Genomic DNA, 57,027 nt, shown 5'->3' with positions numbered 1-57,027 from the left:
CCGGCTGATCGCTGAACCAGGAGCGCCGGGCGAGCCGGGACAGCTGGGGGATGATCGTGGCCTGGCAGGCCGCTGAGCCGGCGTGGCCGAGGCTGAGCACCGGCAGGTCGCGGAGGTGCTTCTGGAAGATTCCGTACTCACCGTCACGGATATAGAAGCGGGCCCCGAGCACGATGGAGAGCTCGCGCATCGCGTCGGTGAGCAGCTTCGGGACGAGGTACTTGGTGGCGGCGGCGAGGACACTGGTCTGCTCGGGGAGCAGATGCACCGCCCGGGTCGCGGCCAGGGAGAGGCTGTCACAGGTCAGGAGATCGGTGAAGGCTCCGGACAGGGTGGCCCTGGCATGCGGGATCTCCATGACGGACGTGCGGTAGAGGCGTCGGCCCAGCGCGAAGCGCACCACGGTCCGCAGGGCCGTGTCGGTGGTGCCGACCGCCATGCCGGGCAGCGCGGCCCTGGTGATCTGGAAGGCGCGCAGGGCGGTCTCGACCCCTTTTCCGGTCTCGCCGACGAGGGCCGAGGCGGGTACGGGTGTGTCGTCGAACCGGAGTCCGGACAGCCGGCAGCCGCGCACGCCGACGCTGTCGTAGCGGGGCAGTACCCGCCAGGTGTCCGGGTCGAGCCCGTCACGGTCGACGAGGAGGACGGAGTGGCTGCGGCTGCCGGGGGCGGGGCTGGTGCGGCTGAACAGGACCCAGGCGTCGGCACGGCCGGCGTTGTTGATGACCTGTTTGGCGCCGTTCAGCAGGTAACCGCCGCCCGCCGCGGGGCGGGCCTCGAACTCGTTGCGCACGAAGTCGTTGCCGTGCGCGAGTTCGTGGTACGCGACCGAGATCCGGCCGCCGCCGGTGAGGATCCGGGCGACGCGTTCGCGCTGTGCGGCGTCCCCGGCGGCCCAGACGTTCACGGCGGCCATGAAGGAGGTCACGCCGTAACCGAGGCCGAGGGAGACATCGCGGCGGAACACCTGCCGCATGACACGGACCAGGGTGTCGAGCCGCTCCAGCCCGCCGCCCTCGGCGCGCGGCACGAAGTCGGCGCCGAGCCTCAGTTCGTCGAGGGCCCGCTCGCCGGCCCCGGAGAGTTCACCGGCCTCGTCCGCCTCGATCAGCCGGGCGTAGGACAGTTCGTCGCCCTCGTCGGTGGGGTCGCCCAGCCGCCGGTCCACCTCGGCCACGCGGGCCGCGGCCCGCGCCTCCTGCCCGGGTGCCCCGTGGCCGTCCCGTACGGCCCCGGTCGCCGGGTGCGTGTCCTGGGGCTCTGTGCCGATCAGCATGGCGTCCTCTCCGTCGCGCCGGCGGCCGCGGCGGGCATCGCGGGCCGCCGCTCGGGGCCCCGCTGCGGCAGCAGCGAGAACAGCCGGCCCGAGGAGCGGGCCGCCCGCAGGGCGCCGAGCAGTTCTTCGTTCGTCTCCCGGCCGGCCGTCGCCGGTTCGCCGAGGCGGACCAGCAGCCGGTCGAGGGCGGTGTGCAGCCACAGGCCGTCGCGCCACAGCGCCCCCGTGCCGGGGTCGTCGCGGACGTGGCCGGCGCTCCGCGTCCACAGGCCGGTACAGGCCGCCCCCGCCCAGCACAGGGCGTAGCGGCGCGCGACCTCGAAGGCGGCGGCCGGAACCTCGGCGAGCACGTCCTGGTACTCCGCCATCTCGGCGTGCACCGCGGTGGTGACGGCGAGCAGCCGCCGCGCGGCCCCGGCCACCGGGGCGAGCGCGGGGTCCGCTCCCGCCCGCCGGGTGATCTCGTCGACGGAGGCGGCGAGCCCCGCCATGATGCCGCTGCCGTGCCGGGCGACCAGCGACAGCTTCGCGGGGTCCAGGGGCGGCAGCGGTGCGGCGAGGTCGCAGGCGGCGGCGCCGCCCGCCGTGTCGCCGGTGGAGCGCCGGAAGCCGCGGACCAGTGGACGGAACTGGTTGACCAGGGAGTTGAGGTTGACGAGGGTGTTGCCGTCGAAGAGTCCGACGATGCGGTGGTCGCGCTCGACCTTCTGGAAGCGGCCGTCGGCGTGGACGTCCTTGAGGAAGGCGCGGGCGCCGAGCAGCCCGGTCAGGTCGGCGAGGACCTGGTCGGTGCCGGTGGGCAGCAGGTACTTGACGACGGCCGAGGTGACGGCGAGTTCCGCGGTCTGGGTCTGTACGGCGCGGGCGGCGACCAGGGCGACCGCCTCGTGCAGCAGTACGTCGGCGGCGGCGCCGGCCAGCACGTGTCCGGCCTGCGGGAGGTCGATCAGCCGTCGGCCGTACAGCTCGCGCTCCTCGGCGAAGTCCAGGCCGAGCCGCAGCCCGTGGTCGGCGGCGCCCAGCGACAGGGCAGCGCACATGGTGCGGGTGAGCTGGAGCGCCTTCAGCACGATCTCCAGCCCGGCGCCCTCCGCGCCGACGAGGGCGCCGCGCTCCACCCGGGCGCCGTCGAAGGCGATGCCGGAGATGTCGGCGCCGCGGATGCCGTGGGTGGGGATCTTCGGGAGGTGACGGTAGGTGTTCCCGTCGAGTTCGCGCTTGTCCACGAGGAGGACGCTGAAGCCGCGCGGGCCCCCGTCCGGGCGGGTGCGGGTCAGCAGCGACAGCACCGACCCCCGGGTGGCGTTGTTGATCAGCCACTTCTCGCCGCTGACCACCCAGTGGTCCCGGGTGTCCGCCGCGTTGCCGCCGGTGTGCGCCGCGCTTTCGTCGGTGTCCGCCGGCTGGTCGCCGGTGTCCGCCGCGCTCTCGTCGGTGCGCACCTCGTTGGCCAGCAGGTCGCTGCCGTGGGCACGTTCGGTGAGCCCGAGGGCGACCGGGACCCCGGCCATGATGTCGGCACCGAGCCGGGCGCCCTGCTCCGCGGAGCCCGCCACCCATACGCAGACCCCGCCGAGGTAGGTCTTGCCGTGGCCGATGGCGCAGGTCAGATCGCGGCGGGCGACGGTGCGGACGAGCTGGAGCACCCGTTCGTAGTCGCGCAGCCTGCCGCCGTACGCGACCGGTACGTACTCGGCGGGCAGGCCCCACTCCTGGAAGCGGTGGCAGATGTCGGCGGGGAACTCCTCCTTCTCGTCGAGTTCCGCGCACCGCGCGTAGGAGAAGAGCTCGCCGGGGTCGTCGGGATCGCCGAGGAAGCGGTCGAACTCCTCGGCGAGCCGGTAGGGCGGGTGTTCCACGTCAGACCACCGATTCCAGGGACTCGGCGGCGGAGCTGTCGGCCGAGGCGCCGTCCTCGCCGGTGGCGATCAGTTCGCGGACGGCCGGCTCCAGGATCTCGTACAGCGCGGTGATCCCGCCCTCCAGGAACAGCTTGCGCATCAGGGTGCGCTGGATCTTGCCGCTGGTGGTCTTGCGGATGGTTCCGGGGCGTACCAGCAGGATGTTGCCGACAGGGACGCTGAACTCCCTGCCGATGAGGCTCTGGACGCCGGAGGCGACGGTGTGCAGGTCGGTGGAGACACTGCCGGGGCGTACCTCCTGGACGGCCACCAGGTGCTCACGGTCGGTCTCGACGGCGAAGACGGCGCCCGCGCCGGCGCCGAGGGCCTTGTCCGTGGACTGGACGGCGCGTTCGACGTCCTGCGGGTAGAGGTTGCGGCCCGCCAGGATGACCAGTTCCTTCAGCCGGCCGGTGACATACAGCTCTCCGTCGTGGAGTGCGCCCATGTCGCCGGTGCGCAGCCAGCCACCACCATTCCCGTCCGGCCCGTCCGGTCCGTCCGATCCGTCGGTGCGGCCGGAGATCGCCGCGTCGAATATCTCCTTGTTGGTCACCGGCCGCTTCCAGTAGCCGGAGGCGACGCTGTCACCCTTGAGCCAGATCTCGCCGATCTGTCCCCCGGACTTCTCGACGCGGCTCTCCGGGTCGACGACGCGGACCTCGAAGTCCCGCGCGATCCCGCTGCTGACGAGGGAGCGGGTGGCGGCGTCCGCGCGCGGGCCGGCCAGTTCGCCGCGTTCCAGGGCCTCGGCGTCGACATCGATCACACGGGCGGCGGCGGTCCGCGGGATGCCGGTGACCAGCAGGGTCGTCTCGGCCATGCCGTAGCAGGGGAACATGGCCTCGGGGCGGAATCCCGCGGGCGCGAAGCGCTCGGTGAAGGCCCGGACCGTCTCGGCCCTGACCGGTTCCGCGCCGTTGCAGGCGGTGGTCCAGGACGACAGGTCGAGCGTCTCCAGTTGTGCGTCGGTGACCCTGCGCACGCACAGGTCGTACGCGAAGTTGGGGCCGCCGCCCGTCGTCATCCCGTAGTCGCCGATCATCTTCAGCCAGCGGTAGGGGCGCTTGAGGAAGGTGAAGGGTGCCATCAGGACGCCCTGCGCGCCGAGGTAGAGCGGGTGCAGGATGTGCCCGATCAGGCCCATGTCGTGGTAGAAGGGCAGCCAGCCGCCGCACACGCTCTCCGGGCCGGTGCCGATCGACCGCTGGATCGCCGCCTCGTTGGCGAGCAGGTTACGGTGCGAGACCACGACGCCCTTGGGGTCGCTGGTCGAGCCGGAGGTGTACTGCAGGAACGCCAGGCTCTCCGGGGTGAGGGAGGGCGTGCGCCAGGCGGCCGCGTCGCCCTGGGCGGGATCGTCGGTGGCCAGGCACGCCACGTCGGTGAAGCCCTCGGCGGTCAGCCAGGCGGAGATCGCGGGAGCGTTGGCCGAGTCGGTGAGCACGGCGCACGCCTCGGCGTCGCGCAGGATGCCGGAGATCCGGGCGAAGTGCTGGCCCTGTTCGGTGGGCAGCGGTCCCGGCACGGCCACGGCACCGGCGTACAGGCAGGCGGTGAACGCCTTGATGAAGTCCAGGCCCGCCGGATAGAGCAGCAGGACCTGGCGGTTCGCGGCCTTCCGCTCCTGGAGCCAGGAGGCGATCCGGCGCGCCTCGTGGCCGAGCCCGGCGGAGGTGAGGTGCTGCGGCACCGAGCCGCGGGCGTCGTCGGGCAGGAAGACGAAGGCATCCGCGTCGTCGCGGGCTTCGGTGCGTTCCAGAACCAGTTCCGTGAAGGTTCGGAAGTTCGTCAACGTCTTTCTCCGACCTCTCCGAGTTCCGCTGGCGTGGCGCCGGCACGGGTTGCTCTGACATCAGCATCGTTGTCGGGGGCGCTAAGGAAACGCTTGTGCGTTTCCCGGCCCCCGGGGTGGGGCTCAGGTCATCCGGTCCCGCCGCGGATGGCCGCGTCGAGGGTCAGATGCCCGGGCACCTCGGGCAGTCGGGTGAGCGGGTGCCTGAACTCGACCGTGCCGTCGGCCGATTCGCCGCCCGGCTCGAAGCCGAGCGACGGGTAGAAGCCGCGCGTCTTGTGGTTCTTGGCGGTGGGCCGGTAGCTCGCGCGTACCTCGGCCGCGCCCGACCCCACGGCGTGCTCCAGCAGCGCGGCGATGGCGGCCTGCTCGATGCCGCGGGCGAAGACCCGGCAGCTGAGCAGCATGTTGTCGATGCGCAGGGCCTCGTCCTCCCGGTGCGCGAAGAGGGCGCCGACGACCCCGTTGTCGCCGAAGCGGTCGCGGGAGCGTACGGCCAGCACCAGATGGTCCGGCGAGTCGAGCCGTTCGCGGACGTCGGGCGCCTGGAGCCGGCGGGTGGTGAGGTTGAACTGGTTGGTGCGCAGGGTGATCTGGGCGACCCGGGCCACTTCGTGGTCACGTACCGGGGTGATCTCGACGGACACGTCGAGGGCGCGCAGGTACTCCTCCATCGAGCCGGTGGCCTGCTGGAGGTCCTGCCGCTCCGCCTCCTGGCGGTACTGGACGGCGCGGGCCCGGTCCTCGGTGGTCAGTTCCCGTACGTCGAACCAGCCGTCGGCGAGCAGCCGGTCGATGTGGAGGGCCGGTTCCTCGTCGAGCCCGATCACGGCGACCCCGGGGAGCGAGGCGGCGACGAGGCCGCGTTCGAAGGGCGAGTCGTCGGCGAAGACGAAGCTGTCGGTACCGAGATTGAGCCGGTCCGCGATGTCGCGGATGTTGCCGTCCTTGGGCTCCCAGTTGGCGTTGATCCGGACGAAGTCGGCCTCGCGCAGGATCATGTCGGGGTGGTCGCGGAGCACGTCCAGCACCGGCTCCCGGTCGTTCTTGCTGCACACCGCGAGCAGGACGCCCTGGCCGCCGATCTGCTTGGCCACCCGCTGGAACCGGCCGAAGGCCTCACCGCGGTAGGTGGTGGCGGCGGCGATGCCGTCGGGTCCGTCGTCGCCGAGGATGCCGTCCCAGAGGGTGTGGTCGAGGTCGAGGACCAGGACCTTCTTGGCCCCGCCGCGCAGCGTCCGCAGCAGATGGCCCGCGTGGCGCGCGTACCGGGCGAGCACCTCCTCCCCCAGATGCACCTTGGCGTAGGCGGCGAGCCGCGGGTCGCGGACCGGTCCGCCCTCGGCGATCAGCGGCTCCAGGTCGACGATGTGCAGCCGCGGGTGCGCGGCGGCGAGCCGCAGCAGACCCACGTTGAACTCCCGCCAGATGATGGAGAGTTCGGTGCGCGACCGATGGTCGACCAACTGCTGGGTGTGCTGGGACAGCAGCGGCAGGGTGTTGAGTACGAGCGTCCCGGTGCCGTGCTCGTCGTAGCGGGCGGCGAGCCCGTCGAGGAGGTCGAGCTTCCCCGCGACGGTCCGGGCGACGTCCTCCGGCCCCCAGGGCAGCGGCAGTTCGTCGAAGACGATCCCGGCGTCGAGGAGGCACAGGGCGAGTTCGGTGCCGGGCGCGTACAGGTCGCTGCCGGTGTCCTGGAGGTCCCGCAGCCACCCGTCGTGGTCGCCGACGCGTACGCGCAGCGGGATGCCGTGGCGGGCGAGTTCCGCGTGGAGCGGTGCGGTCAGCCCGTCGAGGGTGCCGTGTCCCGTGACGGCGACGGTGGCGGGTACGACGCCGGGGTGACGCTCCGTGATGTCCTCGGGAGCGACCTTGGCGAGCAGCCGGCCCGCGCGGGAGAGCAGGGCGAGCCCGTCGTCCGGCTGGGCGAGTTCGGCGAGCAGGGCGGGCACCGCCGGGTACTCGGCGGCGAGCCGCCGCTCACCGTACAGCGCGCGCAGTCGGTCGAGGGGGCCGGCGGGGCCGGTGCGCCCGGGATCGGACGTCGTCACTGCTGTGCTCACGGTCGGTGCGCCTCTCTGCGGGGGCGGGCGGGCGCTTGGGAGCTTGCGCCCGGCCCCTAAAGACGGGCTTGCGCCCGGTGCGGCCCGCCGCACGGCCCGCCGCGCGGACCGGAGCGCGGGCCGACGCGCAGACCGCAGCGCATGCCGACGCACAAGCCACCGCGCGGACCGCCCTGCAGACCACCGCGCAAGCCACTGCGGGGACCGCCCGCAAGAGCTGCTTTAGGCCGGCTGCGGACCATCGGTCGATGACGACTCTTTACTGTCCTTCTGAAAGGCAGCCTGACGATGACAACTGAGCTGACCGCGGACGTGTGTGTGGTCGGAGGAGGCCCGGCGGGACTCACGCTGGCCGTCGAGCTCGCCAAGCGTTCGGTCTCGGTCGTGGTCCTGGAACAGAGCGGTCACTTCGACCGGTCGTTCCGGGGCGAGTCGGTCTCTCCGGACTCGGTGTGGCTGCTCGACGGGCTGGGTGTCCTCGGCCGCCTGGACGGCGCCTACCGGCAGATGCACAGCATGGAGATCGTCGACTCCGGCAGTACGGTGCTGCGCGCCGACTTCCGCCGCTTCCCGTACCCGCACCCCTACCCCGTGGAGATGCCCCAGCCGGCGCTTCTCTCGGCCCTGGCGGGCCTCGGGCAGGAGGAACACCCGGAGCATTTCACCCTGGTGCGCCGGGCGACCGCCACCCGTCTGCTGCGCGCGGGCGGCGAGAGCGGTCCGGTCACGGGGGTGGTGGCCCGGGCGCCGGAGGGGGAGCTGACCGTACACGCGGCGCTCACCGTCGCGGCGGACGGCCGGTTCAGCAAGGTCCGTGAGATGTCGGGCCTGCCGTACACGAAGCTGCCGCTGGAGCGTGACGTGGTGTGGCTGAAGCTGCCGTTCCCGTCCGAGTGGGACGATCGTACGTATCGCATACGGATCCGCGGCGACCAGCACGGGCTGTTCATCCCGACCCACCCGGACAGTGTGCGCGTCGGTTTCAACATCCCCAAGGGCGGGCTGAGGGAGCTGCGCGCCCAGGGTCTGCCCGCCCTGTACGAGCGGCTGGACCGGCTCGCTCCCGAGCTGGCCGACGCGGTGCGCGGTGAGATCCGCTCCTGGTCCGACACCTCGATGCTGGACATCTTCACCACGACGGTGCCGCGCTGGTCCATGCCGGGCCTGGTCCTGATCGGCGACGCGGCACACACGCTGACGCCGATCCTCGGGCAGGGCGTCAATCACGCGATCATCGACGCGGTGACGCTGGCCCCGCTGGTGCGCGACGCTCTCGACGCGAGCGGGGACGAGGCGGCGCTGGCACGGGCGTGCGCCGAGTTCCAGCGGGAGCGGGAGGAGTCGGTCGCCACGTCGCGGGGTCTGCAGCTGCGGCAGGAGCGGCTGTTCGCCCTGCACGGCGTCGGCGGTGTCGGCCGCCGCTCGCTGTACCGGGTGGTCGACCGGAGCCAGAAGCTGAAGGAACGGGTGCTGGCCGGCGCGTACTTCCAGCTGCAGAAGCCGGGGCCGCATGCCGTGGCGGCGCAGTCCTCCGCCACCCGGGCGTGACGGGTGTGTCCACGGACCCGGAACAGACCCTGGGGCCCCGGCCCGCACACGATGTGCGGACCGGGGCCCCAGGGTCTGTCACCGGTACGTCACCAGGTCCGGTACGTCATCGGGTCCGGCATGTCACCAGGTGACGGGCAGCCGGGTCAGGCCGTGCACCATCATCCCGGTCGTCAGCTCCAGGGAGTCGACCTCCTCCGCGAGCCGCAGACCGGGGAAGCGGTTCAGCAGCGAGGAGAGGACGATCTGCAGCTCCGCCCTGGCCAGCGCGGCGCCCACGCAGAAGTGCGGGCCGTGGCCGAACGCGACGTGGTGGACGGCCTCGGGCCGGGTGGGGTCGAACTCGTCCGCCTGCGCGCCGGGGAAGCGCGCGGGGTCCTGGTTGGCGGAGCAGACCGCCGCCAGGACCGCGCTGCCCTTGGGGATGACGGTGTCGCCGACCTCGACGTCCTCCAGGGTGATCCGCAGCGGGCCGCCGTCACCGATCGGGTTGACGCGCAGCAGCTCCTCGACGGCGTGGTCGATCATCTCGGGGTGTTCGCGCAGCGTGGCCATGTGCTCGGGGTGGCGCAGCAGGGTCAGGACCATCTTGCCGATCATGCTGACCGTGGTCTCGTGACCGGCGACGAGGATGGTCGCCGCCATGACGATCAGCTCGTACTCGTTGAGGCTGCCCTCCTCCTCGTGGGCGGCGACGAGCGCGCCCATCAGATCGTCCGTGGGCTCCTCCCGCTTCCGCTTGACGAGGGCCCCCAGGTACCCGATCATCTGCTGGCGCTGGGCGGCCATCTCCTCCGGGCTGTGCGCGGTCAGCGAGACGAAGGCGTCCGACCACTCGCGGAAGCGGTCGCGGTCCTCGAAGGGCACACCGAGCAGTTCGCAGATCACCATCACCGGCAGCGGGAAGGCGAGCGCCGAGTTGAGGTCGACCGGCCCGTCGAGCTTCTCCATCTCGTCCAGCAGCCCGTCGGTCAGCTCCTGGATCCGGGGGCGCATGTTCTGCACACGGCGGGCGGTGAACTCCCGGGAGACGAGCCTGCGCAGCCGGGTGTGCTCGGGCGCGTCCGTGGTGAACAGGCTGCCCGGCACGGGGGGTGTGGGGGTGAGCTGCGGTACGTCGGGGGAGATGGTGGCGGCCCGGCTGAACCTGGCGTCGGCGAGCACGGTGCGCACGTCGTCGTAACGGGTCACCACGTAACCCTCGTCACCGGTGGGCAGCCGGACATGGGCGACGGGGCACTTGGCCCGCAGCTCCTCGTAGACCGGCGGTACCTCGACGGCCGAGGGGCGGTGGAACGGGTAGTCCAGCAGCGGTTGTCCGGTCTCCGGCCCGCCGTGCGTCGTGTCCGTCGTGTCCATGCGTTTCCTCCGGCAACAGATGCTCAGCAGTTACGTGTTCGGTGGCTCGGGTGACCGACGCGCGGTGGGAGGTGCGGTCGGGGACCTGGACGAGCCTCGCAGCGAGGGCTTGTGCGGGACCAAAGCGCTCCGGGGGCCAGGGCCCCGGGGGTGGCTCAGCGCTGCCAGCCCTCGGGGGTGCGCAGGCCGTACCCGAGCGCCCGGTCGGCGGCGATGTGCACCAGCCAGGCCAGGCCGAAGTTGAACAGGGGCACCGCGACCGCCGGGGATTCGGGGATCAGGCAGGTGAGCATGAGGACGAAGGCGACAAGGGGCCGGTGCAGGAGGTTGTAGACGGGAACGGCCCTGCGGGGCAGCCGGCCGGGCTGGTGCGGGCCGTGCTCGTGCGGGCCGGCGAGGCCGGCGAGGAACGACAGGTCGGGCGCGACGACTCCGGCGAGCGCCGCGACGATCACCCATCCGCCGTACTTCGTCGCCTCGAACACCGAGAAGATCAGCAGGAGGACGAAGAGCACCGTCCAGACGGTGCGGAGCTGCGGTGAGGCCGAGCTCCTGGTGGCGCCTTCGGCGGAGTCGTGTGTCACGGGACGTGTTCCTTTCGCGAGGGATCCGTAGGGCTGGGGAGCCGCACGGCGGCCGCGCGGCAAGGTGATCGTGGTGCCGGCCGGTTACACGGCCACCCGCTCCGTGGCGTACCGGCGTGTCAGGGAGGCGAGTTCACGCAGGAAGGCCCCCTCGTCCGACCTGACGAAGAAGTGCCCGCCGGGCATGGTCCGCAGATCGCAGCCGCTCCCCGCGTGGCGTCGCCAGGGAAGCATCTCGTCGACGGTGACCAGCCGGTCCCCGCGTCCGGCGAACAGGTGCAGCGGTACCCGCAGCCGTTCGGTGCCCGCGGGGACGCTGCCGAGGCACAGCCGGAGGTCGTCACGGACCACCGGGAGCAGCGCGGAGAGGAATTCGGGGTGGTCGAGGAGCATCTCCGGGATGCCGCCCAGTGCCACCAGACCGGCGACGAGTTCCTCGTCCCCGGCGTCCGGGTCGGCGAGCGCCGGGGCCGGCAGGTGCGGGGCGCGGTAGGCGCTCAGCACGAGGGCCCGGGGCAGCGCCGCCCCGCGCGCCTGCCGCCGCCGCACGAGCGAGTAGGCGATGAGCGCCCCCATGCTGTGCCCGTAGAAGAGGTGGGGCTCGGCCAGTTCCTCGTCGAGCTGTGCGTCCAGGTCGTCGACGAGGGCGTCCAGATCGGTGAACCTGGGTTCGTCGAACCGCTCCTCCCGGCCGGGCAGCTGTACGGGCATCACCCGTACTCCGGCGTCCTGGGCGTCGAGGCCGCGCTGCCATCGCCGGTACGCCGAGGCGCCGCCGCCCGCGTACGGAAAGCAGAACAGCCGGGTCATGGGTTCCGGTTCGTGGCCCGGGGGCTTCCGGGACAGGTATCGCATCGGGTTGCTCCGTCTCGGTTCGGTCCAGGGTGAGCGGGCCGTCCGGGTGCGGGGATACGTCAACGGGCAGGACGGGTGGGGCAGAGAGGACAGGCGGGACAGGCGGGGCAGCCCCGGCCCCCACGCTGCCCGGGGCCGCTAAAAGGCCGCCAAACTCGGCGCGGTGAGGTCGAGCCGGGGGTCGGCGGCCAGGATCGCCCGATGCAGCTTCTGGACGCGCAGGGAAGGCTCAATGCCCAGCTCCTGGGAGGTCGACGCGCGTAGCTTTCGAAAAATCTCCAGCGCCTGCCACGAGCGTCCCCCTCTGTAGAGGGCCAGCATCAGCAGCCCGTGCAGACTCTCCTGGAGCGGGAAACGCTCGGTGAGCGCGAGGAGTTCGCCGATCACCTCGGCGTGCCTGCCGAGCCGCAGATCCGCGGTGATCCGGCCCTCCAGCGCGGAGTTCCGTGCCTCCTCCAGCCGCAGCAGCTCGACCCGGAGCGCGGGCCCGATGCGTACGTCGGCGAGGACCGGCCCGCGCCACAGGGCGAGCGCCTCGCCCAGCAGCTCCGAGGCGGTCTCGTCGTTGCCGCCGGCCAGGGCCCGCAGCCCGCGCCCGGCGAGCTGCTCGAAGTGGTCGGCCTCCATGACGGGCGCGGGCATGTTCAGCCCGTATCCGGCGTAGCTGCGGCTCAGCACCTCTTTCGGCGCGCACTCGTGCTCCGGTCCCAGGGCCACGGTGATGGCCCGGCGCAGCTGCTTGACGTAGGTCTGGACAACACCGGCGGGCTGACTGGGAGGACGTGAGTCCCACAGCTCCTCCGTCAGGGTGGTCACATTCACGTCCCGGCCCGCGTTGACCGCCAGCAGCGCGAGCAGCTGCCGCGGTTTGGCCGCGCTCGGCACCACGGAGGTGCCGTCGATGCTCACCACAAGCGGCCCGAGAACACCGATCTCCATGCGACTGCTCCTTCCGCCTGCCCGAAGACTGGCACGTTGTCGTCCACGGCAACACTCAGCCGATCATGATTCGATCGGGAATCCGTCCGCCCTGGAATGTGGGGTCTTCATGTTCATGACCTTTCACGGCATGCTTTAAGCGACGCTTCAGGCCGAGCGTCGACCATGGGCGCCCAGGGAGGCCGTCGCGGGACCGCCTCGGATTACCAGCTCGGGAGAAGAGGGACCGCATGGGGCTGAGGTCCTGGCTCGGCAGGGCCGGCGCCGGTGCGCTGAACCTGCTCGTCGAGTTCGGCACGGTAGTCGTCGGACCGCTCCCCGGCGTCAACTACCCCGACCCCGAACCGGATCCCGACTCCGGCCCGGCTCCCGGCTCGGCTCCCGGCTCAGATCCTGACTCGGCTCCCGGCTCCGGCTCCGGGCTCCCGGCCGGCCACCCGGAGCGGCGCTGCTCGACCCCGCCGAGCCGGGTCGAGCAGGAGCTGTGGGCAGGACTCGGGGTCGACGTGAGAGGAACGGGAGAATGACCGGACACCACCCGAAATCCCCGCCGGTGACAGGTTCCGACCGGATGACGGTGGAATGACACCGGTTGCTATATTGGCGAAATGGGTTCCGAGCGGGCGGCGCGCACCAGCTACCACCATGGCGCGCTGCGGCAAGCGCTGATCAACGGCGCCAAGGATATCCTCGCCGAGCTGGGACACGAGCAGTTCAGCCTGAACGAGGTCGCACGCCGGGCAGGCGTGAGCACTTCCGCTCCGTACCGCCACTTCCGCGACCGGGACGAACTGCTGGCGGCCGTGGCCACGGACGGCTACACCACACTGCACCAACGCCTCCAGCAGGCAGCGCGCGAAGCCGGCGATCCGGGCGACCGATTGCTGCGGCTGGGGGGCGCCTACGTGAGGTTCGCGCAGGAGCACCCCGGGCTCTTCGTCACGATGTTCCGCGGACCGGGAGGCATCCCGGACGAGGTCGGGATCAAGTCCTACGAGATCCTCCGGCACGCCGTCGCCGAGGCCCAACAGGCGGAATTGCTCTCCACCGTCCCGTCGACGGAGCTTCTGACCCGGTCCATCTGGGCCGCCCTGCACGGGCTTTCCGTCCTGAGTCTGCGACAGCTGTCCGAGCGATTCGACATGGACGTATCACCGGAACAACTCGCCGCCGACACATTGTCGGCACTGCTCGGCCTCAAGTAGAGACCAGCGCCCCTCCCGGCAAGCTCCGACTGTCGACCACGGCGCGTAGGCGCTGGTCATTGGCGTGTTGGTTCGGCGCGGAGAGCGGCATCATCCGGGCCCGTCGCCAGGTCACCACCGGCCCGGTGCCGCGCGGATGATCCGGCAGCAGCCACCCGCCCTCGTCCTCACGGCGCGTCACATCGCAACAGGGCGAACGCCGCCGGGCCTGCCCGGGCCTGTCTGGTGCGGCGCTGCCGACCTCATGCCTGCGCGTGGCCGTACCGCGCCCTGGCCGAGGTCAGGTCGGGTTCGCCGAACCGGGCACGCAGAAGGCCGAATGCGTGGACCTTGTCCGTGCCGAACCTCTCCACCTGCGCCGCATAGGAGTCGGCGGTGAGGAACGTCGGGGGTGTCGTCTTGCTGTGGAACTTGTCCGCGTACATGACCAGTTGCTCTTCGACGGTCTCGGCCAGGTAATCGGTCTCGGGTATGGCGAGTTTCCGTTCGCGGATGTCGTGCCGGGTAATACCGACTCCCGTGTGACAGGAGCAGAAGCGGCGCAGGGGCTCCGGGAAGCCCTCTTCGCGGAGGATCTCGTAGCCGAGGACGCCATGGCGGATGTAGTCGCGGTGATCGAGCCGACCGGCTTGGTCATAGAGCCGGTAGACGCCGATGTCGTGGAGCAGGGCGCCGACACGGACGAGGTCGGCGTCGAGAGGGATGGCGGTCTGTGCCACAAGCTGTGCGGCGATGCCGCAGACGATTTCGCAGTGGGTGAAAACGAGGTCCAGCGCCTCATGCGACGGCGCGTACCGCTCGTGCAACGCGCGTATTTCATTGACCGTCGGAAGGATCACTCCGGCAGTGTACTTTCCCACTCCCCCAAGCGGTCTGTCGCCAACACACCAGCCCTTTCACCTACGATCCCGCCGTGTTGGCGGACGCGGGCACCACGGGTGCGGGTTCGGTGGTGATGTGGAGAGCGGGCAGGCCACGGCGGCGGATCATGAACTCGGCCACGACCAGGTTGGGCAGCCAGCAGAGGAAGCCCAGCGGCGCGTAGGCGTTGTCCATGATGCTGTCGACCGAGTCGCCGCTGCCCATGAACGGGATCTGAACCGCGGTCAATACGCCGAGCCAGAGACGCAGTGTCACCGCGGCATAGGTAAGTGCGAAGTTTCTGATCACCCAAGCCTGGTGGCCGCGGATGTCGCGTGCGCGGATCGTCCGGTACGCCTGCCAAGCGGTCCACCCCCACAGCACGGAAAGCGCCCCGAAACCAAAGAATCCCACCATTCCGGCCGTGTTGAACACCGACATGACGAGACCGGACAGCGCACCGAGAGCGACGCTCACCAAATAGACCCGCCCGATCCACCGATGCGCCGCCCGGCGGCGAGCACGGAGGCGTCGCGAGAACTGCCACGGGCCGAGCGCCAGCGCCAGTCCGGCGGAGACTATGTGCACGTAGAACGTCAGCTGTACCGGCAAGGGCTTGTCGGCGTAGCCGGTGGCCAGTCCGACTCCATTCCGGCTCAACTCGTCCAACGCGCCCTGCGCGTACTGGCCGGAGAAGTAGGCGGCGACGGCCACCGAGGAGAAGGCGACCCAGGCCCAACTCCGCCGCCCGCGACGCCTCTTCCGATGTGGATCGACTTCCGCGGGCGGTACGACGGCGACCATGCGAACTCCCAGCTCTCGTGAGGGCCACTCCGAATGTGACCACCTCTAACATACAGCAATGTTAGAGCCATACACATTGGATCGGCGAGGCTTCGGGCACAGGGCCGACCGACAGACGCCGCCCCCACCCGACACTCAGTCGCCCGGTCACCCGATCACCCGCCGTGAGCGAAGTGCTTTCCCAACGGCCGGGAGAACGTCACCATGTCCTCGGCACGCGGTAACGGCATCCGAGCGCGCGCAGCCCGTCCGGCCCACGGAAAAGGGCCCCTGACACGGGATTTCTCCGGTCAGGAGCCTTGGACGGCAGACGCGTCGGGCTGTACGCCGGGGAGAATCACCGCAACGCTATGACCCGCGCAAACGTGCAGGGCGTTCGCTGGCGTGGCTACCTTGACGGCTGCGCAAGGCGGGCCCGCTACGCGGCCAGGTGACAGATTCCCGCCCGGCTCCGAGACAGCCGCGACGCGGAGACGGGGGCGTGGACATAGGGGATGTCGACCTCAGTCACCTGCGCATCCAGAAGACCGGCGAGCACAACCTGGGCGGACCCGAAGGTCCGCGCCGCCGCCGTCAACGACGAGGAGAACTTCGGTCTCGTCCAGGAACAGACCCCGGCCGCTCTCCGAGTCGCTGTCCGGGTGAGCCAGAACGGGCTTGCCGGTACCCGGATCGGAGACGGCCAGCCAGTAGTGCCCGTCGGCCGGCCACAGAACGAGTTCGACGAGGTCCCCGTCCTCCCCGCAGGCGCCGTGACGGATGGCGTTGGGGACCAGCTCCGATGTCAACAGGCCCAGACCGTCGCCGAGGTGAGAACGGAGAACATCCGGCAGGGACGCGGCGGCGGCGTGCCGGGCCCTCGGTACGGAGGCGGGGTGGGCGGGGAAGCGCCAGCGAGCGGGGACGAGGGGAATCTCGGGCATGGCGAACTCCATCGCTGAGTGAGAGGTTGGGGATCGCCGGTGGCCTACCGCCCTGGTCGCGTGCACACCCGTCCCAGGGCGGACGGGCATGCTCGCGCGGTGCGCTTCCGACGTTGCGGTGTGTTACGAGCGCCTGTCGCCACACCTGCCGCAACCGGGTACGGCGGCTGCCCCCGTGGTCTTCCCCGACGGTGACTTCCCTTCCGTCGTTCCCGACCCGACGGTGGTCTACCGGCAGCCGAACGCACCCCTGCGGCGGACCACGGTGCCTGTGCCCTCCCCCGAGCCGACGGATCCGGCGCCGGTGCCGGCTCGCGTCGACACCGTAGTGCGGGACGCGATCCGTGACGCCTACGCCCGGTCCGCGGACCTCGCCGAGAGGGGACGGTTCGCCCAGGCCGCGGACGTCCTCAAGGTGGCGATCGCCACGGCGGCCACTACTCTCGGCGCACACAACCCCCGGGTGCTCGGTCTGCGGCGGCAGCGCGCGGCGGTCCTCATGGCCGGCGAGGACTCTTCCGCCGCGCCTTGCCGGAGTTCGACGCGCTGGCCGGCGTCTACGCCCGTACGGCGGGACCGGGCGCCGAGAGCACCCTGGAGTGCCGTGGGCACGCCGCCCACTGCCGGGCCAACCTCGGTCAGGCCACCGTCGCCCTGCGGGAGTTCCAGGAGGTCCTGGAGGTCGTGTCCGACGCGGCCGGGGACGCCTCCGAGACCGCTCTCGACCTGCGCCGCAGTATCGGCGTGCTCCTCTTCTCCGAGGGCCGCCGCACTGAGGCCGAGGGCGTCCTCGACGCCCGCCACGAGGACATGTGTGTACTTCTCGGTGAGGACGACGAGGAAACCCGCGAGATCGCTGCCCTCCTCGCCCGGCTGCGCGGCCCGGAGGGGTGTTCACGGAAAATAGGGCTCCGCCCCCGGTCAGGAGCCTTGGGCGGCAGACAGGTCGGGCTATACGCCGGATTTTGTCGCCCGGTCGCCTCGCGGCGGCCGGGGAGACGGCCATCCATCCAGGACCGGCGTTGCCGCGCGTCTACGACGCGCTGCGCCCGCTCGCCGCCTCCCCCGGAGATCCTCGGCCTCTACCGGCGGCTCGACGAACTCAGCGGGACACCCGCCGGAATCCGTACTAGAATCTGTACAGAATCAAGCCTCTACATGGGTACGGTGACAGCATGGAGATCCCTGAGGTCGTGACCATCAGCGACGCACGCGCGAGACTGTCGCGGATCCTGACCGACCTGTCGGAGTCGGGCGCGGATGCCGACCCGGTCCTGATCGGCGCCCACCGCAAGCCCCAGGGCGTCCTCCTGTCCGTCGAGGCCTTCGAGGCGTTGAGCGGCCGAGCGGCACGACGTGCGGCCGTCGCCTCGGCCACCGGCTCCATCGAGGCCGAGGGGCTCCATGCCTCCAAGGCCTCCGACCGCGACACCGAGGCGTACGTGAAGGGCGACCTGGACGCGGACACCCTTGTCGCCCGCGCGATCGCCCGCCACCGACAGACTTCGGAGCGGCGGGCAGGGTGAACGATCCGTACGCCATGCCCAACGGCGTGCTGCGCAACAAGCTCGGTATCACCGACCATCAGTTGCTCGCAGCAGCGGAGGCGGACATCACCCGGGCGCGCCTCGTCATGCTCACCGAACGCCCCCTACTCGGCGCGTACGACCTCGGCCATCTCCAAGCGTTCCACGCCGCGGTCTTCGGTGACATCTATCCGTGGGCAGGCGAGTTACGCACCGTGAACATCGCTAAGCGCACACCGTTCTGTCCGGCGAGAAACCTGATGTCCTACGCCGGAGAGGTCTTCGGCCGTCTCGCCTCCTCCGGTCGGCTTCAGAATCTCCCCCGGCAGGAATTCGTCACCCAACTGGCCACGTTGTACGGCGACCTGAACGTCCTGCACCCGTTCCGCGAGGGCAACGGCCGTGCCCAGCGGGCATTCCTTGCCCAACTCGGCGCCGACGCGGGATACACCCTGAGCTGGTCGGGCATGGACCCTCAACGCAACGAGGACGCCTCGGTGAAGAGCTTCCTCGGTGACAACAATCTGTTGGAGCAGCTGCTCGACGAGCTGGTTACCACGAGCTGACGCCCGTCACTCCGGCTGGCAAGGATCCTCGGAACAGGGCATCGCCCTTGGGAACGGCACGCCGTCGACGAATCTCCCGGACATCCGTCGGCGCGGAGTGCCCTGAGTCGAGGAACACGGCCAAGCCGCAGGTGGCGGCAGACGAGTCGGGCTGTACGCCGGATTTTGTCGCCCGGTCGCCTCGCGGCGGCCGGGGAGACGGCCATCCATCTAGGACCGGCGTTGCCGCCGGTCTCGTGCGGTCTACCCGCGGACTCGGGCGGGCAGCCCTCGATCGTCCGCGCAGGGACGCCGTTCCTCGCGGAACGACGACCCCTCTTGACCTTGCTCCGGGTGGGGTTTACCGAGCCGTCCGAGTCACCTCGGACGCTGGTGGTCTCTTACACCACCGTTTCACCCTTACCGGGGACCGAGGTCCCCGGCGGTCTGTTTTCTGTGGCACTGTCCCGCGGGTCGCCCCGGGTGGGCGTTACCCACCACCCTGCCGTGTGGAGTCCGGACGTTCCTCGGCAAGATCGAAGATCCTGACGCGGCCGTCCGCCCGGCTCGTCTGCCGTGTTCACCATCGTACCCGGCACGGACGGCCCGGAGCGCACCGGTGATCGTGGCCCGCGGCATTCCGGGGGGCTGCGGATGTCCGGCTTGACCCTGCCGCGACGTCAAGGTTTGTACTGGGTTCATGAGAATCGCAGAGATCGCCGCCCTCGCCGGGGTCACCTCTCGCGCGGTACGGCACTACCACCATGTGGGGCTGCTGCCCGAACCCGCGCGGCGGCCCAACGGCTACCGCGACTACTCGGTACGGGACGCCGTTCTCCTCGCCCGGATCCGGCGGCTGACCGAGCTGGGGCTCTCCCTCGACGAGGTGCGGGACGTCCTCGCCGACGACGCCGGGCGCGAACTCACCGAGGTGCTGGGGGAGCTGGACGCGGATCTGGCCCGTCAGGAGGCGGAGATCCGGGCCCGGCGGCGCCGGCTCGCCGAGCTGATGGAGACGCCGCCGACCGACGGGGGCCCGGTCTCCCCCGAGCTCGCGCGGTTCCTGCACTCCCTGCCCGCCGTCGACTCCCCCAGCGCCGCGATGGACCGCGACCTGCTCACCCTGCTCGACCGGGACGGATACGCGGACGAGGGCGAGGCCGGGGACGGCGAGGGGAACGTGGACGCCGGCGCGGGCAGCGGAAGCGTCTACGACGCGCTGCGCCCGATCGCCGCCTCCCCGGAGATCCTCGGCCTCTACCGGCGGCTCGACGAACTCGTCGACGCCCCGGCCGACGACCCCCGGGTCGGGCCCCTCGCGGACGATCTGGCCGCGCTCCTCACCGACGAGATCGTCGCCGCGCTGCCGGCCGGCGACGGCCCGTCCGTCGACGGGTTCGGGGACGCGCTGCTCGCCGAGTACAGCCCGGCCCAGGCCCAGGTCGTACGGCTGATCATGGAGTACCTGAGCCGGCGGACGCGGGAGCGGGGGCCGGTGTCATGAAGCGCGTGGTCTGGTTCGCCGTACCCGTGTGCGAGATCGGCCTGGTCGTCTGCCTGCTGGCCGGGGTTCCCCTCCCGCTGCCCGTGCTGCTCGCCGTCGAGGCGCTGGTGCTCGCCCTCGTCGTCCGGGTGGCGCTGGTCGTGCGCCGCTCCTACGTGTCGGCGCGGCGCTCCGGTGCCGGGCGCCGGGAGGCGCTGGCCGAGGGGGTCCGCACGGCTGTGCCGGCCCCCGTACGGCGGCTGGCCGCCCACGAGATACGGAGTTGGGGCAGCCTCGCGCGGTGGGCCGCGCGGCGCCCGCACGGCGTGGCCGCGGGCGGCCACCCGGCGCCGTACACCGGGCCGCAGACGGCGATGGTCTACGGGCTGTTGTTCGTCGCCCTCGTCGAGACCGTGGCCATGGCCGCGCTGATCCCCTGGCCGCTGGTGCACCTGATCGTCCTGGTGCTGGACGTGTACACGGTGCTGATGGTGCTGGCGCTGCACGCGGGCTGTGTGACCCGGCCCCATGTGGTGGGCGCGGACGGCTCGTTGCGGGTCCGCTACGGCACCCTCTTCGACCTGCGGATACCGGCGTCGGGCATCGCCTCCGTACGGGTCGACCGGCGCTTCCCGGACGGCGGGCTCGTTCAGTACACCCCGGTGGAAGGGGAGGACAGCGGGGTGCTCGATCTCGTCGTGGGCAGCCAGACGACCGTACGGGTGGAGCTGACCGCGCCCGTTCCGTTCGTACGGCCGCTCGGCGCGACGGGCCGGGCGCGGGTAGTGCGCTTCCACGCGGACCGTCCGGAGGAGTTGGTGAAGGCGCTCAGGGAGGCGCTGCCCCCTGATGTACGGGTGTGAGAGCGGGCGGGGCGGCAAGTGGAGGGCTCGCGTTCACCTACGCTGACGTGGGGGCCGCACCCCGACGGCCCGTGCCGTTCCGTCACCTCCCTCACCCCCTCCGAGGAGAACCACTGTGCTCGTACTGCTGCCGCCGTCGGAAGGAAAGGCCGCTTCCGGGCGCGGTGCTCCGCTGAAGCCGGAGTCGCTGTCGCTGCCCGGTCTGACCGGGGCGCGCGCCGCCGTACTCGACGAGTTGGTGGAGGTGTGCGCCGCCGACGAGGACAAGGCGCGCGAGGTGCTCGGGCTGAGCGAGGGGCTGCGCGGCGAGATCGCCAAGAACGTGGCGCTGCGGACGGCGGGCACGAGGCCGGCCGGAGAGATCTACACCGGCGTGCTGTACGACGCGCTGGGCCTGGCCACGCTGGACCCGGCGGCGCGGCGGCGGGCCGGAAAGTCGCTGCTGGTCTTCTCGGGACTGTGGGGCGCGGTACGGACGGGCGACCGCATCCCCTCGTACCGCTGCTCCATGGGGGTCAGGCTGCCGGGGCTCGGCGCGCTGGGCGCGTACTGGCGGACGTCGATGGAGTCCGCGCTGCCGGAGGCGGCGGAGGAGGCCGGGGGCGGGCTCGTGCTGGATCTGCGGTCGTCGGCGTACGCGACGGCGTGGAAGCCGAAGGGCGAGCTGGCGGGGCGCACGGCGACGGTACGGGTGCTGCACGCGGTGACCGATCCGGTGACCGGTGTGGAGAAGCGGTCCGTGGTCAGCCACTTCAACAAGGCGACGAAGGGCCGGCTCGTCCGGGATCTGCTGACGTCGGGTGCCCGGCCGAAGGATCCCGCGCGGCTGGTGGAGACCCTGCGGGAGCTGGGGTACGTGGTGGAGGCGACGGCTCCGGCGCGGGCGGGGCGGCCGTGGGCGCTGGATGTCGTCGTCACGGAGATCCACTGAGGTCCGGCGTTCGCCCGGAGACCGCTTGCCCCCTCGCATGTCATTGCATCCTGCGCAACGGGCATTGCGCATCATGGAAGCGCCCGGCAGGATGACCCCATGACCTCCGTGCTCGACCTCGCCCCCGTGATCCCCGTCGTCGTCCTCGACGACGCCGCCGACGCCGTACCGCTCGCCCGCGCCCTGGTGGCGGGCGGGCTCCCCGCGATCGAGGTGACCCTGCGGACGCCCGCCGCGCTGGACGCGATCCGCGCGATCGCGGCGGAGGTGCCCGGCGCGGTGGTCGGCGCGGGTACGGTCCTCACCCCTGAGACCGTGACCGGGTCGGTGGCGGCGGGCGCGCGCTTCCTGGTCAGCCCGGGGTGGACGGAGACGCTGCTGACCGCGATGCGGGACTCGGGCGTGCCGTTCCTGCCGGGGGTGTCGACGACGTCCGAGGTCGTGGCGCTGCTGGAGCGCGGGGTGACGGAGATGAAGTTCTTCCCGGCGGAGGCGGCGGGCGGCCGGGCCTATCTGAAGTCCCTCGCGGGCCCGCTCCCCGAGGCCCGCTTCTGCCCCACGGGCGGCATCACCCCCGCCTCCGCGCCGGAGTATCTGGCGCTGCCGAACGTGCGCTGCGTGGGCGGTACGTGGCTGCTCCCGGCGGACGCGCTGGCGTCGAAGGACTGGGGCCGGGTCGAGGCGCTGGCCCGCGAGGCGTCCGCGCTGGGCGGGGCGCGCGGGGCCTGACCCGCCCCCGGGACGGACCACGGTGGATCCGGAGCCCGGTCCGGAGCCCGGTCCGGAGCCCGGTCCGGAGCCCGGAGCGGCGCCCGGAGCGGGGCTCGGGACCGGGCTCCGGCGGTTCAGGCCAGTTCCGCCGTGGCGTACTCCTCCACCGGGCGGTAACCCAGGCGCTGGTACAGGGCGTTGGACGTCGGGTTGGCGTTGTCGGCGAAGAGCAGCACCTCGTCCGCGCCCGCCCGCCGGGCCGCCTCGCCGACCGCGGCGGTCACCCCGGCCGCGTAGCCGCGGCCCCGGTGGGCGGGCGGGGTGTAGACCGGGGCGACGCGGATCTGCCCGGCGATGAGCGGGGCGTGGCCGGCCAGGGAGACCGGGACGCCGTCCACCTCCCAGAGGAGCAGCCGCCGGTCCTCGATCCGCGCGACCGCCGGGGCCCTCCGGTCGCCACCGGCCGACTCCCCGATCTCCTCGGCGAACGCCGTCAGCCACTCCACCGCCAGCGGGATGTCCCGGCTCTCGGCGTACCGTGCGCGGCCCTCGGGCGCGGGGTCCGGCGGGGCCGGCTCACCCAGCCGGAAGAGCCGCATGCCGTCGGTGAGCCGGTACGGGGGCGCGTCCGCGGGCCCGGTCCGGCGGGGCGTCCACGCGGCGCCGAAGGCTTCGACATCGGCGATCCGGCCCCGTACGCCCGACGGCGGGGTGCCGTGCCCCGCCCGGGTCCCGCCCAGCTCCCGGGCCAGTTCGGCGGCGGCCCACGGCGGCATCGGGCCGAGGAACGGAGGATACGGCGGGGTCTCCACGAAGGCACCGGTCACCGGGGCGTCCGGGGCCTCCCGCCACCAGCCGAACCGTACGGTCCCGGCCTCGGCCGCGCGGACCGCCGCGCCGGCGGTCCGCGTCCGCAGCGACTCGCTGACGGTGAGCAGGATGGTGTTACGGGCGGCATCGGCCGCCAGATAGACGTCCGCCGCGCGGCGGAACTCTTCGACGTCGTCGGTCAGTCGCCAGTTCATGCCTGACATCGTCCGGCCCCGGCACGGCCGGGGCCAAACGATTTGGCGGTCGCGCGGCCGTCAGCGCAGATGCGCGGTGTCGTTGAAGAGCCGCACCGACGCGTTGCCGTCCGCGTAGTACGCCACGACCGAGACGGACGCGGCCGACAGCTCCATCCGGAACAGCGACTCCTGCGGGGCGCCGAGGGCCAGCCGTACCAGCTCCTTGACCGGGGTGACATGCGTGACCACCAGGACCGTACGGCCCCGGTACCGGTCGAGGAGGGTGTCGCGGGCCACGGCGACGCGCTGTCCGACCGTCGCGAAGCTCTCGCCGCCGCCGGTCGGTTCGGCATCGGGCGAGGCGAGCCAGGCGGTGAGGTCGTCCGGGTAGCGCTCCCGCACCTCGCCGAAGGTCAGCCCTTCCCACGCGCCGAAGTGCGTCTCGCGCAGGCCCTCTTCGATCCGTACGGGGATACCGAGCCGGTCGGCCACGGCCTGCGCCGTCTCGCGGCAGCGGCGCAGCGGCGACGAGACGATGTCCTCGATCGTGCCGCGCGCGGCGAGCGCGGTGGCGATCGCGTCGGCCTGGCGGCGGCCGATGGCCGACAGTTCGGGGTCCGTGCCGCCGCTGCCGGAGAAGCGCTTGTCCGGGGTGAGGGCCGTCTCGCCGTGCCGGAGCAGGACGAAGGTGGCGGGGGCGCCGAGGTCGGCGGAGGCGCCCCAGCCGACGGACGAGGAGGACTCGGAGGAGAGCGGGACCTCCTCGGGCTCGTGACCGGCGGGGGCCGCCGCGGCCGGGCCGGTGGCCGCCGGTGTGGCCGTGCCCGGCAACGACAACTCGGTCCGCGCCGCGCTCCGGACGGCATCCGCGGCCCCGGCGCCGTCCTCCGCGCCGGCACCCGCACCCGCACCCGCACGAGCACCGGCTCCGGCGAGGGCCGCACGTGCCTTGGCCGCGCCCGCCGCGGCGTCCCCGGGCGGTCCGGAGGGGACGACAGCGGCGGCGGAGGCGGAGGCGGCCGAGCGTGCCGCGCCCGCGTCCAGGGCCGCCGTGGAGGCCGACGCCTCCCACTGGCGGCCCTGCCTGCCCGCGTCCATCGCCTCGTTGGCCAGCCGGTCCGCGTGCTTGTTCCGCTCGCGCGGGATCCACTCGTACGTGACCCGGCCCGGCGGCAGGATCCGGCCCGCCTCGGCGGCCAGGGGCTTCATGTCCGGGTGCTTGATCTTCCAGCGCCCCGACATCTGCTCGACGACGAGCTTGGAGTCCATCCGGACATGCACCCGCGCCTCCGGGTCCAGCTCCTTCGCGGCCTTCAACCCGGCGACCAGGCCCTTGTACTCGGCGACGTTGTTCGTCGCGACACCGATGTACTCGGCGGCCTCGGCGAGCGGTTCGCCCGTCGCCTCGTCGAGGACGACGGCGCCGTACCCCGCCGGTCCCGGGTTGCCCCGGGAGCCGCCGTCCGCCTCCACGATGAACGTCCGCATCAGCGCGTCACAGCCCCGAGTCGGCGGTACGGACCAGGATGCGACGGCAGTTCTCGCACCGCAGCACCGCGTCCGCGGGCGCCGCCTTGACCTCGTTGACCTCGGTGATGTTCAGCTCCAGCTGGCAGCCCTCGCAGCGCCGCCGGAAGAGCCGGGCCGCGCCCACCCCGCCCTGCTGGCCGCGGAGCTTCTCGTACAGCTTGAGCAGGTCGGCCGGTACCGAACCGGCCACGATCCCGCGCTCCTTGGCCACGGTCGCGGCCTCGGCGTCGAACTCCCCGACCGCGGCGTCCCGGCGCGCGGCGGCGTCGTCGGCCTTGGCCTGGACGGCGGAGACCCGCTCCGTCAGCTCGGCGACACGCTCCTGCGCGGACTCCCGGCGCTCCATGACCTCCAGGACGATGTCCTCCAGGTCGCCCTGGCGGCGGGCGAGGGAGACGATCTCGCGCTGGAGGTTCTCCAGGTCCTTGGGCGAGGTGACCGCGCCGGAGTCCAGCCGCTGCTGGTCCCGTACGGCGCGCTGGCGCACCTGGTCGACGTCCTGCTCCGCCTTGGTCTGCTCGCGGGCGGTGTCGCTCTCCTCGGTCGACGCGGCGACCAGCAGGTCGCGGAGCTGGGCGAGGTCCTTGGTGAGCGACTCGATCTCGGCGTGCTCGGGCAGCGCGGTGCGCTTGTGGTCGAGCTGCGAGAGCCGTACGTCGAGGGCCTGGACGTCGAGGAGTCGGATCTGGTCTGCGGGGGCGGCGTTCAGTTGGGGGCTCCTGAGGAGTGGTGGGCTGACCAGGGGTCGGTGACCGTCTTCGAGACGTGGACCCGCAGGTCCCAGCCGTGGCGGTCGGAAATCTCGTCGAGCTGGGCGGCGGCCTGCTCGCACCAGGGCCATTCGGTGGCCCAGTGCGCGGCGTCGATCAGCCCGAGGGCGCTGTGCTGGGTGGCCTCGGAGACCGGGTGGTGGCGCAGGTCGGCGGTGAGGAAGGCGTCCACGCCCGCCGCCCTGACCTGGTCGAAGAGGCTGTCGCCGGAGCCGCCGCTGACCGCGACCGTACGGACGAGGGCGTCCGGGTCGCCGGCGATCCGGACGCCCTGCGCGGTGGCGGGCAGCCGGTGTGCGACGCGGGCGGCGAAGTCGCGCAGGGTGGCGGGGCGGTCCAGCTCGCAGATCCGGCCGAGGCCACGCCGCCCCGCGGGGTCGGTCGCGTCCGGTACGAGGGGACGCACCACCCGCAGGTCGAGCGCGCCGGCGAGGGCGTCGGAGACGCCGGGGTCGGCGGTGTCCGCGTTGGTGTGCGCGACGTGCAGCGCGATGTCGTTCTTGATGAGGGTGTGCACGACGCGGCCCTTGAAGGTGCCCGCCGCCACCGTCGTCGTGCCCCGCAGATAGAGCGGGTGGTGGGTGACGATCAGATCGGCGCCGAGCCGCACCGCCTCGTCGGCGACGTCCTGCACGGGATCGACCGCGAACAGGACGCGGGTCACCGGGGCGTCGGGATCGCCGCAGACCGTGCCGACGGCATCCCACTGCTCGGCCCGCTCGGGGGGCCAGAGGGCGTCGAGCGCGGCGAGTACGTCGGAGAGACGGGGCGCGGAGGGGACTGGAGGCACGGAGCAAAGGCTACCTGCCCCCGCTCCCGCCCCCACCATGCCTGTGGATACCGCCGGTACCCGCCCTCCGCGCCCCCGTGCCCCGGCCGACGCGGCGCCCCGCGCCCTCCGTGCCCCGGCCGACTCGGAGGGCCGGCCCTCCGTCCGGCCGGCCCTCCGTCCGGCCGGCCCTCCGCCGCCTCCGCCCGGCTACTTGACGAGGAAGCCGCGCAGGTCGTCCAGGACCAGATCGGCCGCCGTCACGCCCAGCCCGAGGTACCAGGTCTCGTCGGAAACGTCCTTGGCCTGACCGTCCTTGACGGCCTTCAGGTTCTTCCACAGCGGGTTGGAGCGCGCGGTGTCGCGCTGGGTCTTGTCCGGGTCGCCGTACACCCCGGTGAAGATCCAGTCGGCGTCCGCGTCGTCGATCTTCTCCGGGCTGATCTCCACGGCCAGATCCACGATCCGCTGGTTCTCGGGGCGCGGCAGGCCGACGTCGTCGAGGATCGTGCCGATGAAGGACGCCTTGGCGTAGAGCCGCAGCCGGTCCGGCATGTAGCGCACCATCGAGATGGTCGGCTTGTCCGGGCCGATGTCCTTGCCGAGCGCCGCCGCCTTCTTGTCGTACGCGGCCAGCGCGGCCTTCGCCTCGGCGGTGCGGTCCAGCGCCTGGGCGTTGAGGAGGTAGTTCTCCTTCCAGGTGAAGCCGGGGCGGATCGCGAAGACCGTCGGGGCGATCGCCGAGAGCGCCTTGTACTTGTCCGCCGCGCGGAGCTGGCTGCCGAGGATCAGGTCGGGCTTGAGGGCGGCGACGGCCTCCAGGTTGAGGTTGTTGATGGTGCCGACGTTCTTCGGGCTGCCCGCGCCCTTCTCCAGGTAGCCGGGAAGCGACGCGTCGCCCTCGGTCGGGGCGTAGCCGACCGGCTTCACCCCCAGCGACACGACGTTGTCGAGCTCGCCGACATCGAGCACGACGACGCGCTCGGGGCGCTTCTTCAGCTCGGTGGTGCCCATGGCGTGGGTGATGGTGCGCGGGAACTCGCCCGCCTTGGCGTCCGTCCCGTACGAGGCGGTCTTCTTGGCCGCGTCGGCGAAGTCCTTGCCGCCGGTGGCGACGGCCGCCTTCTTCCCGCCGCTGTCGCCGGAGGCGGAGTCGTTGTCGGAGGTGTCTCCGCCGCCGCAGGCCGCGAGGGAGAGCGCGGCTGCGAGAGCGACGACGGCGGCGGTGCCACGGCGTCTGATGGACATCTTCAAGCTCCTGACGAGGTTACTTAGGGTCGCCTTACTGTAGGTTGCCCCGCCCCCGCCAGCACACCCGCCCCCGCACTTTCAGGCGAATCATGCGACGGCCACCCTTATGTGTGAAGTGACAGATCTCGTGTTGTTCGGCAGGAAGTGCGAAAACTAGCTTCTTGGCCGGAGGTGACGATCGATGACTGCCTGTGCCGTCGAGACGGTGGGGTCCACGGAGTCCGCAGGGCCCGCGGAGTCCGCCGGCCGTACGGAATCCGCCGGTTGTACGGGGTCCGCCGGCCGTACGGAGTTCACGGTCTCGGCGGACGGGGCGTACGCCGCGCGGCTGGCCCTCATGGGCGGCTCCGGGGACGCGTGGTTCCCGGAGCGGTGGACCCTGGACGGGCCGGAGCCGTACGCCGTGCCGCTCCCCCTCGACCAGCCCGAGGAGCCCGACACGCAGGTGCTGCCGCTGGCCGACGGGCGGGTCCTGGTCCGGCGCCGGGTCGCGGACCGGCACGACCTCTGCCTGCTCTACCCGGCGGGGCCGGGGACGGGCCAGCTCCCGGTGGGGACGGTGACGTGTCCGGAGCTGACGCTGCTGCCGCCGTCGCCGGACGGCCGGTGCGCGTACGCCCTGGCGGTGGGAGCCCGTTCCACCACGGTGTGGCTGGTGGCTGGCGGCACCTTCGGCCCCGAGTGGGTCGCGGAGGTGCCCGGCCGCTGCACGGGCGGGGTCTGGCTCGACCGTACGGGACGGATACTGGCGCTCGACCGGGAGACGGACGGCGTGGTCAAGGGCGTCGCCGTGGATCTGGCACGGGGTGGTGAGGTGACGCCGCTGCTCCAGATCACGGAGGAGAGCAACGACCGTCTCCTGCTGGCGGATCCGGACAGCGGGCTGCTGCTGATCCGCTCCGACGCGCCGGGCCACGAGCGGCTCGGCTGGGGCGTGCTGGGCAGCCGCCGCCCCGTGCGGTTCCCGGAGTGCCTGCGGCCCGCGGACCTGACGGTGACACCCTTCGCGGTGCAGCCGGGCCAGGTGCTGATGCCGGAGAGCTGCGCGGTGGCGCTGCGGATCGACGGCGCGGCGGGGAGCTGGGTGGGGGTGTGGCGCCCGGCGGGCCGCCGGCTCCACCAGCGCCCGGCGCCGCGGGGGTGGCTGGCGGGGGCCGGGCTGTGGACCCGGGAGGGGGTGCTGCGGCTGCCGTACGCGACGGACGCGGTGGCCTGCGGGGTGGCGCCCCTCGACGCCCCGGTGGACGAACAGGACCAGTCCCAGGCGGAGTCGGAGGCACCGGCGTCCGGCGGCTGCCCGGACCGGGACGAGGTCACGGAATCCCCACAAGCGAAATCCGCGGACCGGGAACCGTCCGGCGCTCCACGGACTCCTGTGATGTGCAGGCCGGTGCCGTTGCAGCAGGCGCCTCTCACCGGCCGTGGGGTCCCTGGATAGAATTTCGACGGGCCCTGTGCCATAGAACAAGAAGCGAACACAACGGGGTGACTTCCCAACATGTCCGAAACCCGAACCGACACGACGCAGCAGAAGCAGCCGCCGCAGGGAACGGCGACCGCGGGCAGCGGTGACATGGACGGTCTCGGTAAGCACCGCGGGGGTGCGGCACCGGCGGAGGACTCCACGTCTCCCGCCTACGGCCGCCACCGCCGCCCGGAAGAGGGCAGGAACGCGGCCTGACCGGCCCGGCTCCACGGCCCGCGTACACGAAGAACAGCCGAGAGGCCGCCACGGAAGACTCGTGGCGGCCTCTCGCCGTACGCGTGCCCTCGCCGTACGCGTGCCCTCGCCGTACGTGTACGTCGGGGCCGGTGCGCAGCCCGTTCGCCGGTGTGCCGTCACGCGTCGGGCGGGGTCACCTTCTCCGGCCCGCAGCCGATGCGTTCGGCCTCGGCCGCGACGTAACCGGCCATCAGGTCGCGAGTGAGACGGTGGCCGCCGGACTCCACGTCGTCCTTCTGCTCGACCATGAAGACCACGGGACCGGTCCGGCAGTCCGCCCGGTAGAGGGCCCGGGACTCGTTGAACGAGCCGAAGCCCTTCGTGCCCTTGAGGCGCGAGCCGCCCCGGAGCACTTCCCGTCCGAAGATCTGGGCCAGCCCCGGATCCGCGACGGTCGTCATCCGCAGACTGGCGTCGGAAAGGACGCCCCGGGCCTCGCAGACCCGGACCGCGCCGCCGTCACCGCCGACCCGGGTCGATGTCAGATCCTCGCGGTACGCCGCCGGGAGGGCGAGGCCCTCGACCCCGCAGAGGGCACCGGGCTCCGCGTCCTCCCATTCCCTGGGCTCACGGGCCGTCACGTACTGTACGGCGGCGTGATCATCCGGCGGCGGGCGGGAGTCACCGGGGACCGGTAGCTACCGGGTGTCGCACGCGGCGCCCGTCACGTGTCCGAAGAGGCGCGGGGCAGCCACAGCACCATCAGGACCGCCGCCACGAGCAGCACCCCGCACCCCGTCCTGAAGGCGAGCGCGTACCCCTCGGTCAGCGCCTGCGGCCCCGTGCCGCCCGCCGTCCGTGTGGCGGCGACGGTCGAGAGTACGGAGAGGCCGAGCGCGCCGCCCATCGTGCGGGAGGTGTTGACCAGCCCGGAGACGAGGCCCGCGTCACCGGGCGCCGCGCTCCCCGTGGCGAGGGCCGCGAGCGGGGTGGTGGCGAGGCCCAGGCCGGTCATCATCAGGATGCCGGGGCCGAGGATCACCGAGAGGAACGTTCCGTCGGCGGTCATCATGGACTGCCAGCCGAATCCGGCCGCCGCCACCAGCGTCCCGGTCGCCGCGAGGCCGCGCGCCCCGGTCCGTTGCATCAGCCGCGGCGCCAGCTTCGAGCCGAGCACCACGCTCAGCGAGCTGGGGACGAGCGCGAGCCCGGCCTCCAGTGGTGTGTAGCCCAGGACGTTCTGGGCGTACACCGTCATGAAGAACCACATGCCGAAGGAGGCCGAACCGCAGACGAACATCGCCGTGTTGGCCGCCGACACCGCCCGGATCCGGAACAGCCCCAGCGGCATCAGCGCCTCCTTCGTCCGCGCCTCCACCACCACGAACACCCCGAGCAGCAGCAGACCGCCCAGCAGCGGGAGCAGGGTCGCCGGATCGGCCCAGCCGCGCTCCTCGGTCTGCACGATGCCGTACGCCACCGCCGCGAGCCCGGTCGTGACCAGCACCGCGCCCGGCAGGTCGAGGCGGCGCCCCGCGGCGGCCCGGGACTCGGTGAGCCAGAACGCGGCGCCCGCCAGGACCAGGACGCCGATCGGCACGTTGATCAGCAGCACCCAGCGCCAGGAGAGCAGATCGGTGAGGACCCCGCCGACCAGCCCGCCCGCGGCGCCGCCGCCCGCGCCGACCGCCGTCCAGGTGCCGATGGCGCGGGTCCGCGCGGCGCCCGCGGGCACGGCCGAGGTGAGGATGGTGAGCGTCGCGGGGGCCAGTACGGCGGCGCCGAGCCCCTGGACGGCGCGCGCGGCGATCAGCTGCCAGCCCTCCTGGGCCAGTCCCCCGGCCGCGGAGGCGAGCGTGAAGACCGCGAGCCCGAGGAGGAAGGCCCGCTTCCGGCCGTAGAGGTCGGCCGCGCGCCCGCCGAGCAGCATGAAGCCGGCGAACGCGATGGCGTAGGCGCTGAGGACCCATTGGAGCCCGGGGGCGGAGAGCCCGAGGTCCGCGCGCATGGACGGCAGGGCCACATTGACCACGGACACGTCGAGGACGACGAGGAACTGCCCGGCGCAGGCGGCGAGGATCACGGCCCAGGTGCGGACCGTGGGGAGAGGAGAGGAAGGAGAGGGGGATATGGAGTCGGCTGTGGTTCCTGATTCTGATTCCGACGCTGATTCCGCGGAGGCTCTGGCCATGGCCGTCATGGTCGCAGCCGTCGAGTGCCCCGTACATGGATATTTCGCCGGAGCCGGAGGTCGGTCGGAGGGCGTACGCCGCGCGAGCCCCGCACAGGCACCCGCCCCCCGAGCACCCGTTCACACACCGTTTACCGGAATATGGCCGCGGGGGCCGGAATACGGCAGCGCCGACACGGGTTGGACTGAGAAGGTTTCATAGTGCACGCACTTGACCGACGGGCCGGCCCGAGGGCCGGTCCGGTCGCGTCGAGGGCCGCGCCACCGACACCGCCCGCCCCGTACGTACCCGTACACACGTCTGTTCGTTCGATACCCCCGTACCCCCCGCCGTACTCTCTGCACTTCCCCCGTACACCCTCACTCCTCGTACTCCCCGTACCCCCTGCACTCCCCGTACCCCCTGTAAGAATCCTTTTTTCTGCCCCGGAGGCCGCACGTATGCCGCAGACGACGCCGACCGATCAGCACGCCGGAGGGCTCCCGGATCCACGACCCCGCAAAGCCGGCGGCATCGTCCCCGTCCTCGCCTTCGCGGGCATCACCGTCGCGGTGATGCAGACCCTGCTCGTTCCTGTCATCAAGGACCTCCCCGCCCTCCTCCGCACCGCGCCCGCCAACGCCACCTGGGTCATGACGGCGACTCTTCTCGCGGGCGCCGTCGCCACCCCGATCATGGGGCGGCTCGGCGATCTCTTCGGCAAGCGGCGGCTGCTGCTCACCAGCCTCGCCGTCATGGTGGTCGGCTCGCTGATCTGCGGTGTCACCGACGACCTCATGATCATGATCGTCGGCAGGGCGCTCCAGGGCTTCGCCATGGGCGCGATACCCCTCGGCATCGGCATCATGCGCGACGAGCTGCCGCGCGAGAAGCTCGGCTCGGCCATGGCGCTGATGAGCTCCTCCATCGGCGTGGGCGGCGGTCTCGCCATGCCCGCCGCCGCGCTGATCGCGCAGAACGCCGACTGGCACGCCCTGTTCTTCGCCGCCGCCGGACTCGGCGCGCTGTCGATCCTGCTCACCGTCCTCTTCGTACCGGAGTCGTCGGTACGCGCCCCCGGCACCTTCGACTGGCTCGGCGCGATCGGTCTCTCCGCTGGACTCGTCTCCCTGCTCCTGCCGGTCACCAAGGGCAGCGACTGGGGCTGGACCTCCGCCACCACGCTCGGGCTCTTCGGCCTCGCCGTCGTCATCCTGCTGCTGTGGGGCCTGATGGAGCTGCGCAGCGCCGCCCCGCTGGTCGACCTGCGGACCAGCGCGCGCCGCGAGGTGCTGCTCACCAACCTCGCCTCGATCATGATCGGGGTGGCCTTCTACGCGGTCACCCTCGTCCTGCCGCAGCTGCTCCAGCTCCCCGCCTCGACCGGTTACGGCCTGGGACAGTCGATGGTGGTCGCGGGCCTGTGCGTGGCGCCGCTCGGCCTGACGATGATGCTCACCGCGCCGCTGTACGCGCGGATCTCGGCCCGCCGCGGCCCGAAGGTCACGCTGATCATCGGCATGCTGATCATGGCGGTCGGTTACGGGGCGGGCCTCGGCCTGATGAGCGCCGCCTGGCAGACGATCGTCATCTCGGTGGTCCTCGGCGCGGGCATCGGGCTCGCCTACTCCTCGCTGCCCGCGCTGATCATCGGCGCCGTCGACGCGTCGGAGACGGGCGCGGCCAACGGACTCAACACCCTGATGCGCTCCATCGGCACGTCGATGTCGAGCGCGGTGATCGGCATGGTGCTGGCCCACACCTCCGTCCCGGTGGGCGGGGTGGCGGTGCCGAGCATGCACGGCTTCCGGATCTCGTTCGTCATCGCCACCGGCGCGGTGGTGATCGGTCTGGTGCTGGCGGTGTTCCTGCCGGGCCGGCGGCCCGCCGGGCTCCAGGAGCCGGCCGCCGGGGCGGAGGAGGCCGCGTACGGGACGGCCGCCGCCTACGGGACGACAGGGGCGTACGGGACGGCGGAGACGGCCGGGACGGCTGGGCACCGGGCGACGCTGGTCGCGGGCTCCGGCGGCTTCACCGGGCGCGTGCTGGACGGCGACGGGGCGCCGGTCGCCCGGGCGAATGTCACGCTGATCGACCGGCGCGGCCGGCAGGCGGGCCGGGGCACGGTCGACGCGGAGGGCCGGTACACACTGCTGCCGCCGGGCGCGGGGCCCTACGTCCTGGCCGCGACGGCCCCGGGACACGCGTCGCACGCGCGCCCGGCGGAGTACCAGGGCGACGGGGTGCCGGTCACGGTCGACCTGGTCCTGGGCCGGCCGGGAGCCGGCCTCGCCGTCGGGGCCGCCCCGGACGCCGCCCCCGGGTCCGCCCCGGACCTCGTACCGGCGCGGGCGCCCGGCACAATGGAGTCGCCCGGTACCTGACACACCGCCGGATCCGTCCGAGGAGGGACCCCATGGCCGCAGCGCACTCCACCGGCCCGGCACCGGACGTCCTCGCCGCCTTCGAGGCGGCGAAGGGCTTCATGCCGGTCCACGAGGGGCTCGCCCTGTACGCGGCGGCCACCGAGGCGGCCGTACTCGGGCTGCCGCTGCTGGAGATCGGGACGTACTGCGGGCGCTCCACCCTCCTGCTGGCCGCCGCGGCGCGCGACGCGGACACCGTCGTCGTCACCGTGGACCACCACCGCGGCAGCGAGGAGCAGCAGGAGGGCTGGGAGTACCACGACGCGGAGCTGGTCGACCCGGGCACCGGCCTGATGGACACGCTCCCCGTCTTCCGCTCCGTCCTCCACCGGGCCGGCCTGGAGGACCGGGTGATCGCGGTCGTCGGCCGGTCGCCGCGGGTGGCGCGGGCCTGGGGCGACGGGCGGTTCGGGCTCGTCTTCATCGACGGCGGCCACACCGACGCGCACGCGAGCGGCGACTACGAGGGCTGGGCCCCGATGGTCGCGGAGGGCGGGCTGCTCGTCATCCACGACGTCTTCCCCGACCCGGCGGACGGCGGTCAGGCGCCGTACCGGATCTATCTCCGGGCGCTCGCCTCCGAGGCGTTCACCGAGGTGTCGGTGACCGGCACCCTGCGCGTGCTGCGCCGCACGGCACGGCCCTGAGCCGACGGGTCCCGGCCCCTCCCCCGGGGCCGGGGGGCCCTGGGCCGACCGAGGGGGCCGCGACCGCCGACAGGCCGGACCTGCACCCGGCCGGCCGGAGGGGCCACTAGCATCGCGACGTGTCGTACGACGAGAGCCCGCAGCCCGCACGCCGCCGCTTCCGGCGGCGCCACCTCACGCTCACGGTCGCCGCGCTGGTGCCGACCGGGCTGGTGGGTTGGCTCGTGTGGCAGGGGATGAGCGGAACCGGCGAGGACGGCGCGTCCGCCGCCACGGCCGCCGGTGCCACCGCCCCCTCCGCCACCGCGCCCGCCTCCCCGCGTCCCCCCGCCTCCGACCCGGGCGGCGGAGAGGCGGACGATGTCCCCGGTGGCGCCGATCCGACCGGGCCGCTCGCCGGGAAGGTCGTGGTCATCGACCCGGGACACAATCCGCGGAACAAGGACCACCCCTCCGAGATCAACGAGCAGGTCGACATCGGTACGGCCGCCAAGGAGTGCGACACCACCGGCACCGAGACCAACTCCGGTTACACGGAGGCGGAGTTCACCCTCGACGTCGCCCACCGGCTGCGGGAGCTGCTCGTCGAGCAGGGCGCGACGGTCACGTACACGTACAACAACGACCGCCCGTACGGCCCCTGTGTGGACGAGCGCGCCCGGATCGGCAACGAGGCGGAGGCCGACGCCGTCGTCTCCGTCCATGCCGACGGCTCCGCGCCCGGCAACCGCGGCTTCCACGTGATCCTGCCCGCGGTGGTCAAGGGCGGTGGCGCGGACACCTCCGCGATCGTCGGTCCCTCCCGCGAACTCGGCGAGCACATCGTGGGCAATTTCGAACGGGAAACCGGAAGCGCTCCGTCCAACTACCTGGGCGACGGTGCGGGCTTGGACGTACGCGAGGATCTCGGCGGTCTCAACCTTTCGACGGTGCCCAAGGTCTTCCTTGAGTGCGGCAATATGCGGGATTCGGCCGACGCCGCCCTGCTGTCCGACGCGGAATGGCGGCAGAAAGCGGCGCGGGGACTGGCCGACGGCATCAGCGGATTCCTGAAGAAGTGAAGAAGGAAAAGTGAATCACTGTGAGATCGCTGTGAGGGAGTGGGCGAAGGGCTGAGTGCGGGAGTCCGTGCGGGGAGCCGCGGGAAATCGGCGGGGAACCGGTGGGGAACCGGTGGGGAACCGGCGGGCGGTCCGCGGGACGGCGGGTGAATCGGCGCCCGGCGGCAGGTGAGGCGCCAGGTGAGGAAGTCGCGGAAGGGGTCCCAGTGGGGCGGGCGGAGGTCCGGCGATGTCACGGAACCGCATAACGGACCCTCGTAACGGCCCGATACCAGGCCAGATACCCGGCAGACGCCCCGATCGGGCAGACGATAGATTCATCCGTACGATAGGGAGCCGCCCCCGAGCTTCGCACCGTGCACCGCATCATCAGCGGCCCGCGACGACCGCCCCGACGAGACGACTGACGAAGGACTTTTCACGTGAACATCCGCTCCCTCACTAGAGGCGACGGCGTGGTGATCGGAGCAGCGGTGTTGCTGTTCATCGCCTCGTTCCTCAATTTCTACGACTCGACGAGCTACAGCACCGGGCCGAAGGCATGGGACATACTCGGCGTCGTGATGAGCGTGCACATCGCCGGTGTCATCGCGGCGGCCCTGATCGTCGTCTCGCGCGCGCTCCCGCAGGCCCCGAAGAAGATCGCGGGCCTGGACCTCCATCAGTTCGGTGTCGCGCTCGCCCTCTTCGCCGCGTGGACCTCGCTCTGGTACCTCCTCGGTGACGGCCGGGCCGGCGGCGGCCAGATCCTCGGCTTCTTCAGCATCCTGGCGCTGGCGGGCGGAGCCGTGGCGACGCCGCTCGTCCCCGCGCTGAAGGTCGCCCTCGTCGGCGCCCCGAAGCCGGCGACTCCGCAGCCGTACGGCGGCGCGCCGGGTGGCCCCGGTCAGGGGTACGGATACCCGGGCGGCCAGCAGCCGTTCGGCGCGCAGGGCCAGTCGGGGGCGTTCGGCACGGGCGGCCAGCCGGCCCCGCAGCAGGGCCAGCCGTCCCAGGGCGGCGCGGCTCCGGCGGGCGACTTCGCGCCGTTCTGGTTCGCCGTACCGGTGGCCCGGCCGCTCTTCGGTGAGGACGGCTCGCCGTCGCCGATCGCCGAACTGGCACCGGGCACCTGGTACTTGGCGGTCGAGCAGCGCGGTGCCGGCCTGGTGGCCCAGACGCAGGACGGCCGCCGAGGCGTCCTGCAGGACACCTCGGGCATTCAGCGCGGCTGATCCGCGCGCGCCGGGGAGGCCCTGGTCCGGAACTACGCGTTCCGGACCAGGGCCTCCCGCGTTCCTCCGCCCCGCCGGTTCAGCCGCCGGTGGTGAGCTGCGACAGCGAGGGCACCTTGTCCTTCACTGGCGCGCCCGCGCTGTCACCGGCGCTCTTGATGCCGGCGATGTTCTTCTGGAAGTTGCTGATGTCCGAGCCGCTCGCTCTGCCCGTGGCGAGTTTCGCGGCGAGCCCCTTCAGCGAGGCGATCCCGGCCGCCAGCGGTGCCACCGCCTTGGACAGCAGCGGGTCGCCCTGGGCGTTCTTGGTCGCCGCCTTGAGCCTGTTGTAGGTGAAGACTCCGGCGAGACCGGCCTTGACCAGGGCGGTCTTGCGCCCCTTCGCGCCCTTCTTGAACTTGCCCGCCTTGTACGGCTTGACGATCCACTGGTACGTCGCGCCGGCCGCGAGCGCCGCGTTGGCGACGAAGCGGGTCTTGGCGAACTTCTGCTTCTCGGCGGAGGTGGTGGGCGAGGCCTCCGCCACGTCGACGGCGGGGGCCGCCTCGATGGCTCCGGCGGGCCTCTCGGTCCGGGGTGACGAGGCACCGCCGCAGGCGGCGGTCGTCAGCAGCGCGCAGGAGAGCAGCAGAGCCAGTACGACGCGGCGCACCGTCACGTGGGGTACGCCCCGTATGTGAGGGGTGTCGGACATGGGAACCTCCCTGGCAGACTGCCTGTAGCGTCACCGGCGCACCGGCCCGCCGCCACGCGGAGTGGGCCGTTCGGGTCACTCCTCCGGCCGGCGGCGCTCCGTCCGCGCAGGTCAGCGGCAGCAGTCCGGTTCCAGGCCGTGCGGCAGCCGCTCACCGCCGAAGACCGCGGTCGTCGCCTCGTCGCCGCCCAGCGCGGCCACCGCCAGTATCAGCGAACCCGCGGTCCAGGTGGTCAGCTCCTCCGGCCACATGCCGCGCTCGTCGCCCTCGAAGACGTACCCCGTCCAGTACATCCCGCCCGCCGCGCGCAGGTGCTGGATCGACTGGAGCACCTCCAGCGCACGGTCGGACTCCCCCATCACCCAGAGGGCCAGGGCGAGTTCGCAGCTCTCGCCGCCCGTCACCCAGGGGTTGGGCAGGACGCAGCGCACCCCGAGTCCCGGGACGACGAAGCGTTCCCAGCCCGCCTCGATGCGGGCCGTGGCCGCCGCTCCGGTCACGGCGCCGCCGAGCACGGGGTAGTACCAGTCCATCGAGTAGCGGCTCTTGTCGAGGAACCGCTCGGGGTGTTCACGGATCGCGTGTGCCAGCGCGCCCGCCGCCAGCTCCCAGTCGGGCTGCGGTTCTTCGCGCTCGTCGGCGATGGCGAGCGCACAGCGCAGCGCCTGGTGCACGGAGGAACTGCCGGTCAGCAGCGCGTCGTCGAGCGGGGTGCCGTCCGCCTCCCGCCGCCAGCCGATCTGCCCGCCGGGCCGCTGGAGTTCGAGGACGAACTCGACCGCGGCGTGGACGACGGGCCACATCCGGTCGAGGAACGCGTCGTCGCCGGTGGCGAGGTAGTGGTGCCAGACGCCGACGGCCGGGTACGCGCAGAAGTTGGTCTCGCGGCCCAGGTCGGCGGGGCGGCTCACCCCGACGTCGCCGCTGTCGCCGTCGGCGTCGGTATCGGTGTCCGCGTAGGCGGCGTACCAGGAGCCGTCCTCGTTCTGGTGCCGGGCGAGCCAGTCGTACGCCCGCGCGGCGGCCTCGTGCTCGCCCGCCGCGTCCAGCGCCATGGCCGCCTCGGTGTGGTCCCACGGGTCGAGGTGGTGGCCGCGGAACCAGGGGATCGCGCCGTCGGGCCGCTGTACGGCGAGGATCCCGGCCACGGTGCGCGCGGCCTGCTCGGCGGTGAGGACGCCGGGCAGGACGAGGTGCTCCGTCGCGCCGGGCCCGGGCCCGGGACCGGTACCGCGGCTGGGGAAGGTCACTTGACGGCCGCCGAGGAGGCGTCGGGCAGGTGCGGCTTGGTCGCGTACGCCACGAAGCTCTTGCCCACGACGGGGTTGAGGAGCTGTTCGGCGACGCGCGTGGCGGCGGGTTTCTTCATGATGTCCCAGACCAGCAGCTTGTGGTACGCGCGGACCGGCAGCGCCCGGTCGTTGTCGACACCGAAGGCGCACTTGAGCCACCAGTAGGGCGCGTGCAGCGCGTGCGCGTGGTGGGTGCCGTACGGCTTGAGCCCGGCCTCCCGCATCCTGCCGAGCAGTTCGTCCGCCTTGTAGATGCGGATGTGGCCGCCCTCGACCTCGTGGTACGCGTCGGAGAGCGCCCAGCAGACCTTCTCGGGGCCGTAGCGGGGCACGGTGACCGCGATCCGGCCGCCGGGGCGCAGGACCCGGACCATCTCGGCGAGCACGCCCTTGTCGTCGGGGATGTGCTCCATCACCTCGGAGATGATCACGACGTCGAACGAGGCGTCCGGGAACGGCAGATGGAGCGCGTCGCCCTCCATGGCGGTGGCGGTGGCGCCCGCCGGGGCCTCGCCCGCCGCCTTCATCGCGGCGAACCACTTGGCCACCTCGCGGATCTCCTCGCCGTTCCGGTCGAGGGCCACGACCTGGGCACCGCGCCGGTAGCACTCGAAGGCGTGCCGGCCCGCGCCGCACCCCAGATCGAGCACACGGTCGCCCGCGGCGAGCGGGAAGCGGGTGAAGTCCACGGTCAGCACAGGGTCGTCCTGCTTTCGCGGTCGAGGGGACGGATGCGGGTACGGCGGCGGATGCGGGTACAAGGGCGGATGCGGGGACAGGGGCGGATGCGGGCAAGGGGGCGGACAGAGGTGTACGGGTCGGCCATCAGCCGCGCCCGCCACCGCGGGAGGGGTCGGTGCGGGGCGCCTCGGTGCGTACGGCGGCGGCGGTCCGCGGACGCTGTCCGCCCCGCGCCGGCGCCTTCCCCTGCCGGGCGATGGCCGCGCGGTACAGCTCCGCCGTCCCCTGCGCGGCCCTGGCCCAGGTGAACCGCGCCAGCACCCGCTCACGGCCCGCCGCGCCCAGCCGGGCGCGCAGCTCCGCGTCGTCGAGCAGCCGTCCCAGCGCGGCGGCGAGCGCGCCCGCGTCGCCCGGCGGTACGGCGAGGCAGCTCTCCCCGTCCGCCCCCGCGACCTCCGGGATCGCCCCGCCGGTGGTGGCGACGAGCGGGGTGCCGGTGGCCATGGCCTCGGCGGCGGGCAGCGAGAAGCCCTCGTACAGGGAGGGCACGCAGGCGATCTGCGCGCCGCGCACCAGGGCGACCAGCTCGGTGTCGGAGATGCCCTTGACGAACTCGACGGCGCCTTCGAGCCCGTACCGCTCGATGGCCTGCGCGACCGGCCCGTCCTCGGCGCGCCTGCCGACCACGACGAGGTGCGCGCCGGGGTGTTCGGTGCGGAGCTTGGCGAGCGCCTCGACGAGATGGACGAGGCCCTTGAGCGGGACGTCCGCGCTGGAGGTGGTGACGATCCGGCCGGGGATCTCCCGGACGGCCGGGTCCGGCGAGAACAGCTCCGTGTCGGCGCCGATGTGCACGACGTCGATACGGTCCGCCGGCACCCCGAGGTGTTCGGTGATCTCCTGCCGGGAGGAGCCGGAGACGGTGAGGACGGACGGCAGCCGGCGCGCGACCCGCTTCTGCATGCGGGTGAAGCCGTACCAGCGGCGTATGGAGGCCCGGCGGCGCCAGTCCTCGGCGGCGTCCAGGTCGAGCCGCCGGTCGACGGTGATGGGGTGGTGGATGGTGGTGACCAGCGGTGCGCCGAGGTCGCCGAGCAGCCCGTATCCGAGGGTCTGGTTGTCGTGGACGACGTCGAACTCCCCGGCGCGCGCGGCGAGATGACGCCGGGCGCGGAGCGAGAAGGTCAGCGGTTCCGGGAAGCCTCCGGTCCACATGGTGGCGACCTCGACGGCGTCGATCCAGTCGCGGAACTCGTCGCGGCGCGGGGTGCGGAACGGGTCGGGCTGCCGGTAGAGATCGAGGCTGGCCAGCTCGGTGAGCGGTACGCCCTCGTCGAGTACGGGGTAGGGCTGGGCGCCGATGACCTCGACGCGGTGGCCGAGGCGGGCGAGTTCGCGGGACAGGTGGCGTACGTAGACGCCCTGTCCGCCGCAGAAGGGGTTGCCCTTGTAGCTGAGGAGCGCGATCCGCAGCGGCCGGTCCCCGCCGCCGCCTTCGCCGCCCCGGTCGTCCTCGGATCCTGGCCCGGTGCCCGCCGCTATGGCCTCAGCGGTCACACTCGGCCCCCTTCTCGCTGTGCTCTCATGTAGTGGGACGCTGGAGCGAAACCACCGGCGACAATCTAGAACACGTTTCGGACGTGTCCGTTCACAGGCAACGAATCTACCGGCAGGTAGCGTCGACTTACCGGCCGGAACAGGTGATTCGCGCCACGACGGGACCGCCGGCGCCGGTGGCGCGCCCGGGTGAAGAAGCGCCAACTCCACGTAGCGGGCCGTGTACCGTGCTCGGTCGTTGCGCCCGCCCGTTCACCGGAGGAGTGAGGTCCCCCATCTCTGCCGTGCCGCCGTACGCCCCTCTCAGCGTCGAGATCGTCAACGGCCCGCGCCACCTCCTGGTCCGGGTCCGCGGCGAACTCGACTGCGACACGGGCCCCGACCTCTTCGCCGCCCTGGCCCCGCTGGCGCACCGGTACGTCGAACTGGACTTCAGCCACGTGCCCTTCATGGACTCCACGGGCCTCGGCCTCCTCCTCAGCCAGCGCCGCGCGAGCCGCCGGGCGGGCGGGGACCTCTCACTGCTCCACTGCTCGCCCCCGGTACGCCGGGTCCTCGACGTCACCCGTACGTTCGCCCACCTGACGGCGCCGTGCGACACCGCCCCGGACTCGTCGGCGAACTGACGCCCCACCGCGTTCCGCGGGCTACGCGAAGGTGTCGAGGGCGACTTTCGCGGCCTCGGCGATGAGGGCGTCGTCGTACGCGGCGTCCCGGATGCCCCGGCTGGAGAGGACGGCGAGGGTGATCGGGGCGGCGCCGGGGGGCCAGACGACGGCGATGTCGTTGCGGGTGCCGTAGCCGGCGCTGCCGGTCTTGTCGCCGACCCGCCAGCCGGCCGGGGCGCCGGCGCGGATGAGCCGGTCGCCGGTGGTGTTGCGGACGAGCCAGTCCGTCAGCACGGCCCGCTTGCCGGCGGGCAGGACGTCGTCGACGACGTAGGCGCGCAGGTCGGTGGCGAGGGCGCGGGCCGTGCTGGTGTCGCGCGGGTCGCCGGGGGTCCCCTCGCTGAGGTCCGTCTCGTACCGGTCGCACCGGGTGGTGCGGTCGCCCAGGGCGCGCAGGGCGTGCTGCAGCCCCTTGGGACCGCCGATCTCCGGGAGGAGGAGGTTGGCGGCGGCGTTGTCGCTGTACCGGACGGTGGCGTCGCACAGCTCGCGCAGGGTCATGCCGGTGTCGAGGTGCTGCTCGGTGATGGGCGAGTGGTCGACGAGTACGTCGCGGTCGTACCGCACCCGCCGCTCCATCTCCCGCGGGGAGAACTTGTCCAGTACGGCCCCGGCGAGCAGCGCCTTGAACGTGGACGCGTACGGGAAGCGCTCGTCGGACCGGTGGGCGACGTACCGTCCGCTGCCGGTGTCGAGCGCGTACACCCCGAGCCGGGCGTCGTACTTCCGCTCCAGTTCACCGAAGGCGCGGTCGGTACGGCGCCGGTCCGCCGCCGGGGCCGGGGAGGGAGCCGGGGCGGGTGGGATGGTCGCGGTGGCGGACGCGGTGCGCGTCGCGGCCTCCGAGGTGGCGGTGGAGCATCCGATGACCGGGAGGGTCGCGAGGCCGGCCAGGGTGCCGAGCGCGGTACGGCGGGAGACACGGGTGCGCATGAGTCGCCTGCTTTCTGTATGTACGGGCGTGCGTTCGATGGGGTTTCGGCGTGTGTTCGGAGCAGACCAGCGGCCGCCCGCTCCCGTCCAAGACGGATATGGATCTCGGATCGATCAATCTGCAATATGGTTGCTGGTCGTGGACCTGGTACGTCATCTGCAGTGCTTTGTGGCTGTTGCCGAAGAGTTACATTTCGGCCGGGCGGCCCGACGTCTCGGTATGGCCCAGCCACCCCTGTCGCAGCGCATCCAGCGTCTCGAACGGGAGCTGGGGGTACGCCTCTTCGAGCGCTCCAGCCGACAGGTCACGATCACCAAGGGCGGCACCCTCCTGCTGGAGGACGCGCGCCGGCTGCTCGCCCACTCCGAGGCGCTGCTCGCCACCGCGCGCCGCGTCCAGGAGGGCCACAGCGGACTGCTGCGCGCCGCCCTGCCCCCGGACATAACCGGCGAGACCGTCGCGGCGATCCTCGCGGGTTTCCAGGAGCGCCGCGGTGGTGTGGAGCTGGAGCTGCACGAGCTGTCGACCGCCGAGCAGCTCGCCCGGCTCGCCGCCCACGAGCTGGACGTCGGGCTCATCCACCACCCGTGCGACGTCTCCGGGCTGGAACTGGACCGGGTGCTCCGGCACGAGCTGGGCGTCCTGCTGCCGCACGACGCCCCGGCGGCCCGGCTCGGCACGGTCCCGCTCTCCGCGCTCACCGGGTACGAGCTGATCCTCTTCCCGCGCGCCCACGCCCCGGCCGTCCACGACGACCTGCTGACCACCTGCGCCCGCCACGGCTACACCCCCACCGCGGTACGGCACGGCCAGGGCACCAGCTTCACCCGGGGCCTGCTGCTGTCCCGCCGTGCCGTCGCCTTCGGCCCCCGCGGCGCGCATCCCGCCGGGGACCCGGACCTCGTCTGGCGCCCGCTGGACCACGCCCCGCTCGCCCGGCGCCACTCCGCGGCATGGCCCCGGGGGCGCGGCGACGCCGTCGTCCGCGCCTTCGCCGACACCGTCACCGAAGCCCTGGCCCGCACCGCCACCGGCCCCGACCTGCCCGCGGGACCGCTGCATCTGCGCCCGGCGGCGGAGTACTGGATATGACCGAGACGCCCGCTCCCCCTCCACCACGGGACCACCCCCGCGACCGTATCCGCGCCGCCTTCGCCGAGGCCGGTGTCACCGGCTGGCTGCACGCCGAGGACATCGACTCCGGGGCGCGGCTCGACGTGGGCGCCGACCAGCCGGTGGTCACCGCGAGCGTCCACAAGCTCTGTCTGCTCGTCGCGCTCCACCAGCGCGCCGAGGCGGGGGAGCTGGATCTGACCGAGCAGACCGACTGCCCCCCGGAGGGGCGTACCGCCGGGCCCACCGGGCTCTCCGCCATGCTCGACCCGGCCCGGCTCTCGCTGCGGGACGCCGCCTATCTGATGATGGCCGTCAGCGACAACACCGCCGCCGAACTGCTGCTGGCGCGCGTCGGTCTCGACGCCGTCAACGACACCACCCGGCGCCTGGGCCTCACCCGTACCCACGCGGTGCACAGCTTCGGCGCGTTCGTCGCGAGCATCAGGGAGGACGCGGGGCCCGGCGGGCCGCGGGCCCTGGCCGACCCCCGGGTCATCGCCCGGCTCCGGGCCCTGGACCCGGCCCGTACCAACCGGAGCACCCCGCGCGACATGACGCGGCTGCTCGGCGCGGTCTGGCGGGACGAGGCGTGCGCCCCGGAGCACGGCGCCGCGATCCGGCGGCTGCTCGGCCTCCAGGTGTGGCCGCACCGGCTGGCCTCGGGCTTCCCCTTCGACGACGTCCATGTGGCGGGGAAGACGGGCAGCGCGCCCACGCTCCGCAACGAGGTCGGTGTCGTGGAGTACCCCGACCGCGGCCGCTACGCCGTCGCCGTCTTCACCCGCGCCGCCAGTCCCGCGGCCGCGCTCCCCGCGGCCGACGCCGTCATCGGCACCGCCGCCCGTATCGCCGTGGACGCGCTGCGGGCCACGGCGGCGGCCCGCAGCGGGCCGTGAACAAGGGTGTGGCGTGTGAGTGCCCCACGCACGGGGCACTCACACGCCACTCTCATCTCACAGGCGGGCCGGCCTGCGCCGGCCGTCCACGGGTCAGCGGATGCGGACCACCTGCGGGTCGTGGTCGCTCGCCTGGTCGGCGAACTCGGCGTTGATGTGGACGACCTCGTAGTCGAGCTTCTTGACGCCCGGGCTCACCAGGATGTGGTCCAGGGTCTGCGAGTTGCCGTCGTACACGTAGCTGTAACGCTCGTTCTTCGGGAGCTTGTCCATCAGGTCCGTGAGGACCTTGCCCTTGGTGAGGGCGGCGACGGGCGCCGAGAACGGGTAGTCGTTCAGGTCACCGAGGACGACGACCTTGGCCTGCTTGTCCTGGGCGAGCAGGCTGGTGACGAAGGTGTTGACCTCCTTGGCCTGCGCCAGGCGCTGGGTCTCGGAGCCGAGGACCGGCGGCTGGAAGCGGCTGTGCAGCGACTGGTCGCCGCCCTTGGAGTTGAAGTGGTTGCCGACGACGAAGACCTGCTCGCCGCGGAAGGTGAACTCACCCACGAGCGGCTTGCGGCTGCTCTTCCACGCGTCCGACGTCGGGTTGATCCGGCCCGGGGAGACGGACAGGGTGATGCCGTCCTTGCCGCCCTTGCCCGTCTTGGGGGCCTTGACGACCTTCGTGGCCGTCGTGGCGTCGCCGCCCGGACGGTCCACGAAGCTGACGCGCTGGGGGTTGAAGAGGAAGACATTGCGGATGTTGCCACCGGGCTCACCGCCGTCGACCTTGTCCTGCGGGTCGACCGAGCGCCAGTCGTACGTCGGGCCGCCCGCGGCCTTGATCGCCTCGATGAACTGCGCGAGGGTCTTGTCGGCGGCGACCGTGCCGTCGTCCTTGGCGCCGTTGTTGTCCTGGATCTCCTCCAGGCTCACGATGTCGGGGGAGGAGAGGTTCTTGACGACGCCCTCGGCCAGCCGGTCGAACTTGGCCTGCGGGTCGGTCGGGTCGAGGTTCTCCACGTTGTACGTGGCCACCGCCAGCTCGTCCGACTTCGCCTTCTTCGCCACCTCGGGCTTGAGGCCGCCGGACTTCACCTTGCCGAGGGTGGTGGTCTGGAGGCCGTAGCCGCCGTAGTTGGAGTAGTCCAGCACGCCGGTCGAGGCGCCGGTGAGCGTGTCGCCCACGTTGGCCGTGAGCTTCTCGCCGGTGAGCGAGGCGACCAGCAGACGGCCCGAGTTGGGCTGGTCGTAGGAGCCGTAGAGCGTGCCGCCGCGCGGGGTGGCGTTCTGCTGGGGCTTGGTGGTGACCCAGGTCTCGCCGTACGCGTTGGAGGCGCCGACCACGCGGTTGTCGTTGATCCGGATCAGCATGCCCTCGCGGGACTCCAGCCAGTCCAGGGCGTACTGGGTGGGCTTCAGGGCCAGCGACTCGATGTTCGCGCCCTTCGCGTCGGGCGCGTACGCCTCGGGCAGCGACGTCGCGTCGACGACCTCGGCGGCCGGCAGCGCGTTGCCGGAGGACAGGACGGTGGCGGTGGGGCCGCTCAGCTCCGTGACGGACTGGTTGCCGCCCGCGGCGCCGCCCGGGTAGTACTCGGTGACCTTGCCGCTGACCAGGACCGAGTCGCCGACCTTGACCTGCGGGGTGACGGAGCCGGTGAAGACGAACACGGCCTCGCTGGTCGCCGGGTCCTTGTCGGGCGTCGGGTCCTGGACCCAGTAGCCGCGCGCGGAGCCGGTGCCGCGCACGGCGGTGACGATGCCGGGCACGTCGGTCACGGTGGCGCCGGCGTGCGGGGAGATCCGGGTGGTGCCCTGGATGTCGTGGATGCGCAGCTCACCGGGGGTGGTGCTGGTGGGCGACGGGGTCGGGGAGGGCTCGGAGCCACCGCCGCCCTCGCCTCCGCTGTTGCGCGGGGAGGGCGCGGAGCCGCTGAAGTCGGCGGAGTTGTTGTCCGTGTCGGTGAGCGCGGCGTTCCTGCTGACCGAGGTGGTGTTGCCCGCGCCGGTCGCCGGGGTGTTCTCCCGTACGACGGCGGTGCCGAAGCCGACCAGGTCCTTGACCGTGCCGTCGGCGGTGCAGTCCGCGGCGGTCAGGCAGGTCAGCGGGGTGGTGGAGTGGACGAGCGCGATGGTGCCGCTGCTCGCCGACATCGCGATCGTGCCGGCCGCGTCCGGGGTGGGCAGGGCGGTGTCGCCGCCCGCGCCCTTGGCCTCCTCGATCAGGTAGCTGCCGCCCGCGGGGATCGCCCCGGTCAACTCGGTGACCTGCCACTTGGAGGTCGCGGTGGGCGAGCCGCTCAGGTACTGCACGGACCAGCCGCTGAGGTCGAAGGCGGCGTTGCCCGCGTTGCCCAGCTCGATGAAGTCGTTGGTGAGGGTGGCTCCGGAGTTGCCGCCGCCGCCGAACACCTCGGCGATCACGGCGTCCGGGGACGGGGTGGCCTGGGCGGTGAAGGGGAGGACCACGAGGGAACCGGCGATACCGACGGGGAGCGCCAGCGCGACGAGCTTCGCACGGCGGCCACGGAAGGCCGGGGGTATGGAGGGAGACACGTGTGGCTCTTTCTGTTTGCTCGGGTGCGACTTCCGGCGGGCCCCCCGTGGGTTCCTTCGGTGACGTCGCGGATGGGCGGCATGACGGAAAAGTCGGCTCAAGATACGCGCGTAGATGCTGAGGGAACAAGAGGCGGTACCAACCAAGCGCCAAGTGTTTCCCGAGTGTTCGCCGGATTTAACCTGCATGTCGGAGAGCGCCCTCGGGGTGACGCGCCGGGGACGGGCGGGGGCAGGCGACGGCGACCGCGGACGGGGACGGGCGGGGACGGGGACGGGGCCGGGGAGTACGGGCGGAACGGGCCGGTACAGTGGGCGGGTCGTCATCATGCCCGTATGGAGGGAAGCCGGTGCGAAACCGGCACTGACCCGCAACCGTGAGCCGCCCTCGCCGGCGGCGAGTCGGAATGCTCCGTACGCGGTCGTGACCGGCTCGTGCCACCGGAACCGCCGGTGGCAGGCATCGTCGAGGTATACGAGGCCGGAGTCTGGTACTTCAGTGTGCCTGGCGTCCCCGGCTCCAGCAGGAGAGGCCCAGCGCCCATGACCACCGTTCGCCGCGGCACCGCGGCGCTCGCCGTAACCACCGTGCTCTGCGCGGCGTTCGCCCCGGCCGCCCACGCGGGCGGCGACGTACGCCCTCCCGCCCCGTCCTCTTCTCCCTCCTCCGCCGCTCCGTCGTCCTCACCGTCCCCGTCCCCGTCCCCGTCCCCGTCGGTGAAGCTCCCGCACGGGCTGTACGGCGACAAGGACCCGACGTACGACGGTGTCTGGCGGCAGTCCCTCGCCCTGCTGGGCCAGGCCGCCGCGGACGTCAGGCCCTCCAACGACGCCGTACGGTGGCTGAAGAGGCAGCGCTGCGCCGACGGCGGGTTCGCCGCGTTCCGTGCCGATCCGGCCGCGCCGTGCGACGCGGACACCCCGACCGACTCCAACTCGACGGCGGCCGCCGTCCAGGCGCTCTCCTCGCTCGGCGACCAGCGGCCGTTCATGGCGGCGAGCGTGGAGTGGCTGCGCGCCACGCAGAACAAGGACGGCGGCTGGGGCTACACCCCCGGCATGCCGAGCGACGCCAACTCCACCTCCCTGGTGATCGGCGCGCTGACCTCCGCCGGGGTACGGCCCACCTCGATGCGGATGCCGCGGGGCTCCCGGGCGACCGAGGGCAAGAACGCCTACGACGCCCTCGTCGCCCTCTCGATCCCGTGCGACGCGGGGTCGGGCGCGGACGCCGGGGCCTTCGCGTACCAGCCGGACCAGGACGGGGGGCTGACCGCCAACGACGACGCCACGGCCGCGGCCGTACTGGCCGGGCTCGGCAAGCGGCTGGTCAGCGCGCCGGTCACGGCGGGGCCCGCGCCCACCTGCGTACCGGACGCCGCCTCGGAGCGGCCGTCCCCGGAGCGCGCCGCCCGCAACGGCGCCTCCTACCTCGCCTCGGCGCTCGCCGCCACCGGCCACCTCGACCAGCCGCCGCTGCCCGGCACCGATTCCGGCGACGACGGCGCGGCGCGGCCGGACGTCGGGAACACGGCGGACGCGGTGGTCGCCCTGACGGCCGCCGGTTACGGGGACCAGGCGACCGGCGCCCTGGAGTGGCTGAAGAAGAACTCCGGCCCCTGGGCGCAGCAGCACGGACCCGCCGCGTACGCCCAGTTGATCTTCGCCGCGTACGCGACGGACACCGACCCGCGCAACTTCGGCGGTATCGACCTCGTGGAGCGGCTCAACGCGACCGGCCCCACGCCCAAGTCCGTGGCGCCCCCGGAGCCGCGCCCGGGGAACGCTGCGGAGAGCGCGATCGCCGACGGCGGGGCCGTGGTGCTCCTGTGGATCATCGGGATCGGTGTGGTCGCGGCGCTCGGGACCGGGTTCCTGCTCAGCCGCAGAAAGACCCGGCAGCCGTGATACGGCCACGACGGGTGCGGGTCACGCGGTCCGCGGGGCCGTCGCGTCGCCTCGGGCGGGTTCTCGTTCCGGCGGTGGTGGCTCTGGGGCTCGTGCTCGGCTCGGGGGCGGGCGGGGCGCAGGCCGCCGGTTACCGCTACTGGTCGTTCTGGCAGGGCACCGGCGGGAGTTGGGCGTACGCGACCCAGGGTCCGGCCGTGCTCCGGCCCGCCGACGGCACCGTCACCGGCTTCCGCTTCGCGGTGAGCGCGGACAGCGGGGACGCGGCCCGGCCGCGCACCGCGCCGGAGTTCGCGGAGGTCTGTGCCGCCACCCCGGCGCGGGACGGCGCCAAGCGGATCGCGGTCGTCGTCGACCCCGGTACGGCGGCGGACGCCCCGGCCGGCGAAGAACCGCCCGCGCTCCTGGCGCGGTGCGCGCGGGTCGGCACGGACGCCACCGCCGCCGACGCCCTCGCGGCGGTGGCGAAGCCGCTGCGCTACAACAGCGACGCGCTGCTCTGCGCGATCTCCGGGTACCCGGAGTCCGGCTGCGGCGAGCAGGTTCCGGACGACCGGATGCCGGACGCACAGACGCCGGACGCACAGGCGTCGGGCGACCCGGCATCGGGCGGGCAGGCGTCGGGCGACCCGGCGTCGGGCGGGCAGGAGCCGGCCGAGGCGTCGCCGTCCGCCGGAGCCTCCGGACCCGGGAAGGACGGCGGTCCCTCGCTCGGCCTCTTCGCGGGGATCGCCGCCGTGGCCGCCCTCGCCGCCGCCGGGCTGTGGCAGGCCCGCCGCCGGCGCGGCTGAGTCGTCCCCCATGAGCCGCGCCGGGAAGCACGCCGGAAACCCCGCCGAGAACCACGTCGGAGACCAGTCGACGCGGGCGCCCGAGGCGAACCGGTTCAACGCCCTCCACGCCGGGGCCTGGTGGCTCTGGGCGCTCGGTCTCGCGGCGGCGGCCTCCCGTACCACCAACCCCTTGCTGCTCGGACTGCTCGTCGGGGTCGCCGGCTACGTGGTGGCGGCCCGCCGTACGGACGCGCCCTGGGCCCGTTCGTACGGCGCCTTCGTCAAGCTGGGGCTGGCCGTGCTCGCCGTCCGGCTGCTGTTCTCGGTCTTCCTCGGCTCGCCGGTCCCCGGGTCGACCGTACTGTTCACGCTGCCCGGGGTCCCGCTGCCCGACTGGGCGGCGGGGGTGCGGATCGGCGGCCGGGTGACGGCCGAGCAGATGGTGTTCGCGCTGTACGACGGCGCGAAGCTGGCGGCCCTGCTGATCTGCGTCGGCGCCGCCAACGCCCTCGCCAACCCGGTCAGGCTGCTCAAGTCGCTGCCGGGCGCGCTCTACGAGGTGGGGGTCGCCGTCGTCGTGGCGATGACCTTCGCGCCGAACCTGGTCGCCGACGTCGGCCGCCTGCGCACCGCGCGCAGGCTGCGCGGCCGGTCCACGGGCGGGGTCGGGGCGGTGCTCCGGGTCGGACTGCCGGTCCTGGAGGGCGCGTTGGAGCGGTCGGTGGCGCTCGCGGCGTCGATGGACGCCCGCGGGTACGGCCGCCGGGCACCGGTGCCGCCCGGCGCCCGCCGCGCCACCACCGCGCTCACCCTCGGCGGGCTGCTGGGCGTCTGCGCGGGCGTGTACGGGCTGCTCTCCGCGGCGGGCACCGGCTACGGGGCGCCGCTGCTGGCCGCCGGGGTGGCCGCCGCGGCGGCGGGGCTGCGGCTCGGCGGGCGCGGGTCCGTCCGTACCCGCTACCGGCCGGACCGCTGGGGCGCCCGCGCCTGGCTGGTCACCGGGTCCGGCGTGGCGGTCGCGGGCGTCCTGATCGCGGCGGGCGCCGCCGACCCGGCGGCGCTGCACCCCGGTGTCGTACCGCTGGAGGCGCCGACGCTGCCGCTGTGGCCGGCCGCGGGGGTGCTGATCGGGCTGCTGCCCGCGTTCGTGGCACCGGCGCCGGCGCCCACGGCCACGACGCCGTCCATGTCCACGCCCGTGCCCACGCCCGTGCCCACGCCCGTGCCCACGCCCGTGCCCACGCCCACGCCCGAAGTACCGCCCCGACGCGAGGAGCCGGCGCCATGATCCGATTCGAGCGGGTGTCGGTCTCCTACGGGAGCGACGGCCAGGACGCCCCGCCCGTCGTCAGCGGGGTCGACCTCACCGTGCCCGAGGGCGAACTGGTGCTGCTCGTCGGTCCGTCCGGCGCCGGCAAGTCGACCCTCCTCGGCACGGTCTCCGGCCTCGTCCCGCACTTCACGGGCGGCACGCTGCGCGGCCGGGTCACCGTGGACGGCCGGGACACGCGTACCCACAAGCCGCGCGAACTCGCCGATCTCGTCGGCACGGTCGGCCAGGACCCCCTCGCCCACTTCGTCACCGACACCGTCGAGGACGAACTGGCGTACGGCATGGAGTCGCTGGGGCTGGCACCCGACGTGATGCGGCGCCGCGTCGAGGAGACACTGGACCTGCTGGGCCTGGCCGAGCTGCGCGCCCGCCCCATCGCCACGCTCTCGGGCGGACAGCGGCAGCGCGTCGCGATCGGCTCCGTGCTCACCCCGCACCCGAAGGTGCTGGTCCTGGACGAGCCGACATCGGCGCTGGACCCCGCGGCGGCCGAGGAGGTCCTCGCGGTGCTGCAACGGCTGGTGCACGACCTCGGGACGACGGTCCTGCTGGCCGAACACCGGCTGGAGCGGGTGGTGCAGTACGCGGACCAGGTCATCCTGCTGCCGGGCGCCGGGCAGCCGCCGGTGATCGGCGCGCCCGAGCGGATCATGGCGGTGTCGCCGGTGCGGCCGCCGGTGGTGGCGCTCGGCAGGCTGAGCGGCTGGGAACCGCTGCCCCTCTCCGTACGGGACGCGCGGCGCGCCGCGGCGGGGCTGCGCGAGCGGCTGGCCGGGGCGGTGCCGGAGCCGATGGCCGCGCCGCCCGTCGCCGTACCGGCCCGTCGGGAACCTCTGCCGGTTCCGGAAGAGCGCCGCGGGCTCGGCGGGCTGTTCCGCAGGCGCACCGCGCGGGCGGCGGACGCGACGGCCGCGGACGCGACGGCCGCGGACGCGACGGCCGCGGACGCGACGGCCGCGGGCCCGACGCCCTCGGAGCAGAGCGCCTCCGGCCCGGTCGCGGTCGACGGGCTGCGCGTGCGGCACGGGCGGACCGAGGCGCTGCGCTCCGTGTCCCTCACCGTCGCGCCCGGCGAGACGGTGGCCCTGATGGGCCGTAACGGCGCGGGCAAGTCCACCCTGCTCGCCGCCCTGGTCGGGACGGCCGAGCCCGCCGCCGGGACCGTACGCGTCGGGGGCCGCGCCCCGCACCGTACGCCGCCGCGCGAGATGGTCCGGCACGTCGGACTGGTGCCGCAGGAGCCGCGCGACCTGCTGTACGCCGACACCGTCGCCGCGGAGTGCGCCGCGGCCGACGAGGACGCGGGCGCGCCGGCGGGCAGCTGTCTGACCCTGGTCGGCGAACTCCTGCCGGGCATCGCGGGCACCACGCATCCGCGCGATCTCTCCGAGGGGCAGCGGCTGGCGCTGGCGCTCGCCGTGGTCCTCACGGGGCGGCCGTCGCTGCTGCTCCTGGACGAGCCGACCCGGGGCCTCGACTACGCGGCGAAGGCGCGGCTGGTCGACGTGGTGCGCGGACTGGCCGCCGCGGGGCACGCGGTGGTCCTGGCCACGCACGACGTGGAACTCGCCGCCGAACTCGCCCACCGGGTGGTGATCCTGGCCGACGGCGAGATCGTGGCGGACGGGCCGACGCCCCGTGTGGTGATGTCGTCGCCCGCGTTCGCGCCCCAGGTCGCGAAGGTCATGGCGCCCCAGGAGTGGCTGACGGTGGCCCAGGTGCGTACGGCACTCGCCGGGATGGCGGAGACCTCATGACGACACCGGCCGCCCCGGGGAGGAAGGCGGGACGGTCCGGACGCGCCGGGCGGACCGCACGCGCCGTACGGCTGGGCCCGCGGGCGGTCTGCGCGCTCGCCCTGACCGGCGCGGTCGGGGTGGCCGCCTTCGGCTGGCCGCTGCTGGCCGGCCCCGACTCCGGGCTCGCGCACTCCGGCGACGCCCCGTGGCTCTTCGCCGCGCTGCTCCCGCTGCTGGTGGGGGTGACCGTCGCGACCATCGCCGACTCCGGTCTGGACGCCAAGGCGGTGGCGATGCTGGGGGTGCTGGCCGCCGTGGGCGCGGCGCTGCGGCCCCTGGGCGCGGGCACGGCGGGGCTGGAGCCGATGTTCTTCCTGATGGTGCTGAGCGGCCGGGTCCTGGGACCCGGGTTCGGTTTCGTGCTCGGCTCGGTGACGATGTTCGCGTCCGCGCTGCTGACCGGCGGGGTCGGTCCCTGGCTGCCGTTCCAGATGCTGGCGATGGGCTGGTTCACCATGGGCGCCGGGCTGCTGCCGGACCGGGACCGGCTGCGCGGCCGGGCCGAGCGGGTGCTGCTCGCGCTGTACGGGGCGGGCGCGGCGTTCGCGTACGGCACCGTCATGAACCTCCAGGGGTGGACGTACCTCGGCGGGCTGTCCTCCGGGATCTCCTTCCACCCGGGTGACCCGGTCCAGGCCAACCTGGCGCGCTTCCTCGCGTACTGCGCGGCGACGTCCTTCGGCTGGGACCTGGGGCGGGCGGCGCTGACGGTCGTCCTCACCCTGACGGCCGGCCCGGCGCTGCTCAGGGCGGTGCGCAGGGCGACGCGCCGGGCGGCGTTCGAGGCGGAGGCGGTCTTCACGGCGGAGCCGGCCGCCGGGGCGAGGCCGACCGGGGAAGCGGGGACGGCACCCGGCGAGAGGCGGCGGGCCGGGGAAGCGAGGTCGGCGCCGTAGCGGGGACGGCGCCCGGCCCGGAGGCCGAGGCGGTATGTCCGTACCGCCCCGGCCTCCGGGACCCGCCACTCCTCTCCGGCCGCTACTCCCCCGCCGCGCCCGCGGCCTTGGCGCCCTCGGCCTTCGCGGCCGTCGCCGCGTTCGTGCCCTTCGTGCCCTTCGTGCCCTTCGTGCCCTTCGTGGCCTTCGCCGACGCGCCGGGGCCGGTCCCGCCGCCCGGTGTCGCGTCGTCGGCGGCCTCCCGGCTCCTCGGGAACGGGTCGGCCTTCGGCACCACCCGCGGCAGCAGCCGCCGCGGCCCGGCGAGCAGATACGTCAGCGCGAAGCCCGCGCTCACGACCGCCGCGCCGCCCACCGCGTCCAGCACCCAGTGGTTGGCGGTGGCGACGATGGCGCACACCGTGAAGAGCGGGTGGAGCAGCCCGAGGAGCTTCATCCACAGCTTGGGCGCGAGGACCACGATCACCACACCGCACCACAGCGACCAGCCGAAGTGCAGCGACGGCATCGCCGCGTACTGGTTGGTGAGCGCGGTCAGCGCGCCGTAGTCCGGGTTGGTGAGGTCCTGCGGGCCGTGCACGGTGTCGATGAACCCCATCCCCGGCATCAGCCGCGGTGGCGCCAGCGGGTAGAACCAGAAACCGATCAGCGCCAGCACCGTGGCGAAGCCGAGGGAGGTGCGGGCCCAGCGGTAGTCGGCGGGGCGGCGCACGTACAGGACGCCGAGGATCGTCAGCGGCACCACGAAGTGGAACGACGTGTAGTAGAAGTTGAAGAAGTTCTCGGCCCACTTGATGTCGACGACGGTGTGGTTGACCCAGCGCTCGATGTCGATCCCGAGCGCCCGCTCGATCGAGTGGATCTGACGGGCGTGCTCCTCCGCCGCCTCACGGCCGCCCGTCGCGGCGAGCCGGATCTGCGAGTACGCCGAGTAGCCGACGCGGATGACGAGCAGTTCGAGCAGCAGGTTGGGCCGGCTGACCAGCCGCTTCCAGAACGGCACCAGCGGGACCCGGCCCCAGCGTGCGGGTACGGCCTGGGCGTACTCGGTCGGGAGGGGACGGTCGAAGTACGGCGAGGCACGGGTCAGGAACGGCACCGCGCAGGCCGCGGCCAGCGCGGCGACCAGCGGCACGTTCTCCCGGATCGGGGCGAGCACCGCCAGGTTGGGGAGCATCATCTTCCCCGGCAGCGTCATCACCAGCACCACCACCGCGGGCCACACCAGCCGGTCCCTGGCCCGGGTGCCGACCCGGCCGACCAGCGCCAGCAGCACCCACAGCAGCTGGTGCTGCCAGGCCGTCGGGGAGACCGCGATCGCGACACAGCCGGTCAGCGCGACGGCGAGCAGGAGCTGTCCGTCGCGCGCGTAGCGGGCCGCCCGGCGCAGCCCGAGGACGGCGACGACCGCCGCGAGGGCGATGACGAGGACGACCTCCAGCGGCCCTTCGAGGCCGATCCTGAGCAGCGCGCCGTGCAGGGACTGGTTGGCGAGGCTGTCCGCGCGCTCGCCGAGCCCCGCGCCCGCCACGTGGTGCACCCAGTACGCCCACGAGTCGTTCGGCATCGCGGCCCACGCCAGCGCCGTCAGCGCGGCGAAGCTCCCCGCCGAGGTCACGGCGGCCTTCTTCCGTCCCGTCAGCCACAGCAGCGGTGTGAAGAGCAGGACGGCGGGCTGGAGGGCCGCGCCGAGGCCGATGAGGACACCGGAGGCGCGTTCACCGCGTACGGCGAAGCAGCCGAGCAGCACCAGCAGGACAGGGATGATGCTGGTCTGGCCGAGGGAGAAGCTGTTGCGCACCGGCAGCGAGAGCATGAGCAGGCTGATCGCGACGGGGGCCGCCAGCAGCCCCGTACGGCGCGCGAGTTCGTCCGGCAGCGCGCGGCGGGCCACGACCAGGCCGAGGGCGACCACCAGCAGCAGGGTGCCGAGCGTCCAGACGACGCCGAGGCTCTGCTCGGCCGACCTGGCCAGGGGTTTGAGGACCAGGCCGGCGAACGGGGTCCCGGTGAACCTCCCGGTGTCGTAGAGAGATCCCGTCACGTGGAGGACGCCGTTGTCCCCGATCCAGGTCTCCAGATCCGTGAGCCGTTCACCGGGCGGCTGTCTGAGCACCACCGCCGCCTGCCGTACCGCCAGCACCGCGGCGAACAGCCAGAGCACGATGCGGGCCGTACCGAAACCGGTCCCCGCCGTACCTGCCGCCGCGCCGCCGCGCACGCTGTGTTCTGCATTCACCACGCCGCGCCGACCCTCCGTCCGAAAACGCCGTCCATGTCCCTGTCCTTGGGGCATAGAGCCTCGCACTGCCCCGTGGAGAAGACCACGGCAACCCCCTCTTCGCCTGACTGTCACCCGTGTTTTGGCTTGCCCGACCGATCAAGATGGAGCGGCACGCACCTCCGAAACGATTGAGAGGCCCGCATGTCACAGGAAGAGCAGGGGCAGCGAGAAGGACAGGGAACACGGCGACAACAAGGAAAAGAGGGACAACAGGCACGGTGGAGCGCGGTCGACCACTATTTCACCGATCACCTCGCCCCGGCGGACGAGGGCCTTTCCGCCGCCCTGACCGCCAGTGACGCGGCCGGTCTGCCCGCCATCGCGGTCGCCCCGAACCAGGGAAAGCTGCTCCATCTCCTGGCCGGCGTACAGGGTGCCCGTACGGTGCTGGAGATCGGCACGCTGGGCGGCTACAGCACCATCTGGCTGGCCCGCGCGCTGCCCGGGGACGGCCGGCTGATCTCCCTGGAGTACGACCCGGCCCACGCCGAGGTGGCCCGCGCCAATCTGGCGCACGCCGGGCTCGACGGGATCGCCGAGGTACGGACCGGGGCCGCGCTGGACACGCTGCCGGTACTGCTGACCGAGGGAGCGGGCCCCTTCGACTTCGTCTTCATCGACGCCGACAAGCAGAACAACCCGCACTACCTGGAGTGGGCGCTGAAGCTCACCCGGCCGGGCAGCCTCATCGTCGTCGACAACGTCGTACGGAACGGGGCGGTCGCGGACCCCGGCAGCACGGACCCGGGGGTGGTGGGTACGCGGCGGATGATCGAGGCGATGGCGGAGAACCCGCGGCTGTCGGCGACGGCGGTGCAGACGGTCGGCACCAAGGGGTACGACGGCTTCGCGCTCGCCCGCGTGCTGGCCTGACGGAAGTCAAGAGCTTGGTGTCCCGCTCGCTCAGTGCGGCGGGGGCCGCGGCGGCTGGGCCGCCGAGGAAACCGGCCGGGTATCCCAGGCCCGTGCCGCT

Annotated in this window: 50 protein-coding genes, 1 other RNA gene and 1 riboswitch (1 of these 52 only partly in view); of the genes, 25 read left to right on the top strand and 26 right to left on the bottom strand. The window is 72.9% G+C overall.

Annotated features, from left to right (window positions below):
• The 4 genes from AB0P17_RS32010 to AB0P17_RS31995 form a co-directional block, all read right to left on the bottom strand.
• Positions 1-1,276: the 5' portion of an acyl-CoA dehydrogenase family protein gene (locus tag AB0P17_RS32010; protein WP_365816369.1), read on the bottom strand. It extends 515 nt beyond the left edge of the window; 1,276 of the gene's 1,791 nt are visible here — the first part of the coding sequence; its start codon is at positions 1,274-1,276; its stop codon lies beyond the left edge, outside the window.
• On the bottom strand, positions 1,270-3,135 hold the full coding sequence (locus tag AB0P17_RS32005; protein ID WP_365816367.1) for an acyl-CoA dehydrogenase family protein: 1,866 nt from the start codon (positions 3,133-3,135) through the stop codon (positions 1,270-1,272). Before AB0P17_RS32005 ends, AB0P17_RS32010 begins: the two co-directional genes overlap by 7 nt.
• 1 nt (position 3,136) lies before the next feature.
• Positions 3,137-4,972 (bottom strand): fatty acyl-AMP ligase, encoded by a 1,836-nt coding sequence (locus AB0P17_RS32000; RefSeq protein ID WP_365816365.1) that lies wholly within the window; start codon positions 4,970-4,972, stop codon positions 3,137-3,139.
• A 128-nt stretch (positions 4,973-5,100) separates the two neighbouring features.
• Positions 5,101-7,035: an HAD-IIIC family phosphatase gene (locus AB0P17_RS31995; RefSeq protein WP_365816363.1), complete on the bottom strand. Its 1,935-nt coding sequence runs from the start codon at positions 7,033-7,035 to the stop codon at positions 5,101-5,103.
• 288 nt (positions 7,036-7,323) lie between these two features.
• Here AB0P17_RS31995 and AB0P17_RS31990 point away from each other — a divergent pair, with 288 nt between their 5' ends.
• Positions 7,324-8,583 (top strand): FAD-dependent oxidoreductase, encoded by a 1,260-nt coding sequence (locus tag AB0P17_RS31990; protein ID WP_365816361.1) that lies wholly within the window; start codon positions 7,324-7,326, stop codon positions 8,581-8,583.
• Between the two features lie 123 nt (positions 8,584-8,706).
• Here the strand turns inward: AB0P17_RS31990 and AB0P17_RS31985 are convergent, their stop codons facing one another.
• The 4 genes from AB0P17_RS31985 to AB0P17_RS31970 form a co-directional block, all read right to left on the bottom strand.
• Positions 8,707-9,942, bottom strand: coding sequence for a cytochrome P450 (locus AB0P17_RS31985; protein WP_365816359.1), 1,236 nt, complete (start codon positions 9,940-9,942; stop codon positions 8,707-8,709).
• A gap of 155 nt (positions 9,943-10,097) precedes the next feature.
• Positions 10,098-10,526 carry a DUF4260 family protein gene (locus AB0P17_RS31980; protein WP_365816357.1) on the bottom strand — a complete coding sequence of 143 codons (429 nt, stop codon included), beginning with the start codon at positions 10,524-10,526 and terminating at the stop codon, positions 10,098-10,100.
• Positions 10,527-10,610: 84 nt separating this feature from the next.
• Entirely contained in the window at positions 10,611-11,381 is a 771-nt protein-coding gene (locus AB0P17_RS31975) for an alpha/beta fold hydrolase (RefSeq protein ID WP_365816355.1), read from the bottom strand.
• Between the two features lie 138 nt (positions 11,382-11,519).
• Positions 11,520-12,320, bottom strand: coding sequence for an AfsR/SARP family transcriptional regulator (locus tag AB0P17_RS31970; protein WP_365816353.1), 801 nt, complete (start codon positions 12,318-12,320; stop codon positions 11,520-11,522).
• Positions 12,321-12,550: 230 nt separating this feature from the next.
• Here AB0P17_RS31970 and AB0P17_RS31965 point away from each other — a divergent pair, with 230 nt between their 5' ends.
• The gene (locus tag AB0P17_RS31965; RefSeq protein WP_365816351.1) at positions 12,551-12,847 is read left to right on the top strand and encodes a DUF6059 family protein; all 297 of its coding nucleotides are present in this window, start codon (positions 12,551-12,553) and stop codon (positions 12,845-12,847) included.
• Between the two features lie 81 nt (positions 12,848-12,928).
• Entirely contained in the window at positions 12,929-13,525 is a 597-nt protein-coding gene (locus tag AB0P17_RS31960) for a TetR/AcrR family transcriptional regulator (RefSeq protein ID WP_365816349.1), read from the top strand.
• Between the two features lie 242 nt (positions 13,526-13,767).
• Here AB0P17_RS31960 and AB0P17_RS31955 read toward each other — a convergent pair whose 3' ends face one another.
• The 3 genes from AB0P17_RS31955 to AB0P17_RS31945 all read right to left on the bottom strand — a co-directional run bounded on the left by AB0P17_RS31955 (position 13,768) and on the right by AB0P17_RS31945 (position 16,113).
• A complete protein-coding gene (locus AB0P17_RS31955) occupies positions 13,768-14,364 on the bottom strand; it encodes an HD domain-containing protein (RefSeq protein WP_365816347.1) in 597 nt (198 codons plus the stop codon).
• A gap of 61 nt (positions 14,365-14,425) precedes the next feature.
• Positions 14,426-15,100 (bottom strand): DUF2306 domain-containing protein, encoded by a 675-nt coding sequence (locus AB0P17_RS31950; RefSeq protein ID WP_365816345.1) that lies wholly within the window; start codon positions 15,098-15,100, stop codon positions 14,426-14,428.
• 593 nt (positions 15,101-15,693) lie between these two features.
• Complete coding sequence (locus tag AB0P17_RS31945; RefSeq protein WP_365816343.1) at positions 15,694-16,113, bottom strand: ATP-binding protein; 420 nt, start codon at positions 16,111-16,113, stop codon at positions 15,694-15,696.
• Positions 16,114-16,641: 528 nt separating this feature from the next.
• Here AB0P17_RS31945 and AB0P17_RS31940 point away from each other — a divergent pair.
• The 3 genes from AB0P17_RS31940 to AB0P17_RS31930 are packed head-to-tail and all read left to right on the top strand — an operon-like array spanning position 16,642 to position 18,205.
• On the top strand, positions 16,642-17,310 hold the full coding sequence (locus AB0P17_RS31940) for a hypothetical protein (protein ID WP_365816341.1): 669 nt from the start codon (positions 16,642-16,644) through the stop codon (positions 17,308-17,310).
• Positions 17,289-17,639, top strand: coding sequence for a type II toxin-antitoxin system Phd/YefM family antitoxin (locus AB0P17_RS31935; RefSeq protein ID WP_365816339.1), 351 nt, complete (start codon positions 17,289-17,291; stop codon positions 17,637-17,639). Before AB0P17_RS31940 ends, AB0P17_RS31935 begins: the two co-directional genes overlap by 22 nt.
• Positions 17,636-18,205, top strand: a complete 570-nt coding sequence (locus AB0P17_RS31930; protein WP_365816337.1) for a Fic family protein — start codon at positions 17,636-17,638, stop codon at positions 18,203-18,205. The genes AB0P17_RS31935 and AB0P17_RS31930 overlap by 4 nt, the downstream gene beginning before the upstream one ends.
• Before the next feature lie 138 nt (positions 18,206-18,343).
• On the opposite strand, the gene rnpB is transcribed toward AB0P17_RS31930, so the two are convergent.
• An RNA gene (rnpB, locus tag AB0P17_RS31925) (RNase P RNA component class A) lies at positions 18,344-18,754 on the bottom strand.
• Positions 18,755-18,884: 130 nt separating this feature from the next.
• On the opposite strand from rnpB, the gene AB0P17_RS31920 reads away from it, so the two are divergent.
• The 4 genes from AB0P17_RS31920 (at position 18,885) to AB0P17_RS31905 (ending at position 22,190) form a co-directional block, all read left to right on the top strand.
• Positions 18,885-19,688 (top strand): MerR family transcriptional regulator, encoded by an 804-nt coding sequence (locus AB0P17_RS31920; RefSeq protein WP_365816335.1) that lies wholly within the window; start codon positions 18,885-18,887, stop codon positions 19,686-19,688.
• Entirely contained in the window at positions 19,685-20,530 is an 846-nt protein-coding gene (locus tag AB0P17_RS31915; RefSeq protein ID WP_365816333.1) for a hypothetical protein, read from the top strand. The genes AB0P17_RS31920 and AB0P17_RS31915 overlap by 4 nt, the downstream gene beginning before the upstream one ends.
• Positions 20,531-20,645: 115 nt before the next feature.
• Entirely contained in the window at positions 20,646-21,461 is an 816-nt protein-coding gene (yaaA, locus tag AB0P17_RS31910) for a peroxide stress protein YaaA (protein WP_365816332.1), read from the top strand.
• 99 nt (positions 21,462-21,560) lie between these two features.
• Complete coding sequence (locus AB0P17_RS31905) at positions 21,561-22,190, top strand: bifunctional 4-hydroxy-2-oxoglutarate aldolase/2-dehydro-3-deoxy-phosphogluconate aldolase (RefSeq protein WP_365816330.1); 630 nt, start codon at positions 21,561-21,563, stop codon at positions 22,188-22,190.
• Positions 22,191-22,306: 116 nt separating this feature from the next.
• Here the strand turns inward: AB0P17_RS31905 and AB0P17_RS31900 are convergent, their stop codons facing one another.
• From AB0P17_RS31900 to AB0P17_RS31880, 5 genes are all read right to left on the bottom strand, one after another.
• Positions 22,307-23,197: a GNAT family N-acetyltransferase gene (locus AB0P17_RS31900; RefSeq protein ID WP_365816328.1), complete on the bottom strand. Its 891-nt coding sequence runs from the start codon at positions 23,195-23,197 to the stop codon at positions 22,307-22,309.
• A gap of 60 nt (positions 23,198-23,257) precedes the next feature.
• Positions 23,258-24,667: a bifunctional RNase H/acid phosphatase gene (locus tag AB0P17_RS31895; RefSeq protein ID WP_365816326.1), complete on the bottom strand. Its 1,410-nt coding sequence runs from the start codon at positions 24,665-24,667 to the stop codon at positions 23,258-23,260.
• 7 nt (positions 24,668-24,674) lie between these two features.
• Positions 24,675-25,418 (bottom strand): C4-type zinc ribbon domain-containing protein, encoded by a 744-nt coding sequence (locus AB0P17_RS31890; RefSeq protein ID WP_365816389.1) that lies wholly within the window; start codon positions 25,416-25,418, stop codon positions 24,675-24,677.
• Positions 25,415-26,269 carry a Nif3-like dinuclear metal center hexameric protein gene (locus AB0P17_RS31885; RefSeq protein WP_365816324.1) on the bottom strand — a complete coding sequence of 285 codons (855 nt, stop codon included), beginning with the start codon at positions 26,267-26,269 and terminating at the stop codon, positions 25,415-25,417. Before AB0P17_RS31885 ends, AB0P17_RS31890 begins: the two co-directional genes overlap by 4 nt.
• 189 nt (positions 26,270-26,458) lie before the next feature.
• Positions 26,459-27,496: an iron-siderophore ABC transporter substrate-binding protein gene (locus AB0P17_RS31880; RefSeq protein ID WP_365816323.1), complete on the bottom strand. Its 1,038-nt coding sequence runs from the start codon at positions 27,494-27,496 to the stop codon at positions 26,459-26,461.
• 184 nt (positions 27,497-27,680) lie between these two features.
• Between AB0P17_RS31880 and AB0P17_RS31875 the strand changes: the two genes are divergently transcribed.
• Positions 27,681-28,937: a hypothetical protein gene (locus tag AB0P17_RS31875; protein WP_365816322.1), complete on the top strand. Its 1,257-nt coding sequence runs from the start codon at positions 27,681-27,683 to the stop codon at positions 28,935-28,937.
• 60 nt (positions 28,938-28,997) lie between these two features.
• A complete protein-coding gene (locus AB0P17_RS31870; protein ID WP_365816321.1) occupies positions 28,998-29,180 on the top strand; it encodes a hypothetical protein in 183 nt (60 codons plus the stop codon).
• 158 nt (positions 29,181-29,338) lie between these two features.
• Here the strand turns inward: AB0P17_RS31870 and AB0P17_RS31865 are convergent, their stop codons facing one another.
• Entirely contained in the window at positions 29,339-29,803 is a 465-nt protein-coding gene (locus tag AB0P17_RS31865; RefSeq protein WP_365816320.1) for a hypothetical protein, read from the bottom strand.
• Between the two features lie 83 nt (positions 29,804-29,886).
• Entirely contained in the window at positions 29,887-31,362 is a 1,476-nt protein-coding gene (locus tag AB0P17_RS31860) for an MFS transporter (protein WP_365816318.1), read from the bottom strand.
• 432 nt (positions 31,363-31,794) lie between these two features.
• Between AB0P17_RS31860 and AB0P17_RS31855 the strand changes: the two genes are divergently transcribed.
• The 4 genes from AB0P17_RS31855 (at position 31,795) to AB0P17_RS31840 (ending at position 36,681) form a co-directional block, all read left to right on the top strand.
• Positions 31,795-33,717: an MFS transporter gene (locus AB0P17_RS31855; RefSeq protein WP_365816317.1), complete on the top strand. Its 1,923-nt coding sequence runs from the start codon at positions 31,795-31,797 to the stop codon at positions 33,715-33,717.
• 32 nt (positions 33,718-33,749) lie between these two features.
• Positions 33,750-34,406: a class I SAM-dependent methyltransferase gene (locus AB0P17_RS31850; RefSeq protein WP_365816316.1), complete on the top strand. Its 657-nt coding sequence runs from the start codon at positions 33,750-33,752 to the stop codon at positions 34,404-34,406.
• A gap of 236 nt (positions 34,407-34,642) precedes the next feature.
• Entirely contained in the window at positions 34,643-35,467 is an 825-nt protein-coding gene (locus AB0P17_RS31845; RefSeq protein WP_365816387.1) for an N-acetylmuramoyl-L-alanine amidase, read from the top strand.
• Positions 35,468-35,889: 422 nt separating this feature from the next.
• The gene (locus AB0P17_RS31840) at positions 35,890-36,681 is read left to right on the top strand and encodes a hypothetical protein (protein ID WP_365816314.1); all 792 of its coding nucleotides are present in this window, start codon (positions 35,890-35,892) and stop codon (positions 36,679-36,681) included.
• A 79-nt stretch (positions 36,682-36,760) separates the two neighbouring features.
• Here the strand turns inward: AB0P17_RS31840 and AB0P17_RS31835 are convergent, their stop codons facing one another.
• The 4 genes from AB0P17_RS31835 to AB0P17_RS31820 all read right to left on the bottom strand — a co-directional run bounded on the left by AB0P17_RS31835 (position 36,761) and on the right by AB0P17_RS31820 (position 40,906).
• Complete coding sequence (locus AB0P17_RS31835) at positions 36,761-37,375, bottom strand: hypothetical protein (protein WP_365816312.1); 615 nt, start codon at positions 37,373-37,375, stop codon at positions 36,761-36,763.
• Between the two features lie 111 nt (positions 37,376-37,486).
• Positions 37,487-38,626, bottom strand: a complete 1,140-nt coding sequence (locus AB0P17_RS31830) for a prenyltransferase (RefSeq protein WP_365816310.1) — start codon at positions 38,624-38,626, stop codon at positions 37,487-37,489.
• Positions 38,623-39,366 (bottom strand): class I SAM-dependent methyltransferase, encoded by a 744-nt coding sequence (locus AB0P17_RS31825; RefSeq protein WP_365816308.1) that lies wholly within the window; start codon positions 39,364-39,366, stop codon positions 38,623-38,625. The genes AB0P17_RS31830 and AB0P17_RS31825 overlap by 4 nt, the downstream gene beginning before the upstream one ends.
• Positions 39,367-39,493: 127 nt before the next feature.
• Positions 39,494-40,906, bottom strand: a complete 1,413-nt coding sequence (locus AB0P17_RS31820; RefSeq protein WP_365816306.1) for a glycosyltransferase family 4 protein — start codon at positions 40,904-40,906, stop codon at positions 39,494-39,496.
• A 263-nt stretch (positions 40,907-41,169) separates the two neighbouring features.
• Here AB0P17_RS31820 and AB0P17_RS31815 point away from each other — a divergent pair, with 263 nt between their 5' ends.
• On the top strand, positions 41,170-41,532 hold the full coding sequence (locus tag AB0P17_RS31815) for an STAS domain-containing protein (protein ID WP_365816304.1): 363 nt from the start codon (positions 41,170-41,172) through the stop codon (positions 41,530-41,532).
• A 21-nt stretch (positions 41,533-41,553) separates the two neighbouring features.
• Here AB0P17_RS31815 and bla read toward each other — a convergent pair whose 3' ends face one another.
• The gene (gene bla / locus AB0P17_RS31810) at positions 41,554-42,507 is read right to left on the bottom strand and encodes a class A beta-lactamase (protein WP_365816302.1); all 954 of its coding nucleotides are present in this window, start codon (positions 42,505-42,507) and stop codon (positions 41,554-41,556) included.
• 139 nt (positions 42,508-42,646) lie between these two features.
• On the opposite strand from bla, the gene AB0P17_RS31805 reads away from it, so the two are divergent.
• Together AB0P17_RS31805 and AB0P17_RS31800 are read left to right on the top strand one after the other, a co-directional pair.
• Positions 42,647-43,600: a LysR substrate-binding domain-containing protein gene (locus AB0P17_RS31805; protein ID WP_365816300.1), complete on the top strand. Its 954-nt coding sequence runs from the start codon at positions 42,647-42,649 to the stop codon at positions 43,598-43,600.
• Positions 43,597-44,520: a serine hydrolase gene (locus AB0P17_RS31800; RefSeq protein WP_365816298.1), complete on the top strand. Its 924-nt coding sequence runs from the start codon at positions 43,597-43,599 to the stop codon at positions 44,518-44,520. The genes AB0P17_RS31805 and AB0P17_RS31800 overlap by 4 nt, the downstream gene beginning before the upstream one ends.
• 93 nt (positions 44,521-44,613) lie before the next feature.
• Here the strand turns inward: AB0P17_RS31800 and AB0P17_RS31795 are convergent, their stop codons facing one another.
• Complete coding sequence (locus AB0P17_RS31795) at positions 44,614-47,007, bottom strand: endonuclease/exonuclease/phosphatase family protein (RefSeq protein WP_365816385.1); 2,394 nt, start codon at positions 47,005-47,007, stop codon at positions 44,614-44,616.
• Positions 47,008-47,403: 396 nt separating this feature from the next.
• Positions 47,404-47,472, top strand: a riboswitch (cobalamin riboswitch).
• 132 nt (positions 47,473-47,604) lie between these two features.
• On the opposite strand from AB0P17_RS31795, the gene AB0P17_RS31790 reads away from it, so the two are divergent.
• From AB0P17_RS31790 to AB0P17_RS31770, 5 genes are all read left to right on the top strand, one after another.
• The gene (locus tag AB0P17_RS31790; RefSeq protein WP_365816296.1) at positions 47,605-48,969 is read left to right on the top strand and encodes a prenyltransferase/squalene oxidase repeat-containing protein; all 1,365 of its coding nucleotides are present in this window, start codon (positions 47,605-47,607) and stop codon (positions 48,967-48,969) included.
• A gap of 74 nt (positions 48,970-49,043) precedes the next feature.
• The gene (locus AB0P17_RS31785) at positions 49,044-49,760 is read left to right on the top strand and encodes an SCO2322 family protein (RefSeq protein WP_365816294.1); all 717 of its coding nucleotides are present in this window, start codon (positions 49,044-49,046) and stop codon (positions 49,758-49,760) included.
• Positions 49,761-49,770: 10 nt separating this feature from the next.
• Entirely contained in the window at positions 49,771-51,030 is a 1,260-nt protein-coding gene (locus tag AB0P17_RS31780; RefSeq protein ID WP_365816292.1) for an energy-coupling factor transporter transmembrane protein EcfT, read from the top strand.
• Positions 51,027-52,832 carry an ATP-binding cassette domain-containing protein gene (locus AB0P17_RS31775; protein ID WP_365816290.1) on the top strand — a complete coding sequence of 602 codons (1,806 nt, stop codon included), beginning with the start codon at positions 51,027-51,029 and terminating at the stop codon, positions 52,830-52,832. The genes AB0P17_RS31780 and AB0P17_RS31775 overlap by 4 nt, the downstream gene beginning before the upstream one ends.
• On the top strand, positions 52,829-53,770 hold the full coding sequence (locus AB0P17_RS31770) for an ECF transporter S component (protein WP_365816288.1): 942 nt from the start codon (positions 52,829-52,831) through the stop codon (positions 53,768-53,770). Before AB0P17_RS31775 ends, AB0P17_RS31770 begins: the two co-directional genes overlap by 4 nt.
• 82 nt (positions 53,771-53,852) lie before the next feature.
• On the opposite strand, the gene AB0P17_RS31765 is transcribed toward AB0P17_RS31770, so the two are convergent.
• Positions 53,853-56,012, bottom strand: a complete 2,160-nt coding sequence (locus AB0P17_RS31765; protein WP_365816286.1) for a bifunctional glycosyltransferase 87/phosphatase PAP2 family protein — start codon at positions 56,010-56,012, stop codon at positions 53,853-53,855.
• A 183-nt stretch (positions 56,013-56,195) separates the two neighbouring features.
• Between AB0P17_RS31765 and AB0P17_RS31760 the strand changes: the two genes are divergently transcribed.
• Positions 56,196-56,927 carry an O-methyltransferase gene (locus AB0P17_RS31760; RefSeq protein ID WP_365816284.1) on the top strand — a complete coding sequence of 244 codons (732 nt, stop codon included), beginning with the start codon at positions 56,196-56,198 and terminating at the stop codon, positions 56,925-56,927.
• The last annotated feature ends 100 nt before the right edge of the window (positions 56,928-57,027 follow it).

Origin of the sequence: Streptomyces sp. NPDC088124, from assembly GCF_040685895.1 — a bacterium.
In the GTDB taxonomy this organism is placed as follows: Bacteria; Actinomycetota; Actinomycetes; order Streptomycetales; family Streptomycetaceae; genus Streptomyces.
The sequence above is the reverse complement of the archived record's forward strand: the minus strand, read 5'-3'. Positions and strand labels throughout refer to the sequence as shown.

Coding starts and splice junctions, on each gene's coding strand:
- AB0P17_RS31990 (WP_365816361.1), top strand. CDS start 7,324: ATGACAACTGAGCTGACCGCGGACGTGTGTGTGGTCGGAGGAGGCCCG.
- AB0P17_RS31985 (WP_365816359.1), bottom strand. CDS start 9,942: ATGGACACGACGGACACGACGCACGGCGGGCCGGAGACCGGACAACCG.
- AB0P17_RS31975 (WP_365816355.1), bottom strand. CDS start 11,381: ATGCGATACCTGTCCCGGAAGCCCCCGGGCCACGAACCGGAACCCATG.
- AB0P17_RS31970 (WP_365816353.1), bottom strand. CDS start 12,320: ATGGAGATCGGTGTTCTCGGGCCGCTTGTGGTGAGCATCGACGGCACC.
- AB0P17_RS31965 (WP_365816351.1), top strand. CDS start 12,551: ATGGGGCTGAGGTCCTGGCTCGGCAGGGCCGGCGCCGGTGCGCTGAAC.
- AB0P17_RS31960 (WP_365816349.1), top strand. CDS start 12,929: ATGGGTTCCGAGCGGGCGGCGCGCACCAGCTACCACCATGGCGCGCTG.
- AB0P17_RS31945 (WP_365816343.1), bottom strand. CDS start 16,113: ATGCCCGAGATTCCCCTCGTCCCCGCTCGCTGGCGCTTCCCCGCCCAC.
- AB0P17_RS31935 (WP_365816339.1), top strand. CDS start 17,289: ATGGAGATCCCTGAGGTCGTGACCATCAGCGACGCACGCGCGAGACTG.
- AB0P17_RS31920 (WP_365816335.1), top strand. CDS start 18,885: ATGAGAATCGCAGAGATCGCCGCCCTCGCCGGGGTCACCTCTCGCGCG.
- AB0P17_RS31915 (WP_365816333.1), top strand. CDS start 19,685: ATGAAGCGCGTGGTCTGGTTCGCCGTACCCGTGTGCGAGATCGGCCTG.
- AB0P17_RS31905 (WP_365816330.1), top strand. CDS start 21,561: ATGACCTCCGTGCTCGACCTCGCCCCCGTGATCCCCGTCGTCGTCCTC.
- AB0P17_RS31900 (WP_365816328.1), bottom strand. CDS start 23,197: ATGAACTGGCGACTGACCGACGACGTCGAAGAGTTCCGCCGCGCGGCG.
- AB0P17_RS31895 (WP_365816326.1), bottom strand. CDS start 24,667: ATGCGGACGTTCATCGTGGAGGCGGACGGCGGCTCCCGGGGCAACCCG.
- AB0P17_RS31880 (WP_365816323.1), bottom strand. CDS start 27,496: ATGTCCATCAGACGCCGTGGCACCGCCGCCGTCGTCGCTCTCGCAGCC.
- AB0P17_RS31875 (WP_365816322.1), top strand. CDS start 27,681: ATGACTGCCTGTGCCGTCGAGACGGTGGGGTCCACGGAGTCCGCAGGG.
- AB0P17_RS31870 (WP_365816321.1), top strand. CDS start 28,998: ATGTCCGAAACCCGAACCGACACGACGCAGCAGAAGCAGCCGCCGCAG.
- AB0P17_RS31860 (WP_365816318.1), bottom strand. CDS start 31,362: ATGACGGCCATGGCCAGAGCCTCCGCGGAATCAGCGTCGGAATCAGAA.
- AB0P17_RS31855 (WP_365816317.1), top strand. CDS start 31,795: ATGCCGCAGACGACGCCGACCGATCAGCACGCCGGAGGGCTCCCGGAT.
- AB0P17_RS31850 (WP_365816316.1), top strand. CDS start 33,750: ATGGCCGCAGCGCACTCCACCGGCCCGGCACCGGACGTCCTCGCCGCC.
- AB0P17_RS31845 (WP_365816387.1), top strand. CDS start 34,643: ATGAGCGGAACCGGCGAGGACGGCGCGTCCGCCGCCACGGCCGCCGGT.
- AB0P17_RS31835 (WP_365816312.1), bottom strand. CDS start 37,375: ATGTCCGACACCCCTCACATACGGGGCGTACCCCACGTGACGGTGCGC.
- bla (WP_365816302.1), bottom strand. CDS start 42,507: ATGCGCACCCGTGTCTCCCGCCGTACCGCGCTCGGCACCCTGGCCGGC.
- AB0P17_RS31800 (WP_365816298.1), top strand. CDS start 43,597: ATGACCGAGACGCCCGCTCCCCCTCCACCACGGGACCACCCCCGCGAC.
- AB0P17_RS31790 (WP_365816296.1), top strand. CDS start 47,605: ATGACCACCGTTCGCCGCGGCACCGCGGCGCTCGCCGTAACCACCGTG.
- AB0P17_RS31780 (WP_365816292.1), top strand. CDS start 49,771: ATGAGCCGCGCCGGGAAGCACGCCGGAAACCCCGCCGAGAACCACGTC.
- AB0P17_RS31775 (WP_365816290.1), top strand. CDS start 51,027: ATGATCCGATTCGAGCGGGTGTCGGTCTCCTACGGGAGCGACGGCCAG.
- AB0P17_RS31770 (WP_365816288.1), top strand. CDS start 52,829: ATGACGACACCGGCCGCCCCGGGGAGGAAGGCGGGACGGTCCGGACGC.
- AB0P17_RS31760 (WP_365816284.1), top strand. CDS start 56,196: ATGTCACAGGAAGAGCAGGGGCAGCGAGAAGGACAGGGAACACGGCGA.